The sequence below is a fragment of the Arthrobacter sp. SRS-W-1-2016 genome (assembly GCF_002009585.1).
GTDB lineage: Bacteria > Actinomycetota > Actinomycetes > Actinomycetales > Micrococcaceae > Arthrobacter > Arthrobacter bambusae_A.
On sequence record NZ_MTPV01000060.1, the window covers coordinates 1 to 54,238 of the forward strand.

Here is a 54,238-nt window from a genome sequence, read left to right on the forward strand (position 1 = left end):
CGGCAAGCGGCAGCGGCAAGCGGCAGCGGCAAGCGGCAGCGGCAAGCGGCAGCGGCAAGCGGCAGCGGCAAGCGGCAAGCGGCAGCGGCAAGCGGCAGCGGCAAGCGGCAGCGGCAAGCGGCAGCGGCAAGCGGCAGCGGTCCGGCAGCGGCAAAGTGAGCGGCGGTCCGGCAGCGGCAAAGTGAGCGGCGATATTTCACGGACCTGGACAGGCTGGCCGTGGCAAGCGGGCTGGCTACCTCTTGGGTCTGTTTGCACCAATGATAAAGCCGCCGTCCTGCGGAAGGGGTGCAGGACGGCGGCGGTTTGTTGGGTGCTGCGTGGTCAGAGCCCGTCGATGATGAGGGCGGCTGCGTTCATATAGGCTTCCTTGGTTTTGGTGTTGAGTGCTTCGTAAACGATTTCATCACCATCGTCCAGCGCCGGGTCGAATGGGATGACGACACAGTCCCGGACATGGGCCTTCATGCCGTCGATGATCCGCTGGAGCCGTTCCGCGTTGGCGTTGGATGGCTGGTTGATGATTGCGATTCCGTTGGCGAGCTTGTCCTTGTGGCCCTTGGAGATCAGGTCATCGATCGTGGCGAACGCCTTGCGGGCGCCGTCTTCCTTATTTGTCGTGACGATAACGAGGATGTCTGCTGCGTCGGCGGTTGCTTCCCAGGTGGAGGCGTTGGTGGCGTTGCCGGTGTCGATCAGGGTCAGGTGGTAGAACTCCCTCAGCGCGGCGTGGGCGTCACCGAAAGTGTCGCGGTCGATGCGGGCATGATTACCGGCCTTGTTGGCGCTGGAGAGGACGTGGAACTTGTTCTCTCCCTGGGGTCGGACGTAGTTGACGAGCCGTTCGGCACCGCCGGGGGAGCGGACTTCATCAATGTTGTCGAGCAGATCGATCACGGTGCGGTCGTGGTTGGCGGTTGCGGCGCGCTCGGCCAGATTGCCCTGGTTTTCGTTGTTGTCCCACGCGACGACGTTGCCACCGCGGATCCGTCCGATGGTGGCGGCAAGCAGGAACGTGGTCGTGGTCTTGCCCACGCCGCCTTTGATGTTCATTTCACTGATGGTCTTGTGGCTGTCCAGGCCCCGCTGGATCGCGTTGCGCCAGGACCGGAGCTGCTGCTCACGCTGGCCGGGGCCAAGTTTTGTGAATAGGGACCGGTTCATCACGCCGCGGACGCCGATCTGGGCCGGGCCGGTCGGTGCAGGCTGCTTCGCGCGGCTGAATCGGATGGCTGCGGACTCGTCCGGGCCTGCAGGGGCATCCGCCCGTGCCGCCTTGATCTCCGGGGCGGGGGGAGCTGCCGGCGCCGCCTGTGGCGGGCGGACGGGCTCGACGAGCTCTTCGAACTCCGCACCACCATTGGTTTTGATGTCCGCGACGTGAACGGCAACGGCCCGGTTCTGGCTGTTTGCGAGAAGCTGGGCATCGTTGAGTGCGGTTTCAATGCTCGGTACCAAGTAGGAGCTCTGTCCGGGGACCGTGACGATCCAGGAATGGTAGTTCACTGTCCACTCAGCGGAAGGGACATCCTCTACCTCGTCTACAACAGATCTGTCCGCATGGATGATGATCGTGTTTCCAAGGGCGGGTTCCGAGGCCTTGTAGCCCTGCTGCTTGACCATGATGGACCCGCCTTGCAGGCTGGCGGTCTGGACGAGGACTTTATGGGCGTCTGACGCTGTCCTGGCCGGTATGGAGGTGCCGTGGCGGTCGATGATGTTCGCTTGTGGGGCGACACTCATGGTGAGTGGATTCTGATGGTTCTCGCTCATGGTTTCCCTTCCTGAGGCGGAGTCTTGCTGTAGGAATCCGATCCGGGACGGCCACGTGCATGTCAGTACCGGACATCGGAAAGGGCCGGCAGAGCGGGGGCTGCGCCGGCCCTTAGTGGTTTGAGGGTCAGGCGACGTCGGGGCCGTGCGTGGTGAAGGTGGCAGGGACGCTGGCTTTGAACTCTACGATGCTGGCTTTGACGCGTTCTGGCTGGAAACCGGTCCATGTAGCGGTGTCTGTGACGACGACGGGGAGTTGCTGGTGGCCGGCGGCCTTCAGCCGGGCCTGCGCTGTTTCGTTGTTGTCGATCATGACCGTTTCGTAGGCCACGCCGTCACGGTCGTAAAGGCGTTTGGTCATGGCGCATTGCGTGCAGCCGCGGCTTGAATAGATTTTGATGCTCAAGGGCTCCTCCTTCTCGGGCATGAGTGCCGACCTAGAACGGGTTCTCGGTCTCGACGTGATCGTCTGCGTCCTCAAGAGCCGTGCTGACAAGTTCCTCGACGTCCTCGGCGTCGGCGTCACCGTTGTCGATCCACCACCTGGCCCGGGTGATTGCTCGCGCCGGGACGAGGATCCGTTCCTCAAAGTCCTCGGCACTGAGCGTTTCGTCCGCGTCAACCGTCAACGCCTGCAGCGCCGTGGAAAGAAGCTCGTACCGGACCCGTGTCGCCCACGGAATCTGCTTCTCACTGCCCTCAACCGGCGGCAACTGGTGGTCTGCCTCGAATGACTCGGCCTCAGCCAATGCCTGGGCGTTCCGTTCCGCGAGCCAGGTTTCCCGGCCGGCGGCGTTTTCCTTTGTGAAGCACCTGCCGCAGATCCGGTTCAGCCCCAGTCCGTAGGCATGGGCCTTACGTCGGCCCGCCGGGACCTTGGACAAGTCAGTTGCCTGGGTGTGTCCGCACTTGTACTTGATGCTCACTGTCGTAGCGATAGCCATGCGTTCCTCCTTGCTCGTGCGATGAAGATCTATTCACCTCCAACGAGCCCACGCGCATGTCTACATACAAACGGTTCACATGTGTCTTGCTTGGAACCAGCTCACGAATGATGCGCCTGCCAGAAGCAGAACGCCAAGGAAGCCGTTACCGAAGTTCCCGGCAAAGATCCCCGCAAGCAGGAATATGATGCCGGCCACGCCCAGGGCCAGCTTGAGCAGGCCGGTACCAAACCGTATCGGGTGCACAAATATGTTCCACATCAAGCCCAGGAGCAGCACCACCGCTCCCCCACCAATAATCCAAACCATCGCTCACGCCCTCTTCCATCTAGGTCGTCTCATTTCGGATGTCAGGTGGCACAAATGTGCCACCTGACATCCGATCTGTGCTGCATCCTTCCACGCGGCAACGACAATTTCGTCCGTTATTGGGTACTAGAGGCCAAGTTTTGCTTTGGCCGTGGTCCAGTCAGTCGCAATGGCCTGCTGTGCGGCCGTGAGGGTGACCCGGTGCTGGCACACCGCAGCGTTGAGTTGATTCTCTATGCCGTCCTTCGGGTTCTGAACGTGCGTAGCGCCCTCGGCGTTCGGATTTCGGGCCAGAGGTTCGAGGTGCTGCTTGCTCCCCCGAGTTCCAGAGGCACGACGTCGGCACCCGCTGGACTTAGTCCAGCCTCAGAAGAGCGTCACATTTCCGCTGGGCGCAGACAACCGCGAGGGTCCGCCGCAGATCAATACGAGTCACCAGCGATGCAACAACAATGAATGCACAGTGCAACCAAGGTCAGTCCGGAACTCATCGCACCCCGTCCCAGACCCTTTACGGAGCACGAACGACACCGGAACGCCGTCAGGCGCCACAGCTGACATCGAGACCTTCCATGGCCTCAACGCTACGCGGGCTGCTGCTCGCCGGGCTTTCCAAGGGCCCCTGATGCAGTGCGTTTTCTCTACTGTGCCGTCTACTGCATAGCTGATGCTCTGTAACTGCGTCTGTTGGATGCTTCCCTACTGCGTTTGTTAGGTGCGCTTTTACTGCGTCTCTACTCGGTAGCAACTTTGCAGCTACCGCATAATCAAGTGCAGACTCTAACGCGTGTTTCAGTGGTGTATCTAATGTGCGATTAGCGCCTGAGTACTCTGCTTGTGCTCCGTGACTGGTCTGCACCTACTGGTTATCTAACGCATAGCTACTGCACTCTTATAGCGCGTCTACTCTGTCTTAGCTTGCAGAGCAGGTGCGCAGTAGGACCACTGCGACTCTGGTGCAACACCATATTGAATGTGCGGCTCTACTGCATTGACCGCATTTAGACTTTGCCCTATGGATTCGACAACTACCTCCCACACGTTGTCGCCGGCCGTTCTGCGGGCGTCGCGACGCACCATCTGTATCTCCAACGGCAAGGGCGGTGTGGGCAAGACGACGCTCACCACCAATCTGGCTGTGCTTCTCGCCGAAGCCGACTACAAGGTGCTCGTCGTAGACCTGGACTCCCAGGGCGATATTGCGACCAACCTGGGCTTCATCAATGACGCCAGGTACGACGCCGGCGCCGCGCTGGATAAAGCCGTCCGATATGACGAAGAGCCTGTGCCCGTCAAGGATGTCCGCCCGGGTCTGGATGTTCTCCCCGGCGGCAAGTTCACAGCGCAGCTCATGGACGCCTTCCAGGGCGATTCAGGCCGACAGGGAAAGATGCGCGGGGGAGTGGCCCGCACCCTCGCCACAATTGCACCGAACTACGACATCATCCTCATCGACACCCCGCCGTCTGAGGCGGGCTGGACAGCCATTGAAGAGGCAATGCTTGCCTCGCGGTGGATCATCGCGCCCGTGAAACCAGAGCCGAAGTCCATTCGCGGCCTGAAGTCCCTTGCCCAGCGGATCATCGGCGTCCAGGCCGACAATCCCACTGTCGCTCTTTTGGGTGTCGTCTTGTTCGGCATTCCCTCTAATGCCACGAACGTGGACAGGCAGAGCCGGACGTTGCTCCAGGAATCCTTGCAGGGCATCGCTCCTGTTTTTGAAGGCAGTATCCGCGACGTTGTTGCAGCTGATGCAGACGCCAGCTTCCGTGGCCTAGCTGCGCATGAGCTTGCCGCCAAGGCCGCGAGCCAATCACCGTTCTGGGAGCGACTGCGCAACAAGGGTAAGAGCACCTCTGATGAACCCCGCATCGCCACTTCAGCGGGCAACCTGGCCGAGGACTACATGCGGCTGACTGAGCAGATCGTCCACGAGCTCCAGGCTCAGGAGGAGGCGCTTGTTGACCTTGAGGGGGCTATCCAGTGAGTATGCCCTCCAGCCCGGGAAAGATGGATCTCAGCGCACTCAGCGGCCTGAAGAAGCGTGTTCTACAACCGGTGCCTGATTCTGTGGACGTAGCTCCGGTCGCGCCGGCACCTGAAACAGCGCTTGAGCCTGCACCGGAGGCTCCAGACACTCCACAGGAACCTGAAGCGAATACTGAGGCCGCTGCTTCACCGGTAGAGCCCGAGGCACAGCCCGAGAGCCAACCGGAGCCCGCTGTCGCCTCCACCCCAGCGAAGATTGAACCTGCCGAGGAGGAACATTCCGGGCACGTCACGCTCTACCTTCCCAAGGACCTGAATCAGTGGCTGGGGGAGCACCACGACAGCACGGGGATCTCGTATCCGGGCATTGTCCTGAACGCGATCAGCTGGGCTGCCGGCGACAATCGGTTTGGGAAGATTTTCGCGCCGGATGACAGCCCGATCCCGGCCAACGACATCTTCGGACGGGCACCGGCAATACCCAAGCTTGCCCGAGGTTCAATTGATCCCGCGACCAGGCCGATCCGCTTCCGGAAAGACCACATGCAGGTGATCATCAGTCTCGCCCGCACTTGGACGGCCGATAACAGGAATGCGTTCTTCGTGGGTGTTCTCACTGCGTACCGGGAGCAACTCCAACGGGCCACCGAGTAACGATCCGCCCTACGTGTCGCGAGCCGGGCTCTCGACTTCTCCCGCGGATCGCTGGCGCGGGGTACGGCGTTCCTTGGTCGGTGTCTCACGGGCCTGGATCAGTTCGTCGCGCAGTTGGTCGACTTGGCGGCCGTAGGTGTTGTGGAGGTCCTGGACGCGCTGCTCTCCATGGGCTCGTTCACGTTCAACGTCGGCTCTGGCTGCTTCCCGTTCGGCGGTTACCGTTGCCAGGTTGCCGCGCAGCTCAGCCACTGTGTCACGGGTGCGCTCGACGTTGGTTCGGGCGCTCTCAAGCTGGCCCCGGATTTCTTCTGTAGCGGCGTCTGCGCGGTCGGCTCGCGCCTCCTCAGTCTTGGCACGGCTCTCGGCGGCCCTTGCACGCTGCTGCCTCGGCACGGGAGCGTTCCTCAGCCTCTGCGCGCTCAGTCACTGCGTCACGTTCCTGCTCAACCTGTCTCAGCTGGGCGTGTGCGGCCTCCAGGTCACCCCGTAGCTGTTCAGCTTCGGCTTGAGCCTGCTCCCGCTCGGCCGCCGCAGCCGTACGGGCGTGGGTGAGCTCAGAAGCAAGCTGGCCTTTCTCCTCGCACTCGGTAGGATCCCGGCGAACGCGACCCTGGCCGAGCGGATGGCCCGGAAACTTAAAACGAAGAAAGGCCGGGCGGTCTACGCCCGGCGCAAAGCCATCGTGGAACCTGTCTTCGGACAGATCAACCACCCGGCAAGGCAAGCACGTCCTGTTGCGCGGGCTGGAGAAGGCCTCCGGGGAATGGAAGCTGATGGCCGGCTGCCACAACCTGCTAAAACTCTTCAGCTACCGCTCGCAAATCGCCTGAACAGCCCACGGGGAGCCCGCCCGGGACCCCGGTGCAGCACCCCGCCACACCCCTTGACGGGCCTCCAGCCGTTGTTGCCCAAAAAAATGGGAGCCCGATCCCCTTTTTCAGGAAAGGAGACCGGCCCCTGGGTCGCCACCGCACCAACACGCGGAACCGGTAAACCACTTCCGACCCACGCACCTAGCCGGTCTGCGGCCAATTCCGCCCGGCTTCCCGGGGGAGTGCTGAGGTTAAAGGCCGAGGGTTTTCAGCGCGGTCGTCCAGTTGGCTGCGATCGCGTTCTGGGCTTCGGCGAGCTTCACGGTGCGGTTGCAGATCGCCTTGTGAAGGGTGTTCTCCACCGCGTCCTTCGCGTATAGCGCTGGTAATTCCGCGCCACCGAGCGCCGGACCTTACAATGACACTGGTGTCCGTCTTTCGTTACGTTATGTATTTCGTTTACGTATTCCGTTTCGTCTTTCGTTATGCAACGAAAGACGCTATGATGACACTATGAGCGAGAACATTATTGAAGCTGACGAGCGCACGTGTCGGTTCCCGGGGTGCCAGCGCCCCGCCATGGCCGCCGAGGCAGGCACCGGCCGTCCGCCGGAGTACTGCGATGACCCCACCCATACCCGCGCTTCGGCATGGCGGGCACGGCAGCGCCCCAGTCAGGACGCTGCAAAGGGCGCTGAGGCCCGCCCCGTGGATTCCGCGCGTCAGCGGGCCAGTGAGATCAGCGGCCAGGTGAGCGGGATGATCGAGCACCTTGGCCAGCAACTGGCGATGCTTGTTGAGGAACTGCGCACGGTGGGTGATCCCGAGGCGGCCGAAGCTCAGATTGAGTCGGTAGCCAGCGAGGCGGCCGAGCAGGTCGCGGGCGCGAACGCGCGGGCCACCCGTGCCGAGCAGACCCAGCGGCGGGCCGAGGCCGAGAAGGCCGAGGCCGATGCGGCAGCTGAAGAAGCAACCCGAACGAGTGAGGAACTCGCCCAGAAGCTGTCAGGCATCCAGGAGGAATTGGAGGAAGCACGGGCCACGGGCGAGCAACTTAGTGCGGAACTCGCGCAGGCCCATGCCTCGGCCGCCACCGACCGGGACCTGGCGCAAGCCGAGAGTGCCGGCCTGCGGGCCGACCTTGATGCGGTACGGGTGCAACTGGCGTTGGTTGAACGCGAACGCGACGCCGCCGCCGAGCGGGCCGGGGCAGAGGAACGGGCCCGGGTTGTGGCAGACCGGCGTACGGGAGTGGCCGAGAGCCGCGTTGAGGCGGAGGCGGCGCGCGCTGACCGTGAGGAGTCCGCGGCCGAAGAGGCGCGGGGTCAGGTGGCGGGTGTCCGTGCCGACCTTGAGGCCGCCCGTGAAGCGGTTGCCGATATGCGCAGCAACGTGGCGACGCTGACGGCAGAGCGTGAAGCGGCCCGGACGGACGTCGAGCGTGAGCGCATCCATGGTGAACAACGTGTCAAAGACCTTCACGAGACCTACAGCCGCCAAATCGACCAACTGCGCGCCGAACTAACCCAAGCACGTGAGGCGAAGACGAAAGAACGCCGCCCACGGGCTGGCGGAGAGCAATAGTCATGGCCAGATTGAACGCCGAGGCGCAACGGACGTTGCGAGAGGCCGGCTTTAGCCCCGTCCAGGGCAGGCGGAATGGCCGTCCTTTGGTCACTGTTCGTGGATCGTTTGCTCTCATCGTGTTCGCTCAGATTGTTGTGGCGCCGACGTGCTGGTTTCTCCATGACGTCCTCGCGCGGTTCCGGGGGTTGAGCTGCAATGGAACGGTTAGTCACGTTTAGAGTGTTCATTGGCCGTTTTTGGCGTGACTGACCGGTCTGATGCGGGTCGGGCTGAGATGAAGACGACGAGACATGACCAAACATCAAGGCTCTCCACCCGTTCATCAAACGATCGTCTCCCGAACACCACCACAGCCCGGCCCGCAAGGACACGAAACACACCACCGAACGTTCATCTGGCCGTTCATCAACCAGTAGTGTTCATCATGGTTGAAAACAATGTTTGATGAACGAATAGGTAACGCGCATGTCAATCCTCGTCGGCCTAGTCCGGGTCAGTACCGATAAACAGAACACCGCCCGGCAGCACAATGCACTGGAGCCGATCTGCTGGAAAGTCTTCGAAGAAAAAGCTAGCGGCAAACTGGCAACTAAGGACCGGCCAGTCCTGCTGGAAGCAATCTCGCAAGTACCTCCCGGAGGAATGCTCGCCATCCACGAAGTCGACCGACTCGGACGCAACCTCCTCGAAGGCCTCATCGTCCTGAACGACCTGTTCCAACACGGCATCGCCGTCAAAGTCCTCGCCGGGATCGCCGCCGGCGAACACACCCAACGTTCCTTCATCCTCGATATCGCCCTGGCCCTGTCAGAAGACCGCCGCCGCGACATCTCAGCCAAAACCAAGAACGGCCTAGAGGCCGCCCGCCGGAACGGCCGTGTCGGAGGTCGACGCCCCGTGGTGGACGACGACAAACGAGCTGCCATCCTGGCCCGACGCGAACGCGGCGAGTCCATCAGAACCATCGCCAACAACCTCGGCATATCAATCGGCGTCGTCCACAAAACACTCACCCTGGCAAGCCCTCAAATCGACCAAAGCCCAAAACAAGCCGCTAAACGTGACTGACCGTTCCATTGCGGCTCAACCTCCCGTTCCTCCTCAGACCCCGTAACGAAGCCGCAGGGGTCCCGTGCGGCCACATCGTTGTTGCTATCCGGTTGCTGTGAAGGCCATGTGGGCGAGGGTCCAGTCGTCCGGTGGGCCTTCGAAGGTTTCCCAGGGGTAATCGTCGGTGGGGGAGAGGAGCTCAGCGACGGTGTGGGCGCGTTTGGTGAGCCATTCTTTCCAGATGATGCGGTCCTGCTGATATCTCTTCAGCTGCCCGGCCACGACATCCAGGACACCGAACCGCTCAGCGAGGTCCTTCAAGGACGTCGCGGCCACGATCGACCAGGCAAGGCCCTTGTCCCGGCTGATCAGGTTCCACGCCGCCAGGCTCTCAAGGGCCTCACTCAGTGCGGTCCTTGAGAGCCCGCTGGCCCGGATAAGATCCACGCTCCGCAACGGACCCGACGAACGTTCCAACGCCTCATACGCGAACGCCGCAGGCAGGCCCAGTTCCCGGAATACCGGACGCAGGGCATGGAGCTTGCCTTTGGACCAGGACAGATCCTCAGCAGCCGGCTTCACGTCCTCGGGAATGGTCAGCATGTACTGATCTCCCTTGGTTCCCCTGCCACTTTCCACAAGGGTCACCAAGGACTCCGGTTCTGACCTCAACGCCCGCAGATGCGTGGCAACAGTTGTGTGATCCAACCCCGTAGCCACGGCAACGGACCGGACACCGAACTCCACAAACCGGGACCCTGTCATGTGTGCAGCCTGGCCCAACGCGCGCAGGATCATTCTTCTCGCCAGCCCGTTCCTGGAGTCCCGGTAGCGGGGTTCCTTCAGCCTGAGCGCGTTGCGCCAGGTCCGGATGAACCGGTGCTCAGCATCCGGAGTTGACGAGACTGCAGACCCTGGGAACCCTCCCCCCTGTGTAGAAGGCTGGCTTGTGGGGTTTTTACGGGCATTGTTTTTCCCGTCCGGCGCGCCCGGGGTTTTTTGGACATGGGCGACGGCGTTGGCCCAGTCGTCCTTGAGGGCCTTGGTCCTGTGCCGGGCCGGGTAGCGGGCGTAGAAGGAGGCCAGGCCTGGCCAGTGGCCCTGGAGCATGCGGCGCTGCACGTCGGTGACGGCGAGGCCGGCGGCCGCGGCGCCGGCCAGGACGGCCTGGCGGGCCTCGGAGTCAGTGGGATACCTGTTGGCGTCATAGAGCCCGGTCATGGCCAGCTGCAGCATGGTCCGGGACATCCGGCCTGTGCCCTGCAGAACCTGCTGTGCGCCTTCTTCCATGGCCGGTAGTGCCGTGAGGGTGTGTTCCTGGCGTAGGGCCCGTACCACGGAGATCTCCCCGGCCAGCTCAGCGTTCATTGTCGTCCACACGCCAGGTGTGTTCGGGCGCCGGGCGATGTCGTAGGCGGTGTTCAGGCTCATGGCCAGTTCCTGGTGGCCACCGCGCTTGTGCGGGGAACCGGGAACACGCATGCAGCCGTGCAACAGGTTTTGGTGCGGAGTCTTGTCCAGGCTCCGGTACCGGGTGCCCAGGGCCTCGACAAGATCACGCGCCTGCGAAAACGTCACCCGCTCCTGCAGCGGGATGTACACGTGCCGGCCACCGTTGGGGGAGTAGTCCTCGATCCACCGTGCACCGCAACGGCCCAGCCAGGACGTCACCGCCCTGACCTCGGCCGTGACCAGGTCAACGCCGGCAACGGAGGAGTCAAAGTCAAGGAAGATGGCAGCGCACGTGCCGTCCTTCCCGAAAATACGCACCGCCGCCGGAAACGAGGGGAGAGCCCCGGTCAGGTCCCGCTCATGCTTCTGCGGATACGATCTGCCGCCATCACGGGACAGGCGCACACGGGGCTGGCCAGCGAGAAGGGGGGCCAATGCCGACCACACAACCCCGGGCGCCGAAACAGGCGCTGGTGCGACACGAACATGAATACCGGGTTCAACGGATGTTGACCCAGCCAAGACAGGCTGTACGATAGGGACCAAGTTCCTTTCACTTGTGGAAGGGTACGAAAAGATCCACCCACTGGGTGGGTGTTGAATAAAGTTCAGATCGGTGTCCGCCAAGATCAGGATCTGAACAACAAAACTTTTTCGAAGTTAAGGCCCGCGAAAGCGGGCCATCTTCGTTTAACCGGCCTTATCGATAGGCAAAGCCTCCTGGTGCATACCATCAAGCTTGTTGGGGAGCCCGGCCGCGCGGTCGATCAGCGCGCCGACATACTCACCGAAGGACATGTTGTACCGCTGCATCGCCCTCCAGGCTCGGTAATGCTGGTCTGGGAGCACAAGACAGTTCAGTGGTGCCCTCTTCCCAATCAGCTTGGGTGCGCGGTATTCCTCCATGTAGACCACCCTAACCTCGGTTTAAGAGAACCTGTAGATATACAGAACGTGTCGCGATGGCGGCGATCGCGCCCCCGGGACCAGGCAAGCGACAGCCTACATACATGCTCCGCACATGCACAACTCAATAGTTGCGCACTGCCTGTACGCTCCGGATGGCATCAGGTAACATTTTGTGTCAGCTGTCAGCCTGCCCTATGTGGCGGTCTACACCACAAGCAGCTGACCTTGGCTGAAGGAGCTTTAACGATGGCACATGGGGGCCGCAGCGTGTTTCTTACGCAGCAACAGAAGAAAGAACGGCTGGCGGATCGCATGGGCATCCTGGTGGATATCTGGGAGTCCGACAACAACACAGCGCTGACTTACCCTCATGTCGAGGAAGCACTTTCCACCCACGGAATCCACCTGTCGCGAACCCGCTGGTCCTACTTGATCAATGGCACTGGCAGCCTGGTGACAGATCAAGAACTCCTAAAGGGCATCGCTGAGTTCGTTTTTGACGTGCCGGCTACTTATCTGTGTGATCTCAACAGTGAGACTCCGCCCGAGGTCGAATCGCGGATGGAGTTTCTTGTCCAGATGCGAAAGCTCAAGGTGAAGAATTTCGCCGCGAGAAACCTGGGAGCGACTTCGCCGGAAACTCTGAGGACGATCACTAAAATCATCGATGCATCGATGAACGGTGACGAGTGAATGGCTCTCCCGCCGGTCCGGGAAAAGGTTCGTGAGTTATGCGGAGTTGGCACGACATCGATGAAGGAAGTTGTTGAGCGCCTGACCGTGATCTGTGAGAAGCCGATCAATCTGATCGAGTACAAGGAATCCTGGGGAGCGCTGACGGCCTTCAAAGCTGAATTTGACGATCGCATCAACGTGTATTTTCCCCCGCAGAACTCGCTGCAATACAAACTTCACTGCATTTATCATGAGCTCGGACACATCTATTTGGAGAGCTTTCAAACTCCCTTGGCTCTGCCGTCCCTCTCGGAAGAGATGCTGAGGGAAACCGCAGACGCAATTAACATCAGCTGCCGAGCCGTTCCGAATCATCCCGTAGAACGGTGGGTGGAGGATTTCGCTTTCGAGATGTCGAAGAAGACCCGCGGGAACAGCTCGTCCGATCCCGATCCGTTCCTCTGCTGAGCCATGCGACTACTCCTTTTTGCGCTGCTGAGCGCCCTATGCCTCCTACGGATCCCTGCCATGGTGAAGATGAAGGAGGCCCGCGCTTCGTGGCTGGCGTCAGTGTTCGGCCTCGCTGCGCTCTATGTGCTGGGAACCGTCACGCCACTAGAGGACCTTGACAGTGCCCTCGGCGGAATCAACGTCACAAATCTGCTCCAAAGCAGCTTTGCGCTGCTGGCAATCTTCTTCTTTAACGACAGCGTGCGCCGCTTGGCGAACGTGGACGAAGTCAGATGGACCTACTACGCGCCGCTGCTTATCCTTCCCGTCATGGCTTTCAGCTTCGCGCTCATTGAGGATAAAGCTCCAACGGCAGCGAGCTTCATCGTTAGTCGGCTGGACCAGCTCCCAACAGTTGTCTATAGCGGTATGTACATGATCGCCCTGTTGTTTACCGTGCTTAGGACGGTCTACATGCTGCGTCACAAGGCTAAGGGCCTGTACGCCGCATTCACGATAGGGCTGCTCGTCGTTGCGGCGGCATGCTCTTGCCATATCGCCTATGTGGCCCTCTTCCACTTCACGCCCTGGCACGCCCTAGCCCTAGATATCGGGTCCTGGTGGGATCGACTGTTCTATAGCGGCCTCTCTGTAACGGCTGCTGGTTGGCTCATTCTCTTCCTCTCAAAGCAGCTCGCTAGGGTGCGTCTCTGGACTGCTGATGCTTTCTGGCTCACTGCGTTAAGGATCCGAGTTAATGCTGACCGGTCACGCCTCAGCCCCGCGTGGGATCTTTTAAATGAGACGCTCGAAAACGGCATTTACAAAAGCCTTATTGTTCTGCACAACTACGAGCGCGGCAACTTGATTACGTTCCCGGAACCGATGCAAGACAGGATCGCTCGAGTTGAAGCCAAGCTGGACGCGCGTGTCTAGCTTTGGCCAGTCGCGATCGTCCTGTTGACCCACCCGGTCAGTTGGCTGGTAAAAGTGTGAGGCGAGGCGTTCCACTCCTGAGTATGATGCGCTCCGGGTAACGGAATCAGGGTGACGGTGCCAGGATTCGCCCGTTGGAACGCGGCCGAGATCTCCCAAGGAACTTCTTGGTCAGCTTTGGAGTGCAAGACCAGCGTCGGGACGGCCACCCGGTCAGGTACATCGACCCATTCAAGCGCATCGAAATTGATTGCTTCCTCCAGACCGATTAACTTCGCGAAGAGGGGAACCTGCATGAGACGCATGACGAGGCCGGCCCCGATCGCCGGTACGCCGGCTCGCGCCGCACCTGCTGTGATGGTTTTACGCCAGCTCGTGACGGGCCCCACCAGAATGATCCCTGCGATCTGCTCCCGGTATGCGCTGCGCTCCGCTGTAAGCAGGGCAATGGTCCCGCCCATTGACCAGCCGGAGAGGATGATTCGTCGGGCCCCATGAGCTACGGCGTAGGCCACCGCGCTTTCCACGTCATGCCATTCGGTTTGCCCCAGGTGGCTCGACTCGGCCTGTGGCGGGCTGACCTCCGGGTCGCTGCGAAATGAGGGCACCAGGGAGGTAAACCCCAAGGGACTGAAAGCCTGGACATCTCGGAACATGATCGCGCGGCTGGTCCAGCTGCCATGGATATGGATCACCCATACGTCCGTGTTCTCACCTTCGAATAGCCAGGCCGGCGCCGCACCGTAGGAGGTGGGGATGTCCACCTCTTCGTATCGTCCGCCGACCGCAGACGGTTCGAAGAAAACATCGGGGGTCCAGTCGACCAGTGGCCCCAGCCGTTCCGGTCCGGAGCCAGGCGGATCGATCCGCCGCTCTACAAACTTTTGATCCTCATCGATCAACATGACTTCGCTGACCCTCGTGTAGCTCGCGGCCACAGGGTCGAACACCCCAAAGTCACCCGGGGCTTTGGTGTAGTCGTCCAGATCGATGCGGATTCCTCGTCCGTCATCTGTCAATTCGGCTCGGCGGTAGTCCTTTGGGCCCTGCTTAACGATCTTGTGGGCCATGACAACCGCGAACGCAGATAGCGCGGCAGTCGGTACAAGGAACGCCAGGCAGACCAGGCCATGCCGTGTTGTCAGCATTACGTCTCACCCTCCAGCGCCGATCCAGGTAGAGCAACGGAGCCAATTCATCGTAACGTCCCTTCAGCACTTGCTAAATGAATAAGCCATGCTCACTACAAGCGTTGCACATGTTCACTACAGGCGTGTAACGTTCTGACTGGACCATCCGACGCCTGAGCATTGAAGGGGATTCATATGACCAGGAGTGAACGGCAGACGTCGTTTTCAGACTCGTTGACCGAGGAGCAGCGGGCTGGGATGGATGGGGCGGCCCTGGATGCGGACGATGTTGAAATCATCGACGAGATTGATCCGGATAACCCATCTCTGGACGCCCCGAGGGCGCGTGAACTCACAAGACAAATCAGAGTCGCTTTGGAGCATTCCTACACGCTGATCATTACGGCGTATCAAGGGAGAGCGTGGGCTGCTATGGGGTACAGCTCGTGGGATGCGTATTGCAAGGGTGAGTTTGGGTCTTTGGCGTTGCAGCCGCCTCGTGAGGAGCGGCAGGCAGTGGTTATGTCGATGCGTGAGGCGGGCATGAGTACGCGGGCGATCGGTTCCGCCCTTCAGGCTAGCCATACGACCATTGAGCGCGATATTGCCAGCAGCAGGCGAGCCATCGAAGTCGCGGACAATTCTGCAGGTGGCACATATGTGCCACCTGCAGAGGCAAACGTCGTGGGCCTTGATGGCAAGTCCTACCCGGCAGCCGATGCCCGGCCCAGGAAGCCGGAGCGCGGCACGTTTGAGGATGTTCCGTTGAGTGATGAGTTGTTGAATATGTCGCCGTCGGAGATGGGGATCGCGGCGTTGTCGCCGTCGTCGTTTACGTCGCGGCCGGCGCGGGAGCGTAAGGATGCTGCGCGGCGTTTGACGGGGTCGATGGATTTGCCGTTGCCGCTGGTGATCAAGCTGGCGGGGCAGATCACGCTGGATCCCACGACGCTGACGGTTGATGAGGATTCGGACGCGGAGACGTTGACGGAGCTGGCTGCGGACGCTTCCCGCGGAGTCCTGGCGTTGTCCCACGTGCTGACGGCCATTGACGTCAAGGTGCTCTCCGGCGATGTCGATGATGCGGTGGCGTTGACTGCCGTTGTCACGGATGCGGTGGATGAGCTGGGGAGGTTCCTGGATGCACTGCATTCCCGGAAGCGCAGGCCTTAAACGGAAACAGCCCCGGATTGGACTCCCAGGGGCTGTTTCCAAACAAACATCTGCGAAACAGAAGATTTTCATCAACGGATTCAGTGTACAGGCAGTGGTTGAGCTGACAAGTAAGTTCCCGCTCCTTGAGACGGAATATTTGGCTAAGGGGATTGCGTCATGACGCCCGGGATAGATCGTAAGACTGACCGGATCAATCCGGATTCCATGGCCACTCTGTGGCTGACCGTTTGCCTCGTCGGGTTCCTGGCTGTGGCCTCGTTCATGGTCTCCTTTACTGGCCTGCATGAGGTCGCGGCGTGGGCCGGATTGCCGGTCTGGCTGCGTTGGGCTGTCCCGGTGTTCATCGACGTCGCAATCCTTGCCTACACGCTGGCGGTGTTGATCCACCGGCACCGCGGGGAGCGGACGTGGGCGTCCTGGATTTCCTTGGGCGGGTTCACGGTGTTTTCCATGGTGGCCAATGCGGCCCACGCGTTGTCGATCCCGCACCCGGACTTCGGTCAGCAGATCATTGGTGCGGCGATTGCTTCACTGGCTCCGCTGGCCGTGTTTGCAGCTACAGAGCAGCTGGGCCGTTTGGTGATCGGCAGGCCGGACGCAGGGGAGCCTGCCGCCAAACTGACCGTAGGGTCTGTCGGCACTGCACCGGATGGCCCTGGTAGCGGTGGTGAGCCTCTGCCCGAGGCTGAGCTCGCCCATGTGCCGGCTACATGGCTTGCCGCCGAAAGCACAGCTGGTGAGGCCGTACGGGCGTCCCTGCCCGTCACACAGGATGAGCCTGCCGTGCCTGTTCCTGTTGGTGCCGCCACTGCGCCGTCCACGGAATCAGTTCCCGCAGTACCGGCTGAAACCTCCAGCGATGGGCTGACGTCCCATGTTGCCCCTGTTCCTGCCCTTAATGTTTCACCCCGGCCTTCTCTGAGTGTTGTCGGGCGGAAGCCGAAGGCTATGGATCTGGAGCAATGGGTGGGCGCCCAGCTGAGCGCCGGCACCCAGCCGACGGGCAAGGCCGCCGCGAAATTCCTGAACGTCTCTGAACGGACCGGGCGGACCCGCCTGAACGATTTAAAAGCCACCCAGCCTGCCCTGTTTGCCGGTGCAGTGTTGAAGGAAGGTACCAACGCGTGAGCACAAAAGCTATGGCATGGGCGTTTGAGAAGGAGGTATCCGCGGAGACGTGGAATGTTCTTCTGAGGCTTGCACATGACGCAGACGATGCCGGCCTTGTCGTCTTCAGCCACGGGTATCTCTCACATTTGACTGGTGAGCCGCAGGGGAGGGTCCAGGCCGCTCTGGCCGAGCTGATGGTGAAGGGCCTCGTGAAAAGCACGTCCTTGCCGGACAGCGCCGCCGTGGCGGAGGCCGGACACGACCGGGCATTGTGCCTGCAGCTGGGGAACACCGCCCACGAAAGGGCGGTGCCCCAAGAATTTCTTGATGAGATCAATGCAGACCGTGCCCGCAGACGAGCAGAGATCGAAGGCATCCTGTGAGTTCGAAAGCCCTGACATGGGCATTCAGTAAGGAGCTTCGACAGGGAGCCAAGTTCGTGTTGGTGACCATGGCTGATGCGGCCGACGACGACGGCTATCTCTTCCCCTCGTACGAGTATCTGGCCCACAAGACGTGCTTGTCTCAACGCTCCCTGGTGGCCGCTATCAAGGAACTGGTCGAGCTGGGGTTGGTGGTGTGCGAGCGGAACCACCACCAGGACGGCTCGCGGGCGGCGAACCTGTTCTTCCTGCTTCTGGAGAACAGGAAGCATGCGTCGCCGGTGTGGCGGGGTGCGGTGTCCACAAAGGAACGCAAGGCTCAAGCCGAGCGATTCCGCAAGGAAGCGTTAGCGAACCTGACCGAGCAAGTTCCGCAAGAAACCAGTAGTGCAGAATCTGCACTTAGGCCCGATGAGGGGCCTGCCGGTGAGCCTGCCTTGGAGGAAACCAGTGGGCAAGTTCCGCAAGAAACAAGTAGTGCAGAATCTGCACTTAGGCCCACGGGGCAGGGCAAAAACCCCGGAAAACCAGTAGTGCAGAATCTGCACTTAGGCTCCACCAAAGTGCAAAATACGTCGGACCTAAGTGCAAATTATGTAAACGCCTCCTTTAAGGAACCTCATGATGACTTAAGTCATCATCATCAGTCCGGGCGCGAAACGGCACCTGCCGCTGAGGTCCTTCCGGTGACGGTGATTGATGATGAGCCAGCGAAGCATCGGGGAGTGGACCTGGCCGGGCTCAAGCACCGGCTGGAGCCGGTCCTTGGCCCGTGCCGGTCCGAGAAGCTGGTCTGGGTCATCGATGAGGCGCTGTCCAGGGCGACGGCGAAAGTTTCAAATCCGACGGCGTTCATCGTCAAGTGCGTGCTCAACGACCCGGCCCGGTTCGCACCACCGCCGGCCGGGTCCGGGCTCGCAGCGCCAGGCGCCGGCGGCGCAACGGCTGCTGCCGGGTTCGCCGTGGTGACGCGGTCCAGGGCCTTGCTGGGACCGGGAGATACCCCGTGTACGAAACCGGATCATGGCCAGTACGCGGCGGATCACTGCCCGGCGTGCCGGACGGAAAACCTTGTCGCCGAAACGGCTTTGGAGCCGGCACCGATGAGCGGGGACGAGCTGGCGGCGTGGCGGGCCGAGAGGGCCGCGAAGCGCAGCGGGCCGCGGGTTCTTGAGCGTCCACGCACGGTCTCCGGCGGTGTTCAGGTCTGATGTCGGCAGGTCAGGGCAGGGGGATCACTGGCATGGAGACGCGAATCGCGGAGGCTGTCATGCATCCGAAGACGCGGGGCGCTGTGTGGAACATTCTGGCCGGTTTCGGGCTGGGGCAGGATGTGGACGACGTCGTGGCGGACACGGCGGAGTCGGCGTTGAAGGCCTCTGATTCATTTGATCCGGAGCTGGGGCATGTGCAGGGCTGGGTGCTGACGATCGCCAAGCGCCGGGCCTATGACCACGCGAAACGGGCCGGGGCGAAAGGCCGGCTGCAGGGCCGGCTGGAGGGTGAATCCGACGGGCCTGACCCGGCGTTGAATCTCGTGGAGGATGACTTCGCCCAAGAGGTTGTCGAGCGGTTGGCGGCCAGTGCGGAGTCCCGGCAGATCCTGGCTTTGACGGAGAAGCTGGTGGCTAATCCGGATTCGTTCCGCCGGGTCGCGGCGTTGTGGATGGTCTACCAGGGCAGCGTGCCGAAAGCTTCTGCGGCGCTGGGCATCTCGCAGGAGGCGCTCCGGGATTCCCGCCGGGAAGTCGTCCGGTGCGCCCACGTCGTCCGCAAGGCCGTGGCAGCCCGGTCCGCCGGGGACCCCGTGACCGTCGGGACGCTGCTGGGGTGTCTGCCGGTGGAAGGCAACGAGGACGGTTCGTGGGCGCGTGCGTTGTCCGTCGCGGTGGTCCGTGCCGGCGGGTTCGGGAAGGTCAATGCCGCATCGATGGCAGAGGTGACCGGGTACTCGCTGAACACCTGCCGGCAGTACGTCGTCGAGGCGCACTGGCTCCTGCAGGTCGCCCGGACCGTCCTGGAAGGTGTTGAGACAGCTTGAGCGGGTCCGGAAGCGAACCACCATTGACAACACCGGCAACAGGCAACGGGGAGAGCATGACTTTCAACATGGACGGCACCGGACGGCAGCAGGACGGATTCAGTCCCGGGCAGCGTGCGCAGCTTCAGGAGATGATGTCCGCCCAGCGTGCGCAGTTGGAGGAGATGATGTCCGCCCAGCAGCCGGGCAAGCGTGAACAGAAGCGTCTGGCCCGTCGTGCGGCGCGTCAGAGGATCCTCGGGGCCATGCAGGACACGGTGGACGCCGCGGCGCCGCAGGATGGTGCCACGGGCTTTGACCGGACAACGGTCAGGGGCAGGGCGGCGGAGTGGTTTTCACGCAGTGCCCTGACACGGGCAGCGCTGGGTATCGCCGTGATCGCCGTCATTTTGACGTGGTGCGTTGTGGTGTTGGGCGGCAACCGATGAAGATGCTTAGCCGGGCCGGGGGCGCGTTGTTCATCACGATCCTGTTCGCGGCGTCACTGCTGGTCGCTGTCGTCCTCGGCGCGGTATCCGGCGGGAGGGCTGGCGCCTCGACGGACCCGTCCTCGTGCGTGGCACCTCTGCCCGGGGCCGGCCTGGCCGCCGGTAAGGTCCCTGCGGAGTACGTCGAGGCGATCAGGGAAGCCGCGAAGGCCTCGGGTATCCCGGCGCCGATCCTTGCCGGGCAGCTGCGGCAGGAAAGCAACTTCAACCCCAAGGCCGTCTCCCATGCCGGGGCCCGCGGCATCGCCCAGTTCATGCCGGGCACATGGGCGAGCTACGGGCAGGGAAAAGACCCGTCCGACCCGCAGGCCGGTATCAGCGCCCAGGGGAAGTTCATGGGGGGGCTGCTGAAGCAGGCGAAGGCCTCGGGGTTCGCCGGGGATCCGGTGGATCTTGCCCTGGCCGGCTACAACGCGGGCTGGGGCGGGGTGACCGCTGTCGGCGGGATCCCGGACAACGGTGAAACCGCCCAGTATGTGACACGGATCAGGCAGTTCGCGAACGAGTTCGCGGCCAAGGACGGCACGGACGCAGTCACCGCCAGCGTGAAGGGCTCCGGGGAGTGCGATCTTGCGACCGGCACGTCCAGCGGGAATGATGACTACCCGTTCAAGGACCTGCCGCACTGCATGCTGAACGCCAATGGCGGCTACGCGGGCTGCCCGGCGGGGTCCCAGTCCGAGTTCAACGCCTTCCACGGTGAGTGTGTGGACTTTGTGATGTGGCGGCTGAACCAGCAGTTCGGTGTGACGAAAGCGCCGTGGAAGATCATGAACGGCAACTTCCGTCCGGACGGCGGCGTCCTGGGTGATGCGCGTGACTACAGGGCAGCGTGGGAGAACAAGGGCTGGCCGGTGGACAAGACACCCACTGTCGGGGCCGTGGTCTGGTACGGGCCCGCGAACGCGAATGCCTCCTCGGCAGGCTACGGGCACGTTGCCATTGTGAAGGAAGTCCTCAAGGACGGGTCCTTCATCGAGGAAGGCTATAACTTCGGGTTCCCGCCGGAGGATCACAAGTACTACACGATCAAACGGGCCAACAGTGCACCGGATAATTTCCTGCACCTGCCCAAAGCCGGCTGAACCCCAAGCCTGATGAACCCCAAGCCGGATGAACACGGAACGGACATGACCATGATGACGAACGAAACCACAGCCGCCCGGAAGCCCGACCGTTGGGCAATGCCAGCTGCCGTGCTCGGCGCAGCCCTGGCGCTGGTGTTCCTGACCGGCTGCGGGGGCGGGCCGGTCGTGGACGTCACCTCACCTCCGGAAACTGCCGCGCAGCCCACCGGAACGGTAACGGGGACCACCGGGGAACCGGCGCCGGGCAACGGGTCGGCGTCTGCGTCTGTATCGCCGCCGTTTACCGGCAATCCGGCCCCGCCGATGCAGGGGCAGGGTGTCGAGACGGCCCAGCCGGCATGGAACGCTGATGCCGAACGTGCCGCGCTGGTCGCGGCCGATGATGTGATGCGTGCGTTCACCGCCACCACCCTGACCTCATCCCAGTGGCAGGCACGGATCAAACCGTTGCTGACCCCCCGGGCACAGCAGGCATGGTCCCGCGCTGATCTGAAGTACTTCACGGCCACCTCGGTTACCGGCCAGCCGCGGCTGGATGAGGACCGGTCCAACCCGTACTTCGTATGGGCGAGCGTCCCGACAAACGACGGCGACTACCGGGTACACCTGAACCGCCTCGAACCGGGCGCACCGTGGCTGGGAGACATGATCAGGCCGCTGCAGCTCAAACGCTGAGACCCGCTTCACGCCCCATCCTCCACGGACGGTCTCTGCACCTGGCGCATTTAGCCGCCGGTGCAGGGGCCGTCTTCTCTTGTGCTCTGACACACGGCTGCGGGACAGGGCAATGAACCCTCCATAGACATGCCGGCAGCACAACAGTTTGCCGGCGGAAGGGAAACCAATGTTTGAAGGCATCGCCACCGGCTTCAGCCGGCTTCCGCTGGCACCGGAACCGGTGAACCCCGACCAGGGGACGGATTATCTGGCTGGGCTCCGGGATTTTGCGGGACAGTTCCTGACCGGCTGTATCGTGCTCGTCGTCATTTCCGCGATTGTGTCCGTGACCTTGTTCGTGATCGGCAAGATGACAGCGTTTTCCAACGCCCAGTCCAAGTCACTGATGTGGTCCGGGAGGGTCTTCCTCGGTGCCGCGATCATCGGATCCGTCGGCGGCCTGATCTTCTGGGGCTCCGGGCTGGGGAAGTTTGACCTCCTCCCGGCCCAGGCCCAACAGCCAACCGTCGAGATCACCAAAAAACCCGCCAAATCCACGTGCACGAACACCGTCGAAAAGCTGGGCCCAATATTTCCCAATAATCTCTCCGACGAGGACATTAAGCGGTACGCGACGGCGCTCCTGACCGAAGCCGACGCCACACCGATCATCAACGCCGACAAGAACGGGGCGGGGCAAATACGGGTCACAGGGTTCCGGTGGACGCCCACGGGACCGGACTGCACCTCGAACAATCTCACCCCTGACCCCTGCCAGGACGTCAAGGTCCTGGGGAGCAGGGATGTTGAAAAAGACTACAAACCGCGCACCACCGCCGAGTGCACGAACTGATTGAAGGGTATGTATCCGATGAGTGTTCTGAAGAGTGTTTTTACTTCCGTTGCGGCGGAGGGGATTGATCCGAAGGTCACTGCTAATAACACGGCTCCGTGGTTGCCGGTGCTGCGTGACATTGCCGGTGGTGTGATGGTGACGTGCATCGTTTTGCTGGTGATCGTGCTCATTATCGGTGTCGTTCTGCTGGTCGCAGGGAAGCTGGGTTCGATGTCCGGTGCGCAGTCCACGGGCTTCATGATCCTGGTCTGGGGTTTGCTGGGCGCCGCGGTGATCGGCTCCGTCAGCGGTCTGGTGTTCTGGGCGACGACGAATTCGCTGGCGCCGAAACCGGTCGCTGCGGCCATGGGTGCTTTGCTGGGGTTGGGCTGATCCGGTGAGGTTCGCGGCGCTGGTACCGATGGGGCCGGCAGAGGATATCCAGAAGTTTTTCGACGGCGGGATCCAGGGGTTCGCGGCGAGCGTTTTCGATGTGATCAAGGGCGCTTTCAGTTCGACGGACATGAACTCGAACTGGTGGGTCTCTGTGATCGGCGGGACGGTCAACACCCATGTCGGCGGGCAGGTCACCACGGTGGTGTATCCCGGCATGTTGACGCTTTTGGTGCAGGTCATGGCCCCGGTGATGGTCATTCTTGTTGCCGCGCAGGTTGTTGTCAGTCTCTTCCGCTCTTCCACTGTCGGCCTGATCCGGGCCGGCGCCACAGCGGTGTTCGCGATCCCGGCGACCTACATTCTGGCCGGGATCATGTTCACCCTGATCCAGGTGATGGACAACATCTCCGTCTATATCCTGGCTGCCGGGAACAACGACGGCGAGGACGCGGTCACCACCACGGTGCTGGCGTTGTTCGGCCTCTCCTGGGATCCGGCGACAAAGTCCGTGGTGCTGGATGAGAACTACCAGCAGTGGGCTCTGGCGAAAGACCAGAACAACCCGGGAGCGATTCTCGTCCCGGTCATCCTGATCTTCGTGATCTGGATCATTGCGCTTTTGCTGGCGGCGTTCATGGTGTTCCGGATGCTGGGTTTGATCGTGCTGGCCTCGTTGCTGCCGATTGCGGCGATGAGCCAGCCGCTGGAAGCAGCGAAGGGCATTTTCAAGGGCTTCGGCACGACGGCTCTGGCGTTGCTGATAGCCAAACCATTGTCTGCACTGGTGCTGAAGCTGGGGTTCGTGATCTCGGCGACGTCGAACACGACGTTCCAGTTTCTGGCCGGGATCCTGTGCCTGCTCATGGCCGCTGTCATGCCGGTGCTGACGATGAAGTTCATGGCGTTCCTGACCGGCGGGGCAGGGGACGGGATCATCGGCGGCGGCTCCGGGATCGGGTCCGCCGCCGGGCGCCGCTTCGAACGCCACGGCGGCAGTGCATTGCGCAGCACACGGCAAATGAGTTCCAGGATCGCGCGGATGCCGGCCCGGATCGGGCGCGGCAGGTAATGAAAACAACCAACGATTTTCGGGGAGAGGTGCTTCGCTGATGAGCGCAGGCGTAGTAATGGAAGAGGAGCTCGGCTGGCACGATGTGCGGTTCGGGCGCGAAACCAAGAGGGGAGTCGTGCTCGGGCTGGAAATGCACCAGCTCATCACCTTCGGTATCGCGATGGTGGCCATCGTGGTCACGGTCCTGGTGTTTGGCTTCCCGCTCGGCTGGCTGATCGGTGGCTCACTGCTGCTGATCACCGGGCCGGTGTGTTGCACGAGGTTCCACGGGACCTCAACGCTGCGCTGGGGGGCCCGGTGGATCGGCGGCCGGTGGGGCAGGGCTACGGGCCAGGGGAAGTACCTGCGGGCGACCCGGACCGAAACACCGTTGGATCTTGCCCCCGCGCCGGTACACACCCACGGTGCACTCCATGCAGCCCCGGACCCGGATGGGGAGCCTCCGGCCTACCGGTCAACGATCGGCAAGAAGGGTCAGATCGTGCCGGGAACACCGGAGCGGTTCATGTTGCCGGGGGAGCTGAACGAGCTGCTCTGCTATGAGCTGCCCGGCGGGGAAGCGTTCGTCTATGACCCGGTGAACAAGTACGGGATCATTGCCGCCCAGGTCGAATCCATGAACGCTTTCGCGCTCGAGTCTGAAGACGAGCAGATCAACCGTACCGAGGCTTTCTCGTCCGTGTTGACCGCGCTCTCCACCCAGGAAGGCGTCGAGTACCTGCAGCTGACCGATCAGACGTCGGTGGTGTCCGGGGCGAAGATCCGGGACTACTACAAAACCAAGGGTGCGCAGGCTCCCCGGGTGGTCCGGGACGGGGAACTGGTGCCGCTGGCGGGCGCGAACATCAACTCGTTCGCGTCCCACGCCTATGAGGATCTGGTGTCCAACGGGCGCGGCATCATGCACCACGAAGGCTGGGTTGTGGTCGTGTTGAGCCGGAAGAAGCTGGAGAAGTCGATCACGGCCCACGGCGGCGGGCTCGCCGGATTCATGAGCCTTGCGGCGGGCACGATTTCCTCGGTAACGGAATCACTGACGCCGACCGGGACGATGGTGCGGTTCTGGATGAATGCACGGGAACTCTCAGCCTGCATCCGGCGCGCAACCGACCCTGCCTCTGCGGTGGAAATTTCGGAGCGGACCGGAGCGTTTGCCGGTGTCGCACCGGCGTCTGCCGGGCCGATGGTCATGCTGCCGGAGTGGTCCACGCTCCAGACGGACACGGGCGTTCACCGCACCTGGTGGGTGTCGGAGTGGCCACGGAAGAAGGCCAGCCTCGGGTTCATGTCGAAACTGGTGTTCGCCGGTGACTTCCGGCATTCCGTGACGCTCATCGCCCAGCCTTACCCGGTTGCTAAGGCCATGAAGGACATCACCACCTCCCTCGCCGATCACGATTCCGGGCTCGATATTCAGCACCGGCTGGGACGGCCGATTTCCCGGGCACAACGGCTGGAAGGAACTGATCTTGAGTTCCGGGAAATGCAGCTCACCGACGGCTTCGGGGCCTTGAAGATCGGCGGCTACGTCACGCTCTCGGCATCGGACGCGACGGAACTGGAAGTGAACAACACCAAACTGCGCAACGCGGCCGCGGCCGCACAGGTAGAACTGCGGTGCCTATACGGGCAACAGGCCGAAGGCTTCGTCGCCTCGGCCATGCCGCTGGGCAGGGGACTGCTGTGAAGCACATCGGAGGGAAAAAGAAGAAGCAGTTGTCCGGGCCGGTCCCGGTCCTGCTGGATATCTCCAACGGTTCCCGTCAGGCAAGGGCGCAGCAACGCCGGGCCACGGCCCGTGCCGTCGCGGCTGCGTCTGTTGACGCGGTCAGCGGTGATGACGGCTTTCCGCAGCAGGCATTCCCTACCGGCGGGAAGCAGCGCATCAACAATCTTCGCGGCGGTTTCCGGCTCCGCCAGCGCCCGTTCAGCGAGACGGCGTTTTCCTTTGCGACGGCGTACCCGTTCCTGGCCGGCGCGAACCTCGGGCACAAGGGCGCCTACATCGGCGAGGACGTTTACGGCGGCGGGGCGTTCGTGTTTGACCCGTGGGAGCTGTACGAGGCGAAAGTCATCACCGGCATGTCGATGATCCTGATGGGCGCTGTGGGTTCCGGAAAGTCCACGTGCGCGAAGTCCGTGGTCTGCCGCCTGGTGATGCTGGGACGCAAGGCGTTGATCCTCGCGGACCGTAAGGGCGAATGGGATGTTGTCGCGCAGTTCCTGGGCGGTCACACCATCAAGGTCGGCCCGGGCCAGCCGGACCGGGTCAACCCGCTGGATGAGGGCATCCGGCCCTCGGTGACGCCGGACGGGGAACCGATGACGGATCTGCGCTGGGCGGCGATGGTGCGCGCCAGGCGGTTGAATCTGCTCCAGACCATCGGTGAAATCCTGCTGGACCGTGCCGTGCAGGGCGCCGAACACACAGCCCTGTCGATGGCACTGGATCTGACGGTGGAGTCGGCTGCGCCGGGTGTGCCGACGTTGCCGGGCTTCATTGAGCACCTGCGGCAGATGAGCGTTTCCACCGATGGTTCACGCTCCGTTGCCGAAGCCGCCGAACGGCTTCTGCACGCTTTTTCCCGCTGCACCCAGGGGGACCTGAAGGGCATGTTCGACGGCGAAACGACAGCTAACTTCGACCCTGACCTGCCGATCATCACGGTCAACACCAAGGCCCTGGTCGGCGCATCGAAGGAGGCACGGAAAATCGCCTACGCCTGCACCGGGTCATGGGCTGAATCCATGGTCACCAACTCCGACTCCGGACAAAGGCTCTGCGTCTACGAAGAGGGCTGGGACTCAGTCAGCGACGAAGCATCCCTGACACGGATGATGGAGGCGTGGAAACTCGCCCGTGACTACAACATCTTCAATGTCCTGATCATTCACAAACTCGGGGACCTGGACATTGCCGGGGACGCCGGATCGAAAATGGCCGCGATGGCACGCTCCCTGCTGGGCGATACCACGGTGAAAGTCATCTACCGGCAGGAAACAGCCAACCTTGCCGTGACCGAGCGGGAGCTGGGCCTGACCCGGGCCGAGCGGGAGGACGTAAACCGTTCCGCCCAGGGCACCGGGCTCTGGAAGGTCGGCCCCTACCGGACGGTGAGCGTGAAAAACCAGCGCACCACCGCCGAAGTGCCGGTATTCGATACCGACGGCAAAATGCGCTCCAACAGGGGCGGGGAGGCAGCAGCATGAAAGCGATGGATAAAGGGACCCAGATGGCGGTCCTTGCTCTTGGCCTGATCGCACTGGTGCTCTATGGGCTGTACCTGCCGGGGCAGATCGCCGCGTCCTTCCGCTGCGGATCCTTCACCACCCTGCCCTCGATCCTCCAGCCGCTCGGATTCCTGAACCCGTCCAGCCCCGCCGACGCTTCCATCTACGGGGTCACGGCAGCCGGCTGCGGACCGGAGAGCGGGGCAGTCATCGTCTGGATGGTCCTGCTCGTCGTTCTGGCCGTCGGCGCCGGCGTGACCGTATGGAAGCTGGTGCACGACTGGAAACTCTCGGACGAGTACTTCGTCAAGGACGTCATGGGCCGGGACGGGCTGGCCAGGATCAAGGAAATCAAGAACACGGTCGGGGAGAAGAAAATCCTCGAACGCGCCAAAAGCATCCGCCCCACCCTGGCCAGGCCGTCAGTGGAGGACGCATCCATCCGCATCGGGCACGTCCTCTCCCAGGCGGTCCTGGTCTCCTGTGAGGAATCGATCGTCCTGGTCGGCCCCCCACGTTCCGGTAAGGGCTTCCACCTGCTGATCTCGGCAATCCTGGACGCCCCGGGATCCTGCATCACCACCTCGACCAGGGCGGATAACTACGCGGCCACCCACGAGCTGCGCTCAAACGGCGGGCCCTGCACGTTGTTTGACCCGCAGGGACTCACCGGGGCGAAGTCCTCGCTGAAGTGGTCACCGATCACCGGGTGCGAGCGGCCCGAGGTCGCAGCCCGCCGGGCCTCCTCACTGATCGGCTCCTCCGGGCTGGGGAAGTCCGGGTCCAACCAGGAATGGGCCGGCGCAGCGATCTCCATCCTCCAGTCACTCCTGCACGCCGCAGCCCTCGGCGGACACACCGTTGACGAGCTCTACCTGTGGGGGACCGCTCCGACGACCGCGCGGACCGCGCAGAAGATCCTGCTCGAACACCCGGACGCCGCATTCGGCTGGGGCCAGTCACTGAAGTCCATCCTTGACGGGGACCCGAAGATGCTCGGCAGCCGCTGGTTCGGCGTCGAAGGGGCACTGGCCGGCCTTGCCGTGCCGCTCGTGCGTGAAACCCTGAAACCGGCCGGCCCGGCCGAAGAACTCGTCCCGGCGAAGTTCATCAGGGACCGCGGGACGCTGTACCTGATCGGGACGAAGTCCGGCGGCGGGGCCATGGCGCCGTTCCTGATTGCGATGATGGACGAAATCACCGAAACCGCCCGTGAAATGGCCATCCGGCTGCCGGGAAACCGGCTCGATCCGCCGCTGTCGCTGGTGCTGGACGAGATCGCGAACATGTCCAGCTCCTGGCCAGGGCTCGTGACGCTGATGTCGGACGGCGGCGGTTTGGGGATCAGCCCGCTGGTGGTCCTGCAGTCCCTCGCCCAGGCCCGCGGCGGCTGGGGAGCGGAAGAAGCGCAGGCCGTGTTCGACTCCGCGACGGTGAAAATACAGCTCGGCGGCTCGGGCAACGAAAAAGACCTCGAATCGTTCGTCAAGCTCCTCGGCACCAGGGCTGTGGAGGAAGGCTCTGTCACGCACACCGCAGACGGGTATTCCTCCAGCACCTCCAAGCGGGAGAAAGACGTCATGACCGTCTCGGAGCTGCGCCGGCTGCCGTTCGGCTATGGCCTGTTCGTCGGGCGCAACGGCAGGCCTTTCCTGCTGAAAATGACGCGCTGGATCGACCGGCCCGACGCCCCGGACATCAAGGCCGGCATCAGGAAGTTCAGCAGCTCACTGCTGGTTGAACTGACCGACTCCACGGCCGCAGGAACGCAAGAGCGCATCAGCGAAGAAGTCCCTGGATAAGCCATGGGTTTCTCTCTGGCCCGGAAGTCCGGGGCCCGGCGCCGCGCCTACACCGGATACCTGCATTCCGGTGCCTGGGCGTGGCGCCGCACGCGCTGGTTCAGGGACTGCCGCGCCGCCGGGGCCGAACCGGCCTGCCAGGTCTGCGGCACAACCCTGGCCGTGGCGGGGACGCTGGATCTGCACCACACCAGCTATGACGGCGTCTACATCAACGACGACGGCAGCTACCGGGCCGAAGAGCCGGACACCGATCTGCTGCCGTATTGCAGGGAACACCACCAGGACTTACACAGGATCCTTGATGAACGACGAGGCGATTACTGGGGCTGGAACCGCCGGCGCGCGACCGCCGTCGTCACCCGGATCCTGACCCGTAAACATCACCAAAGGACACCATGACCGATCCTCGCACCACCACCGGCACCCTGGGGACCTGCTGGCTCTGTGCACAACAAAGCAACCGCATCGAAAGCCACGTCGTTGACCACGACCACTACGAACTCGCCGCCTGCAACGGAGCCGAAGGAGTCAGCGTTGACCTCTGCCCGATGTGCCACGTCGCCGTGCACAAATGGATGCGCTCCAACGGCAGGCCCGGCACGCACGCCGCCGCCGACGCCCTCGACGCGATCTTCTACCGATTCACCAACGCACTGTTGCCCGAACCGCGGAAAGAGGAGCCATGAGCACGAGTACCGAACCGTCAGCAACCGACTGGACCGTCGAACCGTTCAACGCCGACGAAGACGCCCCGGACTCCTGGACGCAAGACGCCGGCACTCCAGCGGGGGGCGGGGGAGGCGGGCTGCCCGCATTTCTGGACCCGGAAATTGAAGCGGAACTCGGCGCAGGCCCGCCCGAATGGATGGGGATCCGCTGGCGCGAGATCAGTGCCGAACACAAAACCGCTGCGTGGACTGCCCTGCGGCAATGGGTGGACTGGTTCGTCCGCGAGTACCAGCTGAACACCTCCCAGATCACCGAGTGCTGGTTTGAACATTCCGACATCGTCGCGGAGCTCTACGCCGGGATGTGCGCCGAATACAAGATCTGGGAAGAAGGGACGCCGGGCCTTGGCGCGATGACAACGTGGCACCCGCACGTCCAGGCGATGACGGCCCGGCTCGCCGCCATGGTCGATAAAAGGCAGTGCCACATCACCGGACACCAGGACGATCCAGCCGACCTTGCCTTCACCTACAACCAGGACCGGTGGGCGCGGATCCGCGACGGGATCACCACAACCGTGGAAGTACCGCGCGAACGGATCAACAGGCGCTGGAGGCCCGTGGCCGTTGCACGTGGCGGGGAAGTCATCACCGGCCGCGAAATTCTTGTTGGCCCTGCCGCCGCTGTGGAGGCCGCCCAGATCACCGGCACAACGCTTCTCTCCGGGGCCGCAGCGGACAGCGTGCAGCTACGACACACGACCCAGGGCGTTGCCGCTGAATCGTATTGGGAACACACCACCGGAACCGGCGGGCAAGACGGCTGGACACGCCACACGGACCCCGAAGCAGAGACGGGACCCGACACCACAGATCAGGAGTAAGAACATGGACCAGAACACGGCGGTAATCGTCGACAACTTCAAGGGCGCGGCAGGGAAGACATCGGGCCGTCTATATAAGGAGTTGTTTCACCGGACTCGACGGACGCCCGGCCGATCTGGAAGAACCCGGCGACACCTGACGGACCGGGATGTGCTCCTCGACCCCCGAGGCTGGGAGCCGGCCGCCCACTGCCGTCCCGGCCGGGGTGCAGCCATTCCTGGCTTCGCGGAGCAGCAGGATCCAGCGTTTAGTAGCGAACCTGGCCGACGGACGATGTCCCGCCGGAATCCGAGCCCAGCACCATTGTGAGATCCTCACCGCGCTGCTCGCGACCGTATCCAATTACATTGAGTCCAACTCGAGTAAGCGAGGCTAGTTCGGCTGGCTTATTTGTGGAGGCCAGAGAGCCTGCGAAATCCACCTCGACAGAAGTGAACTCGTTGTCCTCACCGGGGACGGATAAGTTCAGCTCAACTTTTTCGACAAAGTAGTCGTCCTCGACTGAGTCGGCTACTTTCGCGACGTCCTTGTTAATGTCGTCGCTTTGCTTGGCTTCAACTCTTAGTGAACGCTCAATTCCTGACAGACTGACTGACTGGAGTTTGTACTCACTGAGGTGAGTTTTCACCGTCTCCCAGCGCGGGGACGATGAACCGGGACGGCTCTTCAACTTGTGGCCGCTGTAACTCACCCTGACCATAAGTTCCCGTATTCCGAGCCCAAGCGTCCCGCCACTGAAACTCCATGAGGGATTTTCCGGGTAGGTCCCGTCTTCCGTTACGTTCAGACCCAGGTAGCACCTTCTGGCGGACCAGCGGTGCGCGTTAGCGCGAACCAGCGGCGTGACGTCGATGCCCTCTATTTCAGGGGCTATTTGTTCGAGCTGCTCAAAGGTCATCATTGCGCCCAAGCGCTCCCAGAAGGCGGAATTTTTATTCGAGGTCTCTTGGCGGAGTATCCAAGGCAGCACGTTTCTAAGTTCTTCGGTAGACATGCGGCCTTCAAGGGCTAGGGAGTCTACGGCGCTCTCGTCTTCCGCATCCGCGAGAGCCCATTGCACAAGGGCAGCAGTTCGTTCCATCCGGAACACTGCATCGTCAAAGAACTTATCGCGAATTAGATCACTTACCCCGGTGCCTCCGACTTGAGGAAGGCCGTGTACCAGCGCTTCAGCCACAGGCTCATCGACAAGGCCGCGTGCTCCGCGGAGGAAGTTCGACTTGACCACAGAAGCCAAGGGATTGGAGTTGTCTGCGGGAGCTGATATCTCCATCAATGCCGAAGGATCAGTAAGGAGGGTGTGCTTCGCGTTTTTGGTGGCTGCGACCAAATCTTGCTGAGTTATCTCAAAGCCTGGTTCGGCGTAGGTCTGCTGCTCATCCAGCGAAACGAAGATCGGGTCGCCAGTACGGATCTGTTCCGGCTCATTGGCGGCCATAATGGCCGCGTACGATGACCGAATATAGACATCGCGGCGGTTCTTACCGCCATCCCAGGTCATGACAAAATCCGGTATAGCGCTGTGGTTGAAGTACAAAGTGTCTTCAATCTTTGCCCCATTTTGTAAGCCAGCGAGGTGATCTTCAACCAAGCGTTTAACCCGGGTTGAGTACTCGTCGCGGACATGGTTACTGCGAACTTCTCGTAGCGCCTGTACTAAATCGTTCACAGCGTGCGCACCTTTCTCGCCAAGATTGGACGGATTTTTTCGAGCTCGAGTCGCGTTAGGCTCAGGTCCTCTTGTTTCGGGTTGAACACCAAAACGGTTACTCGCTTGGCGACCTGGGCGACAAGGTCCTCATCGACGCTGTGGCCCTGGACATACTCGGGATGCTTGGCCAGTGCCATCTTCATGTGGCTGACCGTCTCGAACTTTGACCAGTTGTCGAGGTTGAAAGGATGAAAAGTTACCCAGAAGTAACGAGCTTCGCGAGAAGTGCCATACTCTTCGACCTCCTTCGCAGTGTGGGCGTACGCGATCGCGAGGAATTTTATGAACTCGTTGTACTGGCCGCCGGCGGACGTGTATTTCTTAGATTCGATGATTACCGGGCTCTTGTCGCCTGCGAGCATATAGCCAACAAGATCGAACTGCTTCTTTCCCCCGAAGGTGTCGACCATGCAATCAATCTTGTTGTTATACGCGTCGAACGGTAGTTCGATGTACGTTGTGGCCTCTAACCATCGCTTGAGCGTTGCCGCACCTCGCCGACCAATCTCTTGGATTTCCTCTGCCATAGCATCACATTAGCGTGCGGCAACGTGTAGAGAGGCAGGAAGGCCACCGCCGCGACGGCCATTCTGTCAGTCTGCCAAATATCTATAGACGGTGGCACGGCTTAGACCGAGCATCCTGGCAATGTCACTGGCGCTGACGCCCTTGGCCTTGAGCGTCCGCGCTTTCACTGCGGTCGCTGCATCGACTTTGCGGGGACGTCCCCCTTGGCGGTTGTTCGCCCTGGCGGCGGCTAGGCCAGCCCGGGTGCGTTCGATGATCGTGTCCCATTCGAGCTGCGCGAAGGCGGCCATGATGGTCAGCATCGCAGTCCCCGTCGCCCCGGTCGTATCCAGACCTTCGGTCGCGGAGCGGAAGCCGATGCCACGGCCACGGAGTCCTTCGATCACTTCAAGGACATTGCGGGTAGCGCGTCCCAACCGATCCAACTTCCAGACGGTAAGCACATCGCCTTCGCGTAGGTGGTCCAGAGCTGCCGCGAGCTGCGGCCGCTCAGCCTTGGAACTACCGACGCCGTGGTCACTGAAAATTCGCTGCGCGCCGGCATCTTGAAGAGCCTTCAGCTGCAGGTCCACATTCTGTTCCAAAGTGCTGATGTCAGTTTCAGAACTCGACTGCACGGAATATCAGAAGTCGTCTTCACCAGTCCCGGGTGCTGTGATTGTTCGCCGGGGTTGGCGGTAAGGGCGCAGCTTCGATTGGGGTTCTGAAGCGTCAGCCCACAGTCGGAGGGTCAGCCCGAACGAGCCTCAGCGTGCAAAGTTGCGCAGGCGCAGCGAGTTGGCTACCACGAGCACGGAGCTGGCGGCCATCGCGGCGCCGGCGATCATCGGGTTCAGGAGCCCCAGTGCCGCCACGGGGATGCCGATGGCGTTGTAGAAGAAGGCCCAGAACAGGTTCATTTTGATCGTGGCCAGTGTACGGCGGGAGAGTTCGATGGCCTCGACGACCTGGCCCAGGCTGTTTCCCATCACGGTCAGGTCTGCTGCCTCGATTGCCACGTCGGTGCCTGATCCCATGGCAATGCCCAGGTCCGCCTGGGCCAGTGCTGCGGCGTCGTTCACGCCGTCTCCGGCCATTGCGACGATGGCCCCGGAGGTCTGCAGTTGTTTGACCTGTTCGACCTTCTCGTGCGGCAGGACATCGGCGACGACATCGTCGGGGTGGATCCCGACGGCGGCGGCGACCTGCGCTGCGACGGGCAGATTGTCTCCGGTGAGCAGGATGGGACGAAGCCCGAGTTCCTTGAGGCGCCGGATGGCTGCAGGTGATCCGTCCTTGACGGTGTCGCGGAGGCTGATCAGTCCGGCCGGTTCGCCGTCGACGGCGACCCAGACGGCCGTCGCTCCGGCGTTCTGTTCTGCCTTGAGGAGGGCAAGCTCGCTCGCTGCCGGTTGTATGCCGTTCTCTTCCAGCCAGGCGGTGCGGCCGACGGTGATCATCTGGCCGTTGACTGTGCCTCGGACGCCGCCTCCCGGGGAGCTGTCGAAGGCAGTCACTGCGGCAAGTGTTCCTGCGGCGGAGGCCGCGGTCACGACGGCGCGGGCCAGCGGGTGTTCGCTGCCTGCTTCAACGGCGCCGGCAAGGGCAAGCACGTCTTCCGTGCTGATTCCGGACAGGGGTGTCACGGTGCTGACGGATAGCCGGCCGGTGGTGACGGTTCCGGTTTTGTCCAGCAGGATGGTGTCGACGGTGCGGGTGTCCTCGAGGACCTGGGGTCCTTTGATCAGGATGCCCAGCTGCGCCCCGCGGCCGGTGCCGGTGAGGAGGCCCACGGGGGTTGCCAGGCCCAGGGCGCAGGGGCAGGCGATTACGAGGACGGCCACGGCGGCGGTGAAGGCTGCCTGGGTGTCGCCGGTGAGAACCGACCACAGGATGTAGGTGGTTATTGCGATGCCCAGGACGATGGGGACGAACACGGCGCTGATGCGGTCCGCGAGCCTGGCGATCGGTGCCTTGCCGCTCTGGGCCTGGCTGACGAGCCTGCCCATCTGCGCCAGGGTGGTCTCGCTGCCCACACGGGTGGCGGTGACGAACAGGCGGCCGCTGGTGTTGATCGTGGCGCCGGTGACTTTGTCGCCCGGGCCGACTTCCACGGGCAGGGATTCGCCCGTGATCAGTGAGGTGTCGACGGCGCTTTGCCCGCCGTGACGATGCCGTCGGTGGCGATCTTCTCGCCGGGGCGGACGACGAAGACGTCTCCGGCGACCAGGGAGTCCGCGGGGACGGTTGTTTCGACCCCGTCGCGCAGGACGGTGGCGTCCTTCGCGCCGAGGTTCAGCAGCGCTTTCAGGGCATCGCCTGCCCGCTGTTTGGCGCGGGCTTCCAGATGGCGGCCCAGCAGCAGGAACGTCACGATGACGGTGGCGACTTCAAAGTAGAGCCCGGGGCCTTCGCCGTGGGCGCCCGGGACTGCGGTGAGCCCGGGATTGTTGATGAGCTCCCACGCCGAGTAGAGGAACGCGGCCGAGATCCCGATGGAGACCAGGGTGTCCATCGTCGAGGCGAGGTGCCGGGCGTTGACGGCCGTGGCCCGGTGGAACGGCCAGGCTGCCCAGGTGACGACGGGCAGGGCAAGCGCCAGGGCCCACCACCCCCAGTGGGGGAACCGGGCGGCAGGGATCATGGAGATGACCACCACGGGGACGGTCAGGGCTGCCGCGACGACAAGGCGCGGAAGCAGGCCGGTTGGCCGTCCGGCCGGGGCCTTGCGGGTGGCTTCCGGGGTCGGGGTCTGGGCGGACTCGGTGGCCGGTCGGCCCGGCGCTGTCCTGAGTGTTGCCTTGTATCCGGTGGCGTTAACAGTGTCCACGATCTGTTCGTCGGTGACGTCCGCAGGGGCGGTGACCCGGGCGGTTTCAAGTGCCAGGTTCACCGTGGCGGTGACACCGCCGATTTTGCCGAGTTTGCGTTCAACACGGCTGACACAGGATGCGCAGGTCATGCCTTCGACGTCGAGGTCCACGATCCGGGTGTTCGGTGTGGTGAAGACGGTCTTGGTATCCATGCTGTGGCTGCTTTCCTGGTGCGTGGTTGTTCGTTCAGGCGTCGGCGGAGACGACGGTGTAGCCGGCCTGGGCGACGGCTTCGCTGACCTCGGCAGGGTCGAGATTTTCCGATGACGTGACGACGGCCCGGGAGATGCCGCCCTTGTTCAACTGGACGTCGACGCCGTTGATCCCGTCGATGGCTGTGATTTCCTCGATGACAGAGGCGACGCAGTGTCCGCAGGTCATGCCGGAGATGTTGACGGTGGTTTCCATAATCATTCCTTTTCTCTTTCGTTCAGGCAGTTCAGGCGTCAGCGCAGCAGCCGGCCGATGGCCTCGGAGGCTTCCTTGACCTTCTCGCCCACGATGGCGGGGTTTCCGGTATTCCTGGACTCGTTGGCGGCTCCGACGACGCAGTGGGCGATGTGCTCTTCAAGCAATCCGATGCTCACCGCGTGCAGTGCCTTGGTGACGGCCGAGATCTGGGTAAGGACGTCGATGCAGTATTGGTCTTCGTCGATCATGCGGGCGATGCCGCGCACCTGACCTTCGATGCGTTTGAGCCGGCGCTGATACGCCTCCTTGTCCGAGGTGTAGCCGTGACCCAGGTGTTCATCAGTCTGTTCGCTCATGATCCTCCTTTTCACTCAACTATACCCTACCCCCCTAGGGTATATACAGCGGTTCGGGCTACCCCATGGATAGGTTGGCAGCCGTCTGGACGGGCTTTCCTTTCAGACGGGTGTCCTGAAGGTTCCGGCGAGGTTCTGCAGCTGGTAGATCCATGAGGTCCACACGCCCAGGAGCATCAGCACGCCCAGCAGCGCCAGGAGCAGGCCGCCGGCGATGTTGAACGTCCGGATGTGCCGCCGGACGAAGGCCAGCGCGCGCGTGACCCAGCTGACGCCCAGGGCGACCAGGGCGAAGGGAATGCCCAGACCCAGGCAGTATGCGAAGGCCAGCAGTGCACCCCGCCACGGGTCCCCGGTGGTTGTGCTCAGGGCGAGGACCGCGGCCAGTGTCGGGCCCATGCAGGGGGTCCAGCCCAGACCGAAAACGACTCCCAGGACGGGTGCGCCGGCCAGACCGGACGCGGGCTTCCATGTCATCTTCGCTGTGCGCTGAAGGAAGGGCAGCTTTCCGGCAAGGGCCAAGCCCATGAGGATCACGACGATGCCCAGGACACGGATCAGTGTGTCCTGCCATCGGGCCATCCATGTGCCGATGGCGCCGAAGGCGGCCCCGTAGAGGGTGAAGACGGCGGCGAAGCCAAGGACGAAGAGCCCGACTCCTGTCAGTACGCGGCGGCGGTTGCCTTGCTGTGCCGGGTTGGTCAGGCCCGAGACGTATCCGAGGTATCCGGGCACCAGGGGCAGGATGCAGGGGGAGAGGAAGGAGACGAGGCCGGCGATCATTGCCAGCGGAAGCGCGATCAGCAGGATGCCGCTCTGCACGGTTTCCGCGAAATAGCCTCCGATGGTCATGCCAGGACCCCCTGTCGTGGTTTGCGGGGTGCGCCGCTGAGGTGTCGTATCGGCCACGGCCTGTGTGGGGCGGGGCTCTTAGTCATGATGGGCCTCGGGTTCGGGGTAGATGAGGGTGCGGGTGACCAGGTGGTGGGGTGCGGTTTGGGTCTCGTGCAGGATCCGTCCGTCGGGGGCCAGGGTGAGTTCGAGGACGGCGTTCTCGGCCGGGTAGGACAGGATGAGGCGGCGGTTGCCGTCCTCGTCGGGAAGCCGGGTGGCCGTGGTGGCGAGGCCGCTGGCGTAGAGGGCGCGCCGGGTGAAGTCGGTGCCGGTGGTCTGGAAGGAGTGCGGTGTTCCCAGTCCTTGTGCGGTGTCGCTGGTGACCAGTTCGTGGAGGGTGAGGGCGGGGACGGCCTTCATGGCTGTGACGGCTTCGCGAAGCAGGTCCTCTGCCGGGATGGCGGGCCAGGTGATGGCCAGTGCGGCGGGTTCGACGTTCCAGGTTCCGGATGTCGGGGTAATGGTGAGGCGGCTGGTCCCGTCGGCCCATGTGGCAGGGCTGAAAAAGCAGCCTGCCCCGCAGCTTCGGAATCTCAGGTCGGTGGTCTCGCCGGCGGGTCCGGCGAGGGAACCGGTGAGGCCCGGCTGCGCGGCGGCAGTCCTGCCCGATGAGTCCGTGATCTCCGGGACCATGAGCTGGATGACGAGCTGGCCGGAGCTGGCGCGGGCGTTGACGCCTATTTCCCCGGCCAGCGCGGCTGCCGGGACGACCGGTCCGGTGGCGGGCGGGGGGAACGCCAAGGGTGCGTCCGCGCTGGCGGGCGCCGGCAGCACGGTCAGCACCGCGGACACGACAAGAACGGAGGACAGGGCGGCTGCTTCGAACCGTGCGGGGCGTGTGATCGTGGCCAGACCCGATTTCCGGTGCAGGAGGCGGCGGGCGGCCAGGGCCAGGCCTGCGGCGACCGCGACCAGCCCGATTTTGGCCAGCAGGACCTGTCCGTATTCCGTGGTGAGAAGTCTGTCGGGCGGTATAAGCACAAGCGCCGATCCGAAGCCGGTCAGAACGACGGCGGTGAACAGCCACACGGCCAACCGGGAGTACGCCCCGAGTGCTTGCCTGGCCAGGTCCCGCCGGTGGCGCCAATGGATGAGTGTGCGCAGCACATGAACGAGCATCCCTGCCCAGAGAGTGGCCGCAGCGAGGTGCACCACGGTCAGCGGGATTCCCAGGACCGGGTCGGCCAGTTGTGGGTGGGCGCGCAGGGCCTCGGCGCCGATCACGGCCGCCAAGGGCAGCCAGATCCACCCGCGCCGGTTGAATTCGCTGACGATTACTGCGAGGGCGAACCCAGTGAGCTCCACCAGGGTCAGGATTCCCGGGCGGCTGCCGATCAGGGCGTCCGGGACGGGCCGGGTGAGGCCGGCTGTCAGGGAGCCGTTGCCCAGTAGCAGCACGGCCAGACCGACAACGCCGGCAAGACCCGTCAGGCAGGCCCAGAGGGTGAGTCGCCGTGGTCCGGGCGGGGAGTCGCGAAGCCGGGCCAGCAGCCGGGCACCGCTCTGTTCACCCAGTGCCAGGGCAAGGGCTGCGAACATCAGGGCACGGAAGACGGCTGTCGGCAAAGAACCTTGCGTGTCGGTGGCCTGTCCGCCGCCGAGGGCAGTGGCCGAGGGGCCGACGGCGTAGCGGTAGGACCCGCTCATGATGTCCCCGTCGCCGGCGGTGACCTGCCATTGGACGGTGTAGATGCCCGGGCCGCCGGGGCCGTGAACGGGTATTTCCAGGGCACGGTTCTCATGGGTGAGCCGTGCCGTGCCGAGAGCCTGGCTGCCCTGTGGGCCGGCCAGTGTCAGCGGTGTCCCGGCGGTGGTGACCGGTTCGTCGAAAAGCAGTGTCAGGGTGTCGGGGGCTGTGGCGACGGTTGAGTCGGCGGCGGGTGCGGTGAAGAGCAGGTTGGAGTGCGCGGAAGCGGGGACCGCCGAGAACAGTCCGGCAAAGACGAGCCCCGCCGTGGCTGCGAGCAGTGCGGCGGCGCGGCCGAGACTGTTCGTTCGCCGGGGTGCCCTACGCTTCACGCCGGGGCGGGGGGATGAGGTCGGTGCCGGTGTCGGGGTGGGCTTTGCAGTTGTGAGAGTTCTTCCCGGGCGGCCCGGATCCGGTCATCAATGCTTTGCGCCGGGCCGTCGCAGCACCCGTCGGCGGTGGTGCGCCCCTGGCGGCGCATGGGGCGCAGGCAGAAGAACCAGGTCAGGGCGATGGCTGCCGCCGTGCCTGCCAGTGCGATCAGTATCGTGTTCATGCGGCAGGGTTCCCGCCCGGACGCGGTGCCGGGTGGCGGCCGTCGAAGTCTGCCGGCACCGGGCGCAGGGCCTCGATCTGGGCGCGCAGTGAGGCCAGTTCCTGTTCCTGGTCGGGTGTGGCGGGCTGTTCGCTGCGGCCGCGGCCGCGCATCATGAGCCACATCATCAGGCCCATGCCGACGGGGCAGACCAGTGCGGGAAGGATGAGGAAAAACTGTTCCATGGGATGTCCTTAGCGGTCAGGGGTGGGGCGGAGTCGGGTGAGGTCGCGGCGGAGCGCGCGTGCGGAGAGCCGGCCGTGGGCGATGAGCCTGCCCTCGGCGATGAGTCCGGGGGCGAAGAGGAGGCGGTGCTCGGCGGCGAGCCGGCGTCCCTGGACGCTGTCCAGGTCGACCTCGTCAACGCTGAGCGGGAACTCGCGGGAAAGCCCTGCCAGCAGCTGTTTACCGTCGCTGCACCAGGTGCAGTCTGTCCGGGTCAGCAGGGTGAGCGTGATCATGGCCTGGCCCCGTCTTTGAGGTCACTGAGCAGCTTGTCGACCGGAACGAACATCGTGTAGTCCGGGGCGCCGCCGTAGTCTGCCCGCCACCGGATGGTGCCGTCCGGGCCGACGAGGATGAAGCTGTGCCCGTCCCTCATGGCGCCCATCATCCCGTACCGGTTCGCACTGTATTTCTCCGACACCGTGAGGGCGGGATCGGACAGGACGGGTGTGGTCAGGCCCATGTCCCGGGTTTTGCGGGCAATGAGGTTGGCCGGGTCGGTCGTAATGGACAGGACCGCGTCGATGCCGGCGGCCTTGACCTTGGCGCTGTCCTTTTCAAGACTGGTCAGCTGGTCCCAGCAGGGCTGGCAGGTCAGGCCTTCCTGGAAGTACAGGAGCACGCTTTTCCCTTTGTAGTCGCCCAGGGACACCTGCTTGCCGGCGGTGTCCTCCAGGGTGAACGCCGGTGCGGCCTGGCCGGGGCCGGGCTCGCCGACACCGTAGTTCTTCCCGGCCCCGGCGTTCTTCGGGGCGGTGGATCCGGAGAAGATGGCGTAGAGGGCGACGAGGATGACGACAAGGGCTGCAGCGGCCAGGGTCCAGAGGAGCCAGCGGCGGTTCGTTCCACGGGCGGGGCGGGACTTGGGGTCCCGGCTTTTGGTGGTGGTCATGATCGGCTGTCCTTTGCAGGGAAGGGTCCGGCGGTGTGGTCGGGGGCGCAGCAGACGTTTCCGGGGCCGGCTTCAGAGTCGTCGACGGGTGTTTCCGGGCCGGGCGGGGGTTTGGCGTGCTGGCGTGCCTGGGATATCAGGTAGAGGAGGCCCGCGATGAGGATTGCGGCGAGGGCCCAGCCGGGCAGCCAGCCCAGTGCTGCGGCGGTGACGGCGGCGGCGTGCTGCAGCCCGGCGGTGATCTGCAGGAATATTCCCTCCGATCCCATGCCGGGTCCCAGGGCTGCCTGGACGTAGGTGAGGACGGCCATCGCGATGAGCAGGAAGGCCGACGCGGCCGTCCCGAACGCCATCGTGCGGCGCAGGCGGCCGAACCGGAGGGTGACCTGCCGGCCCTGCAGCCACCTGCTCCTGCTCCAGTCCTTGCGGTCCCACACCAGGGCCAGAGCGGCCAGCGGTGCGACCATGCCCAGGACGTAGGTCAGTGCCACGGCCAGGGCCGCGGGAAACGAGGCGGTCGCACCGGAGAGCACGGCGACGCCGGCCAGCACGGGGGCGCAACAGGAACTGGCGGCACCCGAAAACACTCCGAGCCCATAGACCGAACCAAACCCTGACCCGGTGGGTGCCCGGCCCGGCAGCATCGGCAGCCTGGGCTTCCATCCGAACAGCATCGCGGTTCCACCGGCCAGCATGGCGGTGGCGGCGGCGGAAAACACCAGCACGTGCTGGCCCGAGACCAGGCTGACGAGGAAGGTTGCTCCGAGTCCGATCGGGACGATGATGGTGGCCACCCCTGCGGCGAAGACGAAGGTTGCGGCGAGAATGCCGGTGCGGCGGCGGAAGCCGGTGGCCAGGTACGCGGGCAGCATCACCGAGACGCAGCAAGGGGCCAGCAGGGCCACGAGGCCGCCAAGGAACGCGGTCAGCAGCGTCCCGCCGAACAGCAGATCTTCCATGGACGTTCGCCCTTCACACCACTCGACACTTCAAAACTATACTCCTAAGGAGTTTAGGAGAATAGGCTGGCGGTGTCCAGCGGCGGGACCCGGCGGCTGGCTTTAGAGGGCGGTAGTGCTGACGGAGACGTTCGCGTCGGGACAGAGGTTGTGGCCGGCCGCGGCAGCTGCCGGACCTCCCAGCAGCAGCACCGGGAGCGCGAACAGAGCGGCCACGGCAAGGGAGCCGGCGGCGGTCCTGGCACTGCCCAGGGGCTGGCGCGGCGGAATGAGACGGCGGACGCGGGCCGCGGCTCCGGCCCCTCCTGCGGCCAGCGCCACAGCCGGCGACAGTGCTATACCTCCGGAGGCGACGGCCAGCAGCGCAGCGGCCACGGTGAGCCGGCCGGACCGGGCGGCGGCAGCGTCATCGGCACGCAGTTCAATGAGCCGGGCGGTCTCGTCGGCGGCGGTCCGGAAGAGCCCCACGGCGGGGAAGGCCGACGCCAGCGCCCGGGCGAGGCCCAGGATCAGGTCGTGCCGCTCGGCGAGGTGGGCGTGTTCGTGGGCAAGGACCGCGTCCAGCTGCGCCTCGTCCAGGGCCTGCAGTGCCCCTGTTGTGACGATTGTGCGCCGCCGCCGTCCGGGGAGGCAGTAGACGGCCGGTTCATCCGAGTCCAGGACAACAACGCCGCGGTGTGTGTCGGTGTGGCCGACGATGTCCAGAATCCTGCTGTGGCGGGCGCGTTCCCGTGCCATGCCGGCCAGGCCTGCACCGAGGCACCAGAGCGTGCGGCCGAGGATGGCCAGGGCAAGGACGGCGCCGGTGGCGCCGGCGGCCGCCCCGCCGGGGGAAGCGTACTGCTCGCGGATGGCCATGACGCAGGCCCGCAGCAGCTCGGCGAGGTCGGCGCTGACGGTCACGGTCGGGAAGGTCAGGGCCAGTCCGGCGAGGGCGAACGAGGCCAGGACGGTGACGGTGAGGGCCTGCCACGCCGCGATGGCCAGCCTGGGAGCCCTGTCGGCCCACGACCCAGCCCGCAGCAGCCGGGGGCCGGCAACGGCCAACACCAGGGCGTAACCCAGGAGGGACAACGCCGCGATCATGCCTGCACGTCCTGTTCCCTCGCCGCGCTGAGCAGCCGGTGCAGTTCCTCGGCCTCCTCGGGCCGGATCCCCTCGACGAAGCCGACCAGGGCCGCCGTCCGGTCATCGGTGAGGGAGAGTGCTTCGGTCACGAGTCCGGCCACGTACTTGTCCCGGCCCGCGGCTGCCCCGTAACGGAAGGCCCGGCCCTCGCGTTCCTTCGTCAGCCAGCCCTTGCGGTGCAGAATCTCCGTCACGGTGTGCACCGTGTTGTAGGCAAGGCCCCGGTCTAGGCCGTCGAGGACCTCACGGACCAGCAGCGGGCCGTCGGCGCGCCAGATCTGCTCCATGATGGCGCTCTCCAGATCGCCAAACTTTGGCATGCTGCCTCCTCGGCCGTGTCGTGTCCTATCAAGGATAGGAGATAGGCCCCGCCATTGCACCTAATTACCTAAGTAAGTTAGGTTTGGTGCAGGAATGCCGGACCGCCGGCGTTGACCGCAGCGCCGGGTCCCCGGTGCCCGTCAAGCAAAGGATTCAGGGAATGCCCCGATCAAAGAACCCGGGCCGGGCCGCCGGCAAGGACTCACAGGAGGCTGGGCCGGCCGCCGGGAGCAATCCCACCCTCAAGCAGCAGCGGGCCGCACAGATCGAACAGAAGCTGGCAGGCTTCAAGCGAGAGCACCAGAAAAACCGGCGCAAGCGCCTCATCCTCATCATTAGCGCCTGGACGGTCGGCATTGCCCTGGTGGCGGGCCTGGTCGTCTTCGCCGTGGTCAGCACCCTGCCGAAAAGCCCGCCGGCTGCCATTGACGGCGTCCAGACGTTTCCGGGGCTGAGCCGCAACCATGTGACGGGGCCGGTCGCCTACGCCCAGAGCCCGCCCGTGGGCGGAGACCATTCGGCGGTCCCGCTCAACTGCGCCGTCTACAGCGAGCCGGTGCCCAACGAAAACGCGGTCCACTCCCTCGAGCACGGAGCGGTCTGGGTGACCTATGACCCGCAGACGGTCAGCGGGGCGCAGCTGGACACACTGCGCAAGGAGATCCCGTCGACCTACGCTATCCTCTCCCCCTACAGCGGGCTGGGCACACCGGTCGTCGCGTCCGCCTGGGGCGTGCAGCTGAAGGCCGCGGGCGTTGATGACCCAAGGGTCAAAGATTTCATCACCAAATACCGGAGCGCGAAAACGGCCCCGGAGCCCGGCGCACCATGCAGCGGCGGGATCGACGGACCCGGCAAGATCAAGTAGCCAGACGGGCAGGTCGCGGGCAGCTGTGAACCAGCCGCCCGCACCCACCGCCCCAGCACCACTGAGGAAAGGACAAGACCGATGATGGGTTACGGATACGGCGACATGGGGCTTATGTGGCTGTGGATGCTGGGATGGTCGCTGCTTCTCATTGCCGGTCTGGTCGCGCTCGTCTGGGTGATCGTCCGCCTGGCACGGGGCGGTGGACAGTCCCCGGCCAGCCGGTCCGGCTCTGCCCGCAGCATTCTCGATGAGCGGTACGCGCGCGGGGAAATCGACGACGAGGAATACCGCAAACGCCGCGAAACGCTGGGATAGTGTTTTTTGGCGGGGCCCGCTGATGTGGACTCAGAAGGCCTGATCCGGACCGGGACAATCACCGGGCGGCTCCCGCACCGCGGCTCGCCTTCAAGTGGCCCCCGTCGCCGGGGCCATCCCCACCTATCGATCCAGGTAAGGGAACATCGTGACGTTTTCCAGGAACTGGGTCGGGCGCTGGCAATGGCCGGGGCGATGGGATGGGAAATCCTGTGGCCGCTGATCCTTGGATTCGCCTTGTCAGGCGTCATTCAGGCTCTCGTCAGCCGGGAGCGGATCGCGGCGTTGATGTCCGATGATTCGCCCCGGTCCCTGGCTGCCGCAACGGGCCTTGGGGCGGCGTCCTCGTCGTGCTCCTACGCCGCGGTGGCCCTGGCGCGGTCCCTGTTCCGCAAGGGCGCGCATTTCACCGCGGCGATGGCCTTTGAAATCGCCTCCACCAACCTCGTCATCGAGTTGGGCATCATCCTGGCCGTGATGATGGGCTGGCAGTTCACCCTGGCCGAATTCATCGGCGGACCCGTGATGATCATTGCCATCGCGCTCGGATTCCGGTGGTGGATGCGCGGACGCATCCTCGACGACGCCCGCCACCAGGCCGACAGGGGCCTCGCCGGATCCATGGAAGGCCACGCAGCCATGGACATGTCCGTTCACGGTCAGCTTCTGGCAGCGGCTGCGCTCCCGCGACGGGCTGACCGCCGTCGCACAATACTTCGTCATGGACTGGGCCTCCGTCTGGAAAGACATCGTCGGCGGCCTGCTGCTCGCCGGGGCGTTCGCCGCCTGGGTGCCCCAGTCCTGGTTGCAGGCCCTGTTCCTTGCCGGCAACCCGGTCGCCTCCACCTTCTGGGGCCCAATCATCGGGCCCCTCCTGGCCATGGTCAGCTTCGTCTGCTCCATCGGAAACGTGCCCCTGGCCGCGGTGCTGTGGAACGGCGGAATCAGCCTCGGCGGGGTCGTCAGCTTCATCTTCGCCGACCTGATCATCATCCCGACCGGCATCTTCTACCTCGCGATGATTGCAGCAGGCTACGTCGTCGAACTGGTTTTCACCCCGCTCGGGCTGGTCCCGGCAGAACGCAACGCCACCGTCCTGGAATCCTCCATCACCTGGAACTACACGACCTGGCTCAACATGGCCTTCCTCATCCTCGGCGCCTTCCTCCTCATCCGCTTCATCCGCACCGGCGGGCTGGGGATGCTGAAGATGATGGGCGGGGAACCGGCAGCCATCGACGGACCGGGCCACGACCACACCATGTAAAGCAGGCCGGAATCATGTCGGGTAATTGACTGGGCCAAACGGGCCCGCCAGTCAGTTGGCCAGCGTATCGCTGATGAGCGACTTCAGCGTTGATTTGTCGGCGACCCCCAGGATTCTTGCCGCAACACGGCCCTGCTTGTCGAGCACGATGGTGGTCGGAACGGCCTGAGGAGGCACAAAGCTGGCCATGGCCAGCAGGACGCCGCCGTTTCTGTCGTAGAAGCTCGGATACGTCACCCCGAAGGTACGTTCGTAGGCGGCGGCCGTCGGGGCCTCATCCCGGATGTTCACGCCATAGAACTCCGCTCCCTTACCCTGGAACGACTGGCTGAGCTCCTGCAGTGTTCCTGCCTCCAGCCGGCAGGGGCCACACGCGGCGTACCAGAAATTCAGCACCACGACTTTGCCGGGAAACGACCGCGATTCCACCGTCTGGCCGCTGAACAAGGGGGCCTGGAAGGTCACCGGGTTCTGACGGTCAGCGGCAGTGTATTCGCTCACCGAACCGTCGCCGGCAATGTAGTTCTTGTTATCCCCCGCCCGGGCCTGCTGGGCCAGAGAATCCGGGGCCGCACAGGCCGCCAGCGAAACGGCGAGCACAGCGGCAGAAGCGATGGCCGTGAGCATGCCCCTGCGGGCGCGCCGGCCGGGGTCCGGAATTCTGTGCAGCTTCATCAGTTTCCTCTCCTGCAGGCCGCGCCACGCTCAGCTGTTTTTCCCGTCATCGGGCCGGGTCCGGCCGTAACAGGCTGCCGCCGGCTGGGGGAACCGGCGGCAGCCTTCTCAGTGTAGACCTAAACTACTTAGGTTGTTAGGTTGATAGGACGCTTTTGATTGATGCAGCCCCACACGCACCTCCACGGCCACACTTTCCAGGTCGGTGCCTGCGGGGCCTGCAAAGCCGCCATCGTCCGTGCCAAAAGGACCGTCCCATTGTCATCGACGCCGACAACCCCGGCCACTGGCCCAACGCCTGCCACGCAGAACGCGCCATGATGGGCGTCTTCTCCTAAAACAAATAAGGGACACCTAAAACAAATAAGGGACACCGACCATGAACACCCCTGCCGTAACAGAACTGTTCTTCCCCTCCCCGACCGTCAGCGCCCTCCAGCTTGGGCCGCTGAGCATACGGTTCTATGCCCTCTGCATCCTGGCCGGCATCGTGGTCGGCGTGTGGTTCACAGCCCGCCGCCTCCGGGCCCGGGGAGGTACCACGTCCCAGACCCTGGACATCGTTGCCTGGGCGGTGCCCTTCGGTATCGTCGGCGGCCGGCTCTACCACGTCATCACCGACAACCAGCTCTACTTCGGCCCCGGAAAAGACCCGTGGGGCGCGCTGCGGATCTGGGAAGGCGGCCTCGGGATCTGGGGAGCTGTCGCCCTCGGACTGGTCGGCGCCGGGATCGGCGCCCGCCGGGCCGGATTGCCCTTCGCGGCATTCGCCGACGCGGCCGCCCCTGGACTGCTACTGGCCCAAGGGCTGGGCCGCTGGGGCAACTGGTTCAACAACGAACTCTACGGAGAACCCACGGACCTGCCGTGGAAACTCCAGATCCACGCCATGAACCAGGCCACCGGCCAGGCCCTGACCGCCCCCGACGGCACACCGGAAATCCTCGGCTACTTCCAGCCCACCTTCCTCTACGAATCCCTATGGTGCCTGGCCGCAGCATCGCTGCTGATGTTCCTGGATCGCCGCTACACCCTCGGCGCCAGGTCCGTCTTCGCCCTCTACATCGCCGTCTACACCGCCGGGCGTTTCGTCTTCGAGCTGATGCGCTCGGACCCCGCCAACACGATCCTGGGATTGCGAGTGAACACCTGGGTCTCCGGACTGCTTTTCCTCGCCGGCGTTGCCCTATTCCACCGGTTCAGGTCCCTGCCCCGCTCTACCGCCCAACCCGCGGCCAGCGCGGAAATGCAGCGCTCTGACGCGTCCGGCAAAGAAACATCTGCATGAGTAACACCGCCAAGCGGCGCGCGAAACACCTGGCCATCGCCGCCGCCGTCCCCGGCCGGCAGCCACTATGAACAACAGAACCGAGTGATTGTGTCAACCTGATCGGGACCCACTAGGCCCGGACGGTACCCACCTTTGACGGCAACGTGTGACTGAGCATGGGTTGCCGTGGCTATACTGACATCTGAATAAATGTTCAGATGTGGAGGCCATGTGGCAATGCTTGAGGCCGTCGATGAATGCGGTGTGAAGTTGGTCGACCCGGACAGGGTCGAGCTGGTCCGCGGGGCCCTGCCTTCAGACCACGCCATCGTAGAACTGGCGGACGTGTTCTCGCTGCTGGGTGATCCTGGGAGGTTGCGGCTGCTTTCCTCATTGCTGGAGGGAGGGGAGTTGTGCGTCTGTGACCTCGCTGCGACAAGTGGGATGAGTGAGAGCGCGGTCAGCCACGCTCTGCGTCTGTTGCGTGCCCATCGTGTGGTTTCGGTCTCCCGGCGCGGGCGGATGGCTTACTACCGGTTGGATGACGCGCACGTGCGCATGCTGCTGGATCTGGGCCTGACCCATACCGGGCACACCGTCGCCGTTCATCCCGAGCACACGGGTCCTGCACCGGAAGACAACCAACGATGAGCGCCGATCACGTTCACGCCATCCTGGACCAACTGCAGTCCTGCATGACCGGGCACTTCGACGTCGAACACTCCACGTTCCAGCTCGAACCCGCCGGCCACGCCATCCACGAAACCGGAAACCACTAAATGACTACTCCGCAGCCGCTTCCCCTAGGCCAGAAGAAGCCCTCACCCGAGGACGTCTCTGCCTGCGCTGACGGCTGCTGCGCTCCAGACGTTCCCGCCGTTCCGGACGCCGCCTGGATCAGGAACGCCCGTATCGTGAGGCTGCTGTCCTGGTTCAGCCTGGTCTGGATGGTCCTGGAAGGTGCACTCGGCCTGGTGGCCGGCGGGGTAGCCGGCTCCGTGTCCCTGATCGGATGGGCGCTCAGCTCCGCCGTCGAGGGCCTGGCGAGCATCATTGTCATCTGGCGGTTCACTGGATCCCGCACCCTGTCCGAAACCGCCGAAGGTCGCGCACAAAAAGCAGTGGCCATCAGCTTCTGGCTCCTTGCCCCCTACATCGGAATCCAATCGGTCATCGACCTGGCCACCGGGCACCGGGCCGAAAACAGTCTCCTGGGTATCGTGCTCACCGCGGCCAGCCTGATCGTCATGCCGGTCCTCGGCATCGCGAAACACCGTCTCGGTGCGCGGCTGAACTCCGGAGCCACGGCCGGGGAAGGAACCCAGAACCTGCTCTGCGCCGCGACCGCCGCCGCCGTCCTGGCCGGCCTGGCCGGCAACGCCCTCTTCGGCGCGTGGTGGCTTGACCCCGTCATCGGCCTCATCATCGCCGCCGTCGCCGTCAAGGAAGGCCGCGAAGCATGGAAAGGCGAAGACTGCTGCTGACGCTGCCAACCCTCCATCCACCGGTTCCCGGCACCCGGCAGCCGCGCATGACCTTAACAGCTTCACGACAAGGAAACGAACACACCATGGCCAGAACTGACGGCACTACGACAGCAACGACAGACCCTGCACTACTGCTGCGCCGCGGCCTGCGTCTGGAATACGGGACCCTGGGCTGGAACGTGATCGGCCTCGGCGTCCTGGCCGTGGCTGCCGTCCGCGCCGGATCACCGGCTTTGGCCGGGTTTGGTCTGGATTCCCTGATCGAAATCTTCGCCTCCCTCGTCGTGGTCTGGCAGCTCAAAGGCGTCCACCAGGAGCGGGAGGCCCGGGCGATGCGGCTGATCGGGACGGCCTTCGCGGTCCTGGCCGCCTACCTTCTTATCCAGCTGGTCATTGTCATTGCAGCCGGCCTCCGCCCCGCCACCTCCGGATTGGGCATCGTGTGGACGGCCCTGACCTTCGCGGTCATGCTCGCCCTGGCCTGGGGCAAGATCCGCACTGGACGCGCCCTGGGAAATCCGGTGCTGCACGCCGAAGGGAAGGTAACCCTGGTCGATGCGTACCTGGCCGGCGCGGTCCTGGCCGGGCTGGTCCTGAACTCCCTCTTCGGATGGTGGTGGGCCGACCCGCTCGCCGGTGCCGTCATCATCTACTACGCCGCCCGCGAGGCCCGCCACGCCTTCCAGCACACCACCGAAGAGGCCACGGCATGACCTGGTGGGATGCAGCGATCGCCATCATCGGGGGGATCGTCCTGATCTACGCCGTGCTGCTGGTCCTTCTGGCGCTCTACGCACGTAAACACCCGGAAACGGTGGGCATGAGGGAGGCGCTGCGGCTGCTGCCGGATCTGCTGGTACTGCTGCGCCGGCTGACCGCGGACCGGACCCTGCCGCGCGGAATACGGATCCGCCTGGTCCTGCTGCCGGTCTACCTCGCCTCGCCCATTGACCTGGTCCCGGACTTCCTGCCGGTGATCGGCTACGCCGACGACGTCATCATCGTGGCCCTGGTCCTGCGCTCGGTCATCCGCAGAGCGGGCAACGGTCCGCTGGAACAACACTGGCCCGGCAGCCCGGCAGGCCTGGCACTGATCCAACGCCTGGCCGGGACAGCCCCGGCCCGGGGATAAGCGCAATCCACCCGCTTGCCACCCTCCACGGCAACGGACAACCCGTGTTCCTTCCGTGGGCGTTGCCAGCACGGAAGAACCGTCAACTGGCGCTTTTCGTCTCAGTCCAAGTCATACTCCCGGTAGGCATGCCCATCGAGGGCGTGTATGACAATGTGGGCCGCGTGCGTTCCGGCTTCCTCGTGTGCGGCTGCCACTGCCTGCTGCACGGTGTGGAAGTGCTCATGCTTGCTGGTCCGGATCCTGTGCAGATCCCACTTCTTTTCGTCCTCGCCTTCAACGGGCTTCACGTGGAAGACATAAGCCTTCACTGCTTTTTGCTCCGGTGCTGTGGACATGACATTCTCCTAGCGGTTGTTCCATCCCTTTTGATTAGGCTCCGCCACACGGTCACAACAGGCCACAGCGCAAGCCCGTACTCAGTCCACTCCTGTATTTGCGTAGAAACAAGAGCAGGTGGTTATGGCAGTTTGAGTTGGACCCGGTGTGACGGTTTGATTTGAGCCCACCTGCCGACTCGCCGGTGATGGTGTGACGGTTTGAGCGGAGCCCACCCCAGCGCTGGATTCATCTAATTGCCTTCCGGTAGCCGTTCAGGGAAGTCCGGGCGGTGCGGCGGGTCCGGCCGGGTTGTGCGGAAGAGGAGCGCCAGGGCGGCTGCCTGGACCACGGCCGCGACGGCGATCAGGGCGGTGATCGAGACGTCGTAGAGGGCGCCGGCGAGTGTTCCCCCGATCAGGGTGGCGACGCCGATGACGGCGGCGAAAATACCGTAGGCGGTGGCGCGCCTGGCCGGAGGGACAAGATCGGCCACGGTCGCGCGCAGGGTGGATTCCTGGATGCCCAGGGCCGCTCCCCAGACCAGCGCCCCGGTGACGGCCAGCGGAACACTGTCGGTGAAGGCAAGAACGGGTACCGTGGCCGCCAGCAGCGGCAGCGCCGCCAGTGACCGTGGGCCGAACCGGTCATACATCCAGCCCGTGGCCAGGGCGGTGACCGCGTCGATGCCCATGACGGCGGCGTAAAGCAGGGGAACCGCTGCCGGGGACAGCACGCGGTGCTCCACCAGATGGAAGGACAGCACCCCGAAGGTGCCAAACCCGGCCATGGTCATGGCCGTGAAGGCGGCGTACATCCAAAACGCCGGGGGCAGCCGGCGCCCGGCAGGGCCCCCGGCGGCTGCGGCCTGGGCGGTCGCGGGAGCCGGGGGCGTTTCGTAGTCCAGCGGATGAGGCACTTTTGTGCGCAGCCACGCCAGCAGGCCCAGGGCCGCCGTCCCGGGCAGGGCGAGCACCGCCAGGGACGGCCCGTACTGTCCGCCGGTCAGGGCCAGCATCCCGGCAACGGTGAGCGGGCCGATGACGGCGCCGAACTGGTCCATGGCTTCGTGGACGGCGAAGCCTCTGCCACGGCCGGTGACTGCGGTGGCGTGGGAGAGCATCGTGTCTTTGGCCGGGCTGCGCACGGCCTTGCCGACCCGTTCGGCAATCACCAGGGCGCACACGACCCACAGAACTCCGGTAAGACCCAGGAACGGGACCGTGGCGAGGGTCAGCGCATATCCGCCGATCGTTAAGGCCCAGAACCGCCGGGTCCTGTCCGCCAACGGGCCGGACACCAGCCGCAGCACCAGGGCAGCTGCCTCGCCGGCCCCGGTGACCACCCCGACCAGCAGGCCGGTCGCACCGAGGGAAGCCAGGAGGGGCCCGGTGATCGAGCGGGCACCTTCGTATACGAAATCGGCGAGGAGGCTCACCGTGCCAAATGCCAGCACGAAGGACCAGGCCCGCATTCGTGGCGGGGGCCGGAGTGCTCGTTCATCCATCGCCGTCACCTTTCATGTCCGGCACGCCGGTCCGGGACAGCGACGCTACGTGTCCCCCGGGTTCTCCGGTGAAGCCCCGGGGGATCCCGGATGGTGTTCGGGCGGGCGGGGCGCAGGGTCCGGCGCCGGGTCCTGCCGTCTCGGCCGGCTGGTGCGGCGCACTGTCATTATGGCCAGGCCGGCCAGCACGCCGGCGATGATGACGGCGATGAGGGCCGAGACTGCGATGATTCCGGTGAGGTTCGGCGAACCGTCCAGCCAGTCATCGACGGGGCGGTACAGCGTGGGGGGCATGCGCTGGCCTCCTGGTCCATGGCCGGTCCGTCATGGAGCCATTCCCGCGCCGGCCGGCCGCGGGGGCGTGGAGCGTGCGGCGGTCATTGGGACACCAGTTCGAGGATCCGGAAACATGCCCGGGAGGCGTCCAGGAGGGTGGCGGTGGCTGCGAGACTGATCACCGCTGCGGGCACGACGGCGTCCCATCGGCTCGGCGCCGGTGTGTCCGCCAGGGCGGCAAGGCGCTCACGGATGTTGCTGTTGGCGTAGGCCAGGGCCGCCGCCGGCGCCGTGACGGCAGCCAGGGCTGCCCGTGCCAGGGACCGGGCCGTGACCGGCCTGGTGACCTGCTGTGCTGCGCTCTCGTCGGCCCAGCGTTCGATCTGCAGCTTCAGTTCGCGCCTGATCCCTCCCAGCAGCGGGTTGAACGCAACAGCAGCAGCCACCGCCACCCCGTAGCCGTGGTGGCCGTGGTCCAGGTGGGCCTGTTCGTGGGCCAGCAGGGCACGCCGTTCGGCCGGCGAGAGGGTGGCCATCATGGCCGTTGAGACAACGATCGTTCCATGCCCGACCGGGACGGCATAGGCGTACGGGCGCGGATCATCCAGGACCATCAGTCCTTCACCGCATCCCGACACCAGGTCCCGCAGGGCGCCCAGCATTCTCCACTCCCGGCGCACCGCCCGGACCAGGCGGACCGCCATCACGGCCAGCACCACGGCCGCCGCAACCCCCGTCGGCCAAGGCACGGGGTCGCGGACCGGGAGCCCGCCGGCGCTGTGCGGGGCGGTACTGAAGGCGTTGATCAGGCCGCCGACGCAGAGCAGGATGAGTGTTCCGGCCGTCGCGGCGGCGGAAAACACGGCGCAGCCGGCCAGGAGCCGGGTCGCCGCCGGCGGGGACAGGCGCCGGGCCGCCCTAGGGCCCAGCCAGGCCAGAAGACATCCGGCCAGCAGCGGCAGGTAGACGCTGATGATCATGTCCGGTCCCCGGGATCCCGCGGGGCGGACAGCAGCGACCTGAGCAGGTCCTCATCGGCCGGGTCGATGGCCTCCAGGAAACCCTGCAGCACGGCGGACCGGTCAGCCCCTCGTGCCAGGACCTTCGCCATGCGCTCGGCCGCCGTCGCGGACCCGTCGGGCACCGGCCGGTAGGTAAACGCCCGGCCGGACTTTTCCCGCGTCAGCCGGCCCTTGGCCTGCAACCGGGTCAGTACGGTCAGGATCGTCTTGTACGACAGTTCCGGTGCGCTGAGCGCCGTGTGGACGTCCGCGCCGGTCATCGCCTGATCACTGGCCCACAACACCCCCAGGACCTGGGACTCCAACGCCCCCGATTCCCTGCGCCCTCCGCCTTGGCCGGTGTCCATACCCATACTCAACCCTTCCGTCCTCCGACCCGGCAGAGACAGGCGCCGACAACAGCACAAGTCTTACACCGGGTAGGATTTTACATCCTACCGCCTGTAGGATGACACGGATTCAGTCTACAGACACGGAGAAAACCCTAACCCTTCACCAGGTCGGGCCGCTGGCCGGGGCGGCCCGGACCCTCACCGTCCTGGCCGCCACCGCCACACTCTACGACCAAGGCATCCGGCACATCGCCACCCTGGCCGGGTACCTTTCCTACGGGCTGATGGCCCTGACCGTCTGCTTCGGCATCCTGACCACCACCGGATGGGCCCGGCGGCTGGTCAGCCGGCACAGCCTGTCCGCGACGCACATGGTCGCCGAGCATCACGCGTGGATTCTACTTCCCGCTTTCTTGCGTGTCCGCTGGGCGGCGCGATATTAGGGGCCCGGAAGAGGATCGGTACGGAAATTCACGCTAAAGGGTAATGCGGCATTGCCGGTTGCCGGTGTTGTGGCCGTCGCCGTGGTGCGCCTACTTGCAGCCGCTGCCGTGCTGATGCGCGCAGGCAGGCCGGCACGCCCAGCCCGGTATCCTTAATGAGAACCAGCCCCTGTATGAATACAAACCTGTCCGGAAGGAGGAATGCCATGACCGCTGCCGTTGCCTGCCGAACCAGGGCGTTCCTGCGCCGGGCGGG

62 protein-coding genes and 5 pseudogenes (1 of these 67 cut by a window edge) are annotated in these 54,238 nt (G+C 64.2%); 38 read left to right on the forward strand and 29 right to left on the reverse strand.

Translation table 11 applies throughout. From position 1 onward, the window contains the following. Positions 1-185, forward strand: a pseudogene (locus BMF89_RS21985) (hypothetical protein); the annotation flags it as partial. Positions 186-324: 139 nt separating this feature from the next. Here BMF89_RS21985 and BMF89_RS14650 read toward each other — a convergent pair. From BMF89_RS14650 to BMF89_RS14665, 4 genes are all read right to left on the reverse strand, one after another. After that, a complete protein-coding gene (locus BMF89_RS14650; RefSeq protein ID WP_078107844.1) occupies positions 325-1,773 on the reverse strand; it encodes an AAA family ATPase in 1,449 nt (482 codons plus the stop codon). 127 nt (positions 1,774-1,900) lie between these two features. Further along, positions 1,901-2,179: a glutaredoxin domain-containing protein gene (locus BMF89_RS14655; protein ID WP_069953121.1), complete on the reverse strand. Its 279-nt coding sequence runs from the start codon at positions 2,177-2,179 to the stop codon at positions 1,901-1,903. Positions 2,180-2,210: 31 nt separating this feature from the next. Continuing rightward, entirely contained in the window at positions 2,211-2,717 is a 507-nt protein-coding gene (locus BMF89_RS14660; protein ID WP_078107846.1) for a hypothetical protein, read from the reverse strand. A 75-nt stretch (positions 2,718-2,792) separates the two neighbouring features. Next, complete coding sequence (locus BMF89_RS14665) at positions 2,793-3,026, reverse strand: hypothetical protein (protein WP_078107847.1); 234 nt, start codon at positions 3,024-3,026, stop codon at positions 2,793-2,795. 1,015 nt (positions 3,027-4,041) lie between these two features. Between BMF89_RS14665 and BMF89_RS14670 the strand changes: the two genes are divergently transcribed. Together BMF89_RS14670 and BMF89_RS14675 are read left to right on the forward strand one after the other, a co-directional pair. Then, positions 4,042-5,013, forward strand: coding sequence for a ParA family protein (locus tag BMF89_RS14670; protein ID WP_078107848.1), 972 nt, complete (start codon positions 4,042-4,044; stop codon positions 5,011-5,013). 2 nt (positions 5,014-5,015) lie between these two features. Beyond that, complete coding sequence (locus BMF89_RS14675; protein ID WP_253190829.1) at positions 5,016-5,669, forward strand: hypothetical protein; 654 nt, start codon at positions 5,016-5,018, stop codon at positions 5,667-5,669. 9 nt (positions 5,670-5,678) lie between these two features. On the opposite strand, the gene BMF89_RS14680 is transcribed toward BMF89_RS14675, so the two are convergent. Beyond that, positions 5,679-6,065, reverse strand: a complete 387-nt coding sequence (locus BMF89_RS14680) for a hypothetical protein (protein WP_078107850.1) — start codon at positions 6,063-6,065, stop codon at positions 5,679-5,681. A gap of 193 nt (positions 6,066-6,258) precedes the next feature. Between BMF89_RS14680 and BMF89_RS14685 the strand changes: the two are divergent. The 3 genes and pseudogenes from BMF89_RS14685 to BMF89_RS14700 form a co-directional block, all read left to right on the forward strand. Next, a pseudogene (locus BMF89_RS14685) lies at positions 6,259-6,502 on the forward strand (transposase); the annotation flags it as partial. A gap of 495 nt (positions 6,503-6,997) precedes the next feature. Then, positions 6,998-8,068 (forward strand): hypothetical protein, encoded by a 1,071-nt coding sequence (locus BMF89_RS14690; protein WP_078107851.1) that lies wholly within the window; start codon positions 6,998-7,000, stop codon positions 8,066-8,068. A 468-nt stretch (positions 8,069-8,536) separates the two neighbouring features. Next, a complete protein-coding gene (locus BMF89_RS14700; protein ID WP_078107853.1) occupies positions 8,537-9,139 on the forward strand; it encodes a recombinase family protein in 603 nt (200 codons plus the stop codon). Between the two features lie 84 nt (positions 9,140-9,223). On the opposite strand, the gene BMF89_RS14705 is transcribed toward BMF89_RS14700, so the two are convergent. Together BMF89_RS14705 and BMF89_RS14710 are read right to left on the reverse strand one after the other, a co-directional pair. Then, the gene (locus BMF89_RS14705) at positions 9,224-11,020 is read right to left on the reverse strand and encodes a MarR family transcriptional regulator (protein WP_139359685.1); all 1,797 of its coding nucleotides are present in this window, start codon (positions 11,018-11,020) and stop codon (positions 9,224-9,226) included. A 243-nt stretch (positions 11,021-11,263) separates the two neighbouring features. Continuing rightward, a complete protein-coding gene (locus BMF89_RS14710) occupies positions 11,264-11,479 on the reverse strand; it encodes a hypothetical protein (RefSeq protein ID WP_078107854.1) in 216 nt (71 codons plus the stop codon). A gap of 228 nt (positions 11,480-11,707) precedes the next feature. On the opposite strand from BMF89_RS14710, the gene BMF89_RS14715 reads away from it, so the two are divergent. Genes BMF89_RS14715 through BMF89_RS14725 form a run of 3 tightly spaced genes read left to right on the forward strand, consistent with a single transcriptional unit; the run spans position 11,708 to position 13,543 of the window. Then, entirely contained in the window at positions 11,708-12,175 is a 468-nt protein-coding gene (locus tag BMF89_RS14715) for a hypothetical protein (RefSeq protein WP_253190830.1), read from the forward strand. Beyond that, positions 12,176-12,625, forward strand: coding sequence for a hypothetical protein (locus BMF89_RS14720; protein ID WP_078107856.1), 450 nt, complete (start codon positions 12,176-12,178; stop codon positions 12,623-12,625). Positions 12,626-12,685: 60 nt separating this feature from the next. After that, a complete protein-coding gene (locus BMF89_RS14725; RefSeq protein WP_078107857.1) occupies positions 12,686-13,543 on the forward strand; it encodes a hypothetical protein in 858 nt (285 codons plus the stop codon). On the opposite strand, the gene BMF89_RS14730 is transcribed toward BMF89_RS14725, so the two are convergent. After that, entirely contained in the window at positions 13,540-14,691 is a 1,152-nt protein-coding gene (locus BMF89_RS14730; RefSeq protein WP_078107858.1) for an alpha/beta fold hydrolase, read from the reverse strand. The two genes, BMF89_RS14725 and BMF89_RS14730, sit on opposite strands and share 4 nt — an antisense overlap. 177 nt (positions 14,692-14,868) lie before the next feature. Between BMF89_RS14730 and BMF89_RS14735 the strand changes: the two genes are divergently transcribed. The 17 genes from BMF89_RS14735 (at position 14,869) to BMF89_RS14815 (ending at position 30,507) form a co-directional block, all read left to right on the forward strand. Next, positions 14,869-15,846, forward strand: a complete 978-nt coding sequence (locus BMF89_RS14735; protein WP_078107859.1) for a hypothetical protein — start codon at positions 14,869-14,871, stop codon at positions 15,844-15,846. A gap of 159 nt (positions 15,847-16,005) precedes the next feature. Beyond that, positions 16,006-16,977: a DUF2637 domain-containing protein gene (locus BMF89_RS14740; RefSeq protein WP_078107860.1), complete on the forward strand. Its 972-nt coding sequence runs from the start codon at positions 16,006-16,008 to the stop codon at positions 16,975-16,977. Then, positions 16,974-17,342 carry a hypothetical protein gene (locus tag BMF89_RS14745; RefSeq protein WP_139359686.1) on the forward strand — a complete coding sequence of 123 codons (369 nt, stop codon included), beginning with the start codon at positions 16,974-16,976 and terminating at the stop codon, positions 17,340-17,342. The genes BMF89_RS14740 and BMF89_RS14745 overlap by 4 nt, the downstream gene beginning before the upstream one ends. Further along, a complete protein-coding gene (locus tag BMF89_RS14750; RefSeq protein WP_078107862.1) occupies positions 17,339-18,553 on the forward strand; it encodes a helix-turn-helix domain-containing protein in 1,215 nt (404 codons plus the stop codon). Before BMF89_RS14745 ends, BMF89_RS14750 begins: the two co-directional genes overlap by 4 nt. A gap of 32 nt (positions 18,554-18,585) precedes the next feature. After that, positions 18,586-19,383 (forward strand): sigma-70 family RNA polymerase sigma factor, encoded by a 798-nt coding sequence (locus BMF89_RS14755; protein WP_171983506.1) that lies wholly within the window; start codon positions 18,586-18,588, stop codon positions 19,381-19,383. Between the two features lie 56 nt (positions 19,384-19,439). Beyond that, a complete protein-coding gene (locus BMF89_RS14760; RefSeq protein ID WP_078107864.1) occupies positions 19,440-19,811 on the forward strand; it encodes a hypothetical protein in 372 nt (123 codons plus the stop codon). Beyond that, complete coding sequence (locus BMF89_RS14765) at positions 19,808-20,956, forward strand: CHAP domain-containing protein (RefSeq protein ID WP_078107865.1); 1,149 nt, start codon at positions 19,808-19,810, stop codon at positions 20,954-20,956. Before BMF89_RS14760 ends, BMF89_RS14765 begins: the two co-directional genes overlap by 4 nt. A gap of 12 nt (positions 20,957-20,968) precedes the next feature. After that, entirely contained in the window at positions 20,969-21,634 is a 666-nt protein-coding gene (locus BMF89_RS14770; RefSeq protein ID WP_078107866.1) for a hypothetical protein, read from the forward strand. A gap of 169 nt (positions 21,635-21,803) precedes the next feature. Next, positions 21,804-22,469: a hypothetical protein gene (locus tag BMF89_RS14775; protein WP_078107867.1), complete on the forward strand. Its 666-nt coding sequence runs from the start codon at positions 21,804-21,806 to the stop codon at positions 22,467-22,469. A gap of 18 nt (positions 22,470-22,487) precedes the next feature. Next, a complete protein-coding gene (locus BMF89_RS14780; RefSeq protein WP_139359688.1) occupies positions 22,488-22,844 on the forward strand; it encodes a hypothetical protein in 357 nt (118 codons plus the stop codon). 4 nt (positions 22,845-22,848) lie between these two features. Next, positions 22,849-23,916, forward strand: coding sequence for a hypothetical protein (locus BMF89_RS14785; RefSeq protein WP_139359689.1), 1,068 nt, complete (start codon positions 22,849-22,851; stop codon positions 23,914-23,916). Positions 23,917-23,956: 40 nt separating this feature from the next. Then, positions 23,957-25,606: an SCO6880 family protein gene (locus tag BMF89_RS14790; RefSeq protein WP_078107870.1), complete on the forward strand. Its 1,650-nt coding sequence runs from the start codon at positions 23,957-23,959 to the stop codon at positions 25,604-25,606. After that, the gene (locus BMF89_RS14795; protein ID WP_078107871.1) at positions 25,603-27,129 is read left to right on the forward strand and encodes a hypothetical protein; all 1,527 of its coding nucleotides are present in this window, start codon (positions 25,603-25,605) and stop codon (positions 27,127-27,129) included. The genes BMF89_RS14790 and BMF89_RS14795 overlap by 4 nt, the downstream gene beginning before the upstream one ends. After that, entirely contained in the window at positions 27,126-28,952 is a 1,827-nt protein-coding gene (locus BMF89_RS14800) for a type IV secretory system conjugative DNA transfer family protein (protein WP_078107872.1), read from the forward strand. Before BMF89_RS14795 ends, BMF89_RS14800 begins: the two co-directional genes overlap by 4 nt. A 3-nt stretch (positions 28,953-28,955) precedes the next feature. Next, positions 28,956-29,354, forward strand: a complete 399-nt coding sequence (locus BMF89_RS14805) for a hypothetical protein (RefSeq protein ID WP_078107873.1) — start codon at positions 28,956-28,958, stop codon at positions 29,352-29,354. Beyond that, the gene (locus BMF89_RS14810; RefSeq protein WP_078107874.1) at positions 29,351-29,641 is read left to right on the forward strand and encodes a hypothetical protein; all 291 of its coding nucleotides are present in this window, start codon (positions 29,351-29,353) and stop codon (positions 29,639-29,641) included. Before BMF89_RS14805 ends, BMF89_RS14810 begins: the two co-directional genes overlap by 4 nt. Continuing rightward, entirely contained in the window at positions 29,638-30,507 is an 870-nt protein-coding gene (locus tag BMF89_RS14815; RefSeq protein WP_078107875.1) for a hypothetical protein, read from the forward strand. Before BMF89_RS14810 ends, BMF89_RS14815 begins: the two co-directional genes overlap by 4 nt. Positions 30,508-30,755: 248 nt before the next feature. Here the strand turns inward: BMF89_RS14815 and BMF89_RS14820 are convergent, their stop codons facing one another. From BMF89_RS14820 to BMF89_RS14885, 15 genes and pseudogenes are all read right to left on the reverse strand, one after another. Then, positions 30,756-32,177 carry a hypothetical protein gene (locus BMF89_RS14820; RefSeq protein ID WP_139359690.1) on the reverse strand — a complete coding sequence of 474 codons (1,422 nt, stop codon included), beginning with the start codon at positions 32,175-32,177 and terminating at the stop codon, positions 30,756-30,758. Beyond that, positions 32,174-32,746, reverse strand: coding sequence for a hypothetical protein (locus BMF89_RS14825; RefSeq protein WP_078107877.1), 573 nt, complete (start codon positions 32,744-32,746; stop codon positions 32,174-32,176). The genes BMF89_RS14820 and BMF89_RS14825 overlap by 4 nt, the downstream gene beginning before the upstream one ends. A 66-nt stretch (positions 32,747-32,812) precedes the next feature. Beyond that, positions 32,813-33,364 (reverse strand): recombinase family protein, encoded by a 552-nt coding sequence (locus BMF89_RS14830; protein WP_078107878.1) that lies wholly within the window; start codon positions 33,362-33,364, stop codon positions 32,813-32,815. A 129-nt stretch (positions 33,365-33,493) separates the two neighbouring features. Next, positions 33,494-35,751: pseudogene (locus tag BMF89_RS14835) on the reverse strand (heavy metal translocating P-type ATPase). A 34-nt stretch (positions 35,752-35,785) separates the two neighbouring features. After that, a complete protein-coding gene (locus tag BMF89_RS14840) occupies positions 35,786-36,007 on the reverse strand; it encodes a heavy-metal-associated domain-containing protein (RefSeq protein ID WP_078107879.1) in 222 nt (73 codons plus the stop codon). Between the two features lie 38 nt (positions 36,008-36,045). Further along, positions 36,046-36,366 (reverse strand): metal-sensitive transcriptional regulator, encoded by a 321-nt coding sequence (locus BMF89_RS14845; RefSeq protein ID WP_078107880.1) that lies wholly within the window; start codon positions 36,364-36,366, stop codon positions 36,046-36,048. Between the two features lie 102 nt (positions 36,367-36,468). Next, positions 36,469-37,218, reverse strand: coding sequence for a cytochrome c biogenesis protein CcdA (locus BMF89_RS14850; RefSeq protein WP_078107881.1), 750 nt, complete (start codon positions 37,216-37,218; stop codon positions 36,469-36,471). A gap of 78 nt (positions 37,219-37,296) precedes the next feature. Further along, positions 37,297-39,279 (reverse strand): copper resistance protein CopC, encoded by a 1,983-nt coding sequence (locus BMF89_RS14855; protein ID WP_078107882.1) that lies wholly within the window; start codon positions 39,277-39,279, stop codon positions 37,297-37,299. After that, on the reverse strand, positions 39,276-39,503 hold the full coding sequence (locus BMF89_RS21680; protein ID WP_139359691.1) for a hypothetical protein: 228 nt from the start codon (positions 39,501-39,503) through the stop codon (positions 39,276-39,278). The genes BMF89_RS14855 and BMF89_RS21680 overlap by 4 nt, the downstream gene beginning before the upstream one ends. Beyond that, positions 39,500-39,727, reverse strand: a complete 228-nt coding sequence (locus tag BMF89_RS14860) for a hypothetical protein (protein ID WP_078107883.1) — start codon at positions 39,725-39,727, stop codon at positions 39,500-39,502. The genes BMF89_RS21680 and BMF89_RS14860 overlap by 4 nt, the downstream gene beginning before the upstream one ends. Positions 39,728-39,736: 9 nt before the next feature. Beyond that, a complete protein-coding gene (locus BMF89_RS14865) occupies positions 39,737-40,003 on the reverse strand; it encodes a hypothetical protein (RefSeq protein WP_078107884.1) in 267 nt (88 codons plus the stop codon). Then, on the reverse strand, positions 40,000-40,659 hold the full coding sequence (locus tag BMF89_RS14870) for a peroxiredoxin family protein (protein ID WP_078107885.1): 660 nt from the start codon (positions 40,657-40,659) through the stop codon (positions 40,000-40,002). The genes BMF89_RS14865 and BMF89_RS14870 overlap by 4 nt, the downstream gene beginning before the upstream one ends. Then, positions 40,656-41,618 (reverse strand): cytochrome c biogenesis protein CcdA, encoded by a 963-nt coding sequence (locus tag BMF89_RS14875; RefSeq protein ID WP_078107886.1) that lies wholly within the window; start codon positions 41,616-41,618, stop codon positions 40,656-40,658. The genes BMF89_RS14870 and BMF89_RS14875 overlap by 4 nt, the downstream gene beginning before the upstream one ends. A 102-nt stretch (positions 41,619-41,720) precedes the next feature. Next, positions 41,721-42,704 (reverse strand): M56 family metallopeptidase, encoded by a 984-nt coding sequence (locus BMF89_RS14880; protein WP_078107887.1) that lies wholly within the window; start codon positions 42,702-42,704, stop codon positions 41,721-41,723. Beyond that, positions 42,701-43,066 (reverse strand): BlaI/MecI/CopY family transcriptional regulator, encoded by a 366-nt coding sequence (locus BMF89_RS14885; RefSeq protein WP_078107888.1) that lies wholly within the window; start codon positions 43,064-43,066, stop codon positions 42,701-42,703. The genes BMF89_RS14880 and BMF89_RS14885 overlap by 4 nt, the downstream gene beginning before the upstream one ends. 161 nt (positions 43,067-43,227) lie before the next feature. Here BMF89_RS14885 and BMF89_RS14890 point away from each other — a divergent pair, with 161 nt between their 5' ends. From BMF89_RS14890 to BMF89_RS22185, 4 genes and pseudogenes are all read left to right on the forward strand, one after another. Beyond that, complete coding sequence (locus tag BMF89_RS14890; protein WP_078107889.1) at positions 43,228-43,935, forward strand: DUF3105 domain-containing protein; 708 nt, start codon at positions 43,228-43,230, stop codon at positions 43,933-43,935. A gap of 81 nt (positions 43,936-44,016) precedes the next feature. Further along, positions 44,017-44,253 (forward strand): SHOCT domain-containing protein, encoded by a 237-nt coding sequence (locus BMF89_RS14895; RefSeq protein ID WP_078107890.1) that lies wholly within the window; start codon positions 44,017-44,019, stop codon positions 44,251-44,253. A 195-nt stretch (positions 44,254-44,448) separates the two neighbouring features. After that, a pseudogene (locus BMF89_RS22800) lies at positions 44,449-44,841 on the forward strand (permease); the annotation flags it as partial. Positions 44,842-44,974: 133 nt separating this feature from the next. After that, positions 44,975-45,520 carry a permease gene (locus BMF89_RS22185; protein WP_216353828.1) on the forward strand — a complete coding sequence of 182 codons (546 nt, stop codon included), beginning with the start codon at positions 44,975-44,977 and terminating at the stop codon, positions 45,518-45,520. Between the two features lie 51 nt (positions 45,521-45,571). Here BMF89_RS22185 and BMF89_RS14905 read toward each other — a convergent pair whose 3' ends face one another. Next, positions 45,572-46,195, reverse strand: coding sequence for a TlpA disulfide reductase family protein (locus BMF89_RS14905; RefSeq protein ID WP_078107891.1), 624 nt, complete (start codon positions 46,193-46,195; stop codon positions 45,572-45,574). 379 nt (positions 46,196-46,574) lie between these two features. On the opposite strand from BMF89_RS14905, the gene lgt reads away from it, so the two are divergent. The 6 genes and pseudogenes from lgt to BMF89_RS14930 all read left to right on the forward strand — a co-directional run bounded on the left by lgt (position 46,575) and on the right by BMF89_RS14930 (position 50,084). Then, positions 46,575-47,483 (forward strand): prolipoprotein diacylglyceryl transferase, encoded by a 909-nt coding sequence (lgt, locus tag BMF89_RS14910; protein WP_078107892.1) that lies wholly within the window; start codon positions 46,575-46,577, stop codon positions 47,481-47,483. A 219-nt stretch (positions 47,484-47,702) separates the two neighbouring features. Then, entirely contained in the window at positions 47,703-48,116 is a 414-nt protein-coding gene (locus BMF89_RS14915; RefSeq protein WP_078107893.1) for a metalloregulator ArsR/SmtB family transcription factor, read from the forward strand. Positions 48,117-48,133: 17 nt separating this feature from the next. After that, positions 48,134-48,244: pseudogene (locus tag BMF89_RS21685) on the forward strand (cation transporter); the annotation flags it as partial. Next, positions 48,245-48,949, forward strand: a complete 705-nt coding sequence (locus BMF89_RS14920; protein WP_078107894.1) for a cation transporter — start codon at positions 48,245-48,247, stop codon at positions 48,947-48,949. It abuts the pseudogene before it with no gap. A gap of 86 nt (positions 48,950-49,035) precedes the next feature. Beyond that, on the forward strand, positions 49,036-49,665 hold the full coding sequence (locus BMF89_RS14925; protein ID WP_078107895.1) for a cation transporter: 630 nt from the start codon (positions 49,036-49,038) through the stop codon (positions 49,663-49,665). Then, complete coding sequence (locus tag BMF89_RS14930) at positions 49,662-50,084, forward strand: DUF1232 domain-containing protein (RefSeq protein WP_078107896.1); 423 nt, start codon at positions 49,662-49,664, stop codon at positions 50,082-50,084. Before BMF89_RS14925 ends, BMF89_RS14930 begins: the two co-directional genes overlap by 4 nt. 101 nt (positions 50,085-50,185) lie before the next feature. Here BMF89_RS14930 and BMF89_RS14935 read toward each other — a convergent pair whose 3' ends face one another. From BMF89_RS14935 to BMF89_RS14955, 5 genes are all read right to left on the reverse strand, one after another. Next, positions 50,186-50,422: a hypothetical protein gene (locus tag BMF89_RS14935; protein WP_078107897.1), complete on the reverse strand. Its 237-nt coding sequence runs from the start codon at positions 50,420-50,422 to the stop codon at positions 50,186-50,188. Between the two features lie 233 nt (positions 50,423-50,655). Further along, positions 50,656-51,909 carry an MFS transporter gene (locus BMF89_RS14940; protein WP_078107898.1) on the reverse strand — a complete coding sequence of 418 codons (1,254 nt, stop codon included), beginning with the start codon at positions 51,907-51,909 and terminating at the stop codon, positions 50,656-50,658. 45 nt (positions 51,910-51,954) lie between these two features. After that, positions 51,955-52,203, reverse strand: a complete 249-nt coding sequence (locus tag BMF89_RS14945) for a hypothetical protein (protein WP_078107899.1) — start codon at positions 52,201-52,203, stop codon at positions 51,955-51,957. 83 nt (positions 52,204-52,286) lie between these two features. Next, positions 52,287-53,165 (reverse strand): M56 family metallopeptidase, encoded by an 879-nt coding sequence (locus BMF89_RS14950; RefSeq protein WP_078107900.1) that lies wholly within the window; start codon positions 53,163-53,165, stop codon positions 52,287-52,289. After that, entirely contained in the window at positions 53,162-53,554 is a 393-nt protein-coding gene (locus BMF89_RS14955; protein WP_216353829.1) for a BlaI/MecI/CopY family transcriptional regulator, read from the reverse strand. Before BMF89_RS14955 ends, BMF89_RS14950 begins: the two co-directional genes overlap by 4 nt. A 101-nt stretch (positions 53,555-53,655) precedes the next feature. Between BMF89_RS14955 and BMF89_RS14960 the strand changes: the two genes are divergently transcribed. Both BMF89_RS14960 and BMF89_RS14965 read left to right on the forward strand, forming a co-directional pair. Then, entirely contained in the window at positions 53,656-53,982 is a 327-nt protein-coding gene (locus BMF89_RS14960) for a hypothetical protein (RefSeq protein WP_078107902.1), read from the forward strand. A 206-nt stretch (positions 53,983-54,188) separates the two neighbouring features. Then, positions 54,189-54,238, forward strand: the start of a protein-coding gene (locus tag BMF89_RS14965) for a hypothetical protein (RefSeq protein WP_078107903.1). The gene runs 418 nt beyond the window's last position; the window shows 50 of its 468 coding nt (coding positions 1-50); the start codon lies at positions 54,189-54,191; its stop codon lies off the right edge, out of view.

Bases quoted from the DNA above. Each gene is read 5' to 3' on its own strand.
- BMF89_RS14650 (WP_078107844.1), bottom strand. From the start codon at position 1,773: ATGAGCGAGAACCATCAGAATCCACTCACCATGAGTGTCGCCCCACAA.
- BMF89_RS14660 (WP_078107846.1), bottom strand. From the start codon at position 2,717: ATGGCTATCGCTACGACAGTGAGCATCAAGTACAAGTGCGGACACACC.
- BMF89_RS14665 (WP_078107847.1), bottom strand. From the start codon at position 3,026: ATGGTTTGGATTATTGGTGGGGGAGCGGTGGTGCTGCTCCTGGGCTTG.
- BMF89_RS14670 (WP_078107848.1), top strand. From the start codon at position 4,042: ATGGATTCGACAACTACCTCCCACACGTTGTCGCCGGCCGTTCTGCGG.
- BMF89_RS14675 (WP_253190829.1), top strand. From the start codon at position 5,016: ATGCCCTCCAGCCCGGGAAAGATGGATCTCAGCGCACTCAGCGGCCTG.
- BMF89_RS14690 (WP_078107851.1), top strand. From the start codon at position 6,998: ATGAGCGAGAACATTATTGAAGCTGACGAGCGCACGTGTCGGTTCCCG.
- BMF89_RS14700 (WP_078107853.1), top strand. From the start codon at position 8,537: ATGTCAATCCTCGTCGGCCTAGTCCGGGTCAGTACCGATAAACAGAAC.
- BMF89_RS14710 (WP_078107854.1), bottom strand. From the start codon at position 11,479: ATGGAGGAATACCGCGCACCCAAGCTGATTGGGAAGAGGGCACCACTG.
- BMF89_RS14720 (WP_078107856.1), top strand. From the start codon at position 12,176: ATGGCTCTCCCGCCGGTCCGGGAAAAGGTTCGTGAGTTATGCGGAGTT.
- BMF89_RS14725 (WP_078107857.1), top strand. From the start codon at position 12,686: ATGGTGAAGATGAAGGAGGCCCGCGCTTCGTGGCTGGCGTCAGTGTTC.
- BMF89_RS14730 (WP_078107858.1), bottom strand. From the start codon at position 14,691: ATGCTGACAACACGGCATGGCCTGGTCTGCCTGGCGTTCCTTGTACCG.
- BMF89_RS14735 (WP_078107859.1), top strand. From the start codon at position 14,869: ATGACCAGGAGTGAACGGCAGACGTCGTTTTCAGACTCGTTGACCGAG.
- BMF89_RS14740 (WP_078107860.1), top strand. From the start codon at position 16,006: ATGACGCCCGGGATAGATCGTAAGACTGACCGGATCAATCCGGATTCC.
- BMF89_RS14755 (WP_171983506.1), top strand. From the start codon at position 18,586: ATGGAGACGCGAATCGCGGAGGCTGTCATGCATCCGAAGACGCGGGGC.
- BMF89_RS14760 (WP_078107864.1), top strand. From the start codon at position 19,440: ATGACTTTCAACATGGACGGCACCGGACGGCAGCAGGACGGATTCAGT.
- BMF89_RS14765 (WP_078107865.1), top strand. From the start codon at position 19,808: ATGAAGATGCTTAGCCGGGCCGGGGGCGCGTTGTTCATCACGATCCTG.
- BMF89_RS14770 (WP_078107866.1), top strand. From the start codon at position 20,969: ATGAACCCCAAGCCGGATGAACACGGAACGGACATGACCATGATGACG.
- BMF89_RS14775 (WP_078107867.1), top strand. From the start codon at position 21,804: ATGTTTGAAGGCATCGCCACCGGCTTCAGCCGGCTTCCGCTGGCACCG.
- BMF89_RS14780 (WP_139359688.1), top strand. From the start codon at position 22,488: ATGAGTGTTCTGAAGAGTGTTTTTACTTCCGTTGCGGCGGAGGGGATT.
- BMF89_RS14790 (WP_078107870.1), top strand. From the start codon at position 23,957: ATGAGCGCAGGCGTAGTAATGGAAGAGGAGCTCGGCTGGCACGATGTG.
- BMF89_RS14800 (WP_078107872.1), top strand. From the start codon at position 27,126: ATGAAAGCGATGGATAAAGGGACCCAGATGGCGGTCCTTGCTCTTGGC.
- BMF89_RS14805 (WP_078107873.1), top strand. From the start codon at position 28,956: ATGGGTTTCTCTCTGGCCCGGAAGTCCGGGGCCCGGCGCCGCGCCTAC.
- BMF89_RS14810 (WP_078107874.1), top strand. From the start codon at position 29,351: ATGACCGATCCTCGCACCACCACCGGCACCCTGGGGACCTGCTGGCTC.
- BMF89_RS14815 (WP_078107875.1), top strand. From the start codon at position 29,638: ATGAGCACGAGTACCGAACCGTCAGCAACCGACTGGACCGTCGAACCG.
- BMF89_RS14825 (WP_078107877.1), bottom strand. From the start codon at position 32,746: ATGGCAGAGGAAATCCAAGAGATTGGTCGGCGAGGTGCGGCAACGCTC.
- BMF89_RS14840 (WP_078107879.1), bottom strand. From the start codon at position 36,007: ATGGAAACCACCGTCAACATCTCCGGCATGACCTGCGGACACTGCGTC.
- BMF89_RS14845 (WP_078107880.1), bottom strand. From the start codon at position 36,366: ATGAGCGAACAGACTGATGAACACCTGGGTCACGGCTACACCTCGGAC.
- BMF89_RS14850 (WP_078107881.1), bottom strand. From the start codon at position 37,218: ATGACCATCGGAGGCTATTTCGCGGAAACCGTGCAGAGCGGCATCCTG.
- BMF89_RS21680 (WP_139359691.1), bottom strand. From the start codon at position 39,503: ATGAACACGATACTGATCGCACTGGCAGGCACGGCGGCAGCCATCGCC.
- BMF89_RS14860 (WP_078107883.1), bottom strand. From the start codon at position 39,727: ATGGAACAGTTTTTCCTCATCCTTCCCGCACTGGTCTGCCCCGTCGGC.
- BMF89_RS14865 (WP_078107884.1), bottom strand. From the start codon at position 40,003: ATGATCACGCTCACCCTGCTGACCCGGACAGACTGCACCTGGTGCAGC.
- BMF89_RS14870 (WP_078107885.1), bottom strand. From the start codon at position 40,659: ATGACCACCACCAAAAGCCGGGACCCCAAGTCCCGCCCCGCCCGTGGA.
- BMF89_RS14875 (WP_078107886.1), bottom strand. From the start codon at position 41,618: ATGGAAGATCTGCTGTTCGGCGGGACGCTGCTGACCGCGTTCCTTGGC.
- BMF89_RS14880 (WP_078107887.1), bottom strand. From the start codon at position 42,704: ATGATCGCGGCGTTGTCCCTCCTGGGTTACGCCCTGGTGTTGGCCGTT.
- BMF89_RS14885 (WP_078107888.1), bottom strand. From the start codon at position 43,066: ATGCCAAAGTTTGGCGATCTGGAGAGCGCCATCATGGAGCAGATCTGG.
- BMF89_RS14890 (WP_078107889.1), top strand. From the start codon at position 43,228: ATGCCCCGATCAAAGAACCCGGGCCGGGCCGCCGGCAAGGACTCACAG.
- BMF89_RS14895 (WP_078107890.1), top strand. From the start codon at position 44,017: ATGATGGGTTACGGATACGGCGACATGGGGCTTATGTGGCTGTGGATG.
- BMF89_RS22185 (WP_216353828.1), top strand. From the start codon at position 44,975: ATGGACTGGGCCTCCGTCTGGAAAGACATCGTCGGCGGCCTGCTGCTC.
- BMF89_RS14905 (WP_078107891.1), bottom strand. From the start codon at position 46,195: ATGAAGCTGCACAGAATTCCGGACCCCGGCCGGCGCGCCCGCAGGGGC.
- lgt (WP_078107892.1), top strand. From the start codon at position 46,575: ATGAACACCCCTGCCGTAACAGAACTGTTCTTCCCCTCCCCGACCGTC.
- BMF89_RS14915 (WP_078107893.1), top strand. From the start codon at position 47,703: ATGCTTGAGGCCGTCGATGAATGCGGTGTGAAGTTGGTCGACCCGGAC.
- BMF89_RS14920 (WP_078107894.1), top strand. From the start codon at position 48,245: ATGACTACTCCGCAGCCGCTTCCCCTAGGCCAGAAGAAGCCCTCACCC.
- BMF89_RS14925 (WP_078107895.1), top strand. From the start codon at position 49,036: ATGGCCAGAACTGACGGCACTACGACAGCAACGACAGACCCTGCACTA.
- BMF89_RS14930 (WP_078107896.1), top strand. From the start codon at position 49,662: ATGACCTGGTGGGATGCAGCGATCGCCATCATCGGGGGGATCGTCCTG.
- BMF89_RS14935 (WP_078107897.1), bottom strand. From the start codon at position 50,422: ATGTCCACAGCACCGGAGCAAAAAGCAGTGAAGGCTTATGTCTTCCAC.
- BMF89_RS14940 (WP_078107898.1), bottom strand. From the start codon at position 51,909: ATGGATGAACGAGCACTCCGGCCCCCGCCACGAATGCGGGCCTGGTCC.
- BMF89_RS14945 (WP_078107899.1), bottom strand. From the start codon at position 52,203: ATGCCCCCCACGCTGTACCGCCCCGTCGATGACTGGCTGGACGGTTCG.
- BMF89_RS14950 (WP_078107900.1), bottom strand. From the start codon at position 53,165: ATGATCATCAGCGTCTACCTGCCGCTGCTGGCCGGATGTCTTCTGGCC.
- BMF89_RS14955 (WP_216353829.1), bottom strand. From the start codon at position 53,554: ATGGACACCGGCCAAGGCGGAGGGCGCAGGGAATCGGGGGCGTTGGAG.
- BMF89_RS14960 (WP_078107902.1), top strand. From the start codon at position 53,656: ATGACACGGATTCAGTCTACAGACACGGAGAAAACCCTAACCCTTCAC.